General features: G+C 48.6%; 62 protein-coding genes and 1 tRNA gene (2 of these 63 only partly in view). 20 read left to right on the top strand and 43 right to left on the bottom strand.

Features of this window, described 5'->3' with window-relative positions; all coding sequences use genetic code 11:
- From recJ to HH301_RS09750, 5 genes are all read right to left on the bottom strand, one after another.
- Nucleotides 1-1,453 carry the 5' portion of a single-stranded-DNA-specific exonuclease RecJ gene (gene recJ / locus HH301_RS09770; protein WP_169568719.1) on the bottom strand. 332 nt of this gene lie to the left of the window's left edge, so only the first 1,453 of its 1,785 coding nucleotides appear in the window; its start codon is at nt 1,451-1,453; the stop codon falls past the left edge of the window.
- Nucleotides 1,454-1,465: 12 nt separating this feature from the next.
- Nucleotides 1,466-2,425 (bottom strand): class II fructose-bisphosphatase, encoded by a 960-nt coding sequence (gene glpX, locus HH301_RS09765; RefSeq protein WP_169568718.1) that lies wholly within the window; start codon nt 2,423-2,425, stop codon nt 1,466-1,468.
- Between the two features lie 47 nt (nt 2,426-2,472).
- A complete protein-coding gene (locus tag HH301_RS09760; protein WP_169568717.1) occupies nt 2,473-3,777 on the bottom strand; it encodes a homoserine dehydrogenase in 1,305 nt (434 codons plus the stop codon).
- Complete coding sequence (locus HH301_RS09755) at nt 3,755-4,975, bottom strand: LL-diaminopimelate aminotransferase (protein WP_169568716.1); 1,221 nt, start codon at nt 4,973-4,975, stop codon at nt 3,755-3,757. The genes HH301_RS09760 and HH301_RS09755 overlap by 23 nt, the downstream gene beginning before the upstream one ends.
- Before the next feature lie 106 nt (nt 4,976-5,081).
- Nucleotides 5,082-6,329 (bottom strand): OmpA family protein, encoded by a 1,248-nt coding sequence (locus tag HH301_RS09750; protein WP_169568715.1) that lies wholly within the window; start codon nt 6,327-6,329, stop codon nt 5,082-5,084.
- Nucleotides 6,330-6,566: 237 nt separating this feature from the next.
- Here HH301_RS09750 and HH301_RS09745 point away from each other — a divergent pair, with 237 nt between their 5' ends.
- A complete protein-coding gene (locus HH301_RS09745; protein ID WP_206378253.1) occupies nt 6,567-8,393 on the top strand; it encodes a PHA/PHB synthase family protein in 1,827 nt (608 codons plus the stop codon).
- Nucleotides 8,394-8,396: 3 nt separating this feature from the next.
- Here HH301_RS09745 and HH301_RS09740 read toward each other — a convergent pair whose 3' ends face one another.
- From HH301_RS09740 to HH301_RS09725, 4 genes are read right to left on the bottom strand one after another with little or no spacing between them, the layout of a single operon-like run.
- Entirely contained in the window at nt 8,397-8,921 is a 525-nt protein-coding gene (locus HH301_RS09740) for a gamma carbonic anhydrase family protein (protein ID WP_169568714.1), read from the bottom strand.
- 33 nt (nt 8,922-8,954) lie between these two features.
- Nucleotides 8,955-10,016, bottom strand: a complete 1,062-nt coding sequence (argC, locus tag HH301_RS09735) for an N-acetyl-gamma-glutamyl-phosphate reductase (protein WP_169568713.1) — start codon at nt 10,014-10,016, stop codon at nt 8,955-8,957.
- A 34-nt stretch (nt 10,017-10,050) separates the two neighbouring features.
- The gene (locus tag HH301_RS09730; RefSeq protein ID WP_169568712.1) at nt 10,051-10,383 is read right to left on the bottom strand and encodes a hypothetical protein; all 333 of its coding nucleotides are present in this window, start codon (nt 10,381-10,383) and stop codon (nt 10,051-10,053) included.
- A gap of 52 nt (nt 10,384-10,435) precedes the next feature.
- A complete protein-coding gene (locus HH301_RS09725; protein WP_240969571.1) occupies nt 10,436-10,945 on the bottom strand; it encodes a GNAT family N-acetyltransferase in 510 nt (169 codons plus the stop codon).
- A 116-nt stretch (nt 10,946-11,061) separates the two neighbouring features.
- On the opposite strand from HH301_RS09725, the gene HH301_RS09720 reads away from it, so the two are divergent.
- Nucleotides 11,062-11,709 (top strand): LysE family translocator, encoded by a 648-nt coding sequence (locus tag HH301_RS09720; protein ID WP_169568710.1) that lies wholly within the window; start codon nt 11,062-11,064, stop codon nt 11,707-11,709.
- 23 nt (nt 11,710-11,732) lie between these two features.
- On the top strand, nt 11,733-12,362 hold the full coding sequence (locus HH301_RS09715) for a CatA-like O-acetyltransferase (protein ID WP_169568709.1): 630 nt from the start codon (nt 11,733-11,735) through the stop codon (nt 12,360-12,362).
- A gap of 18 nt (nt 12,363-12,380) precedes the next feature.
- Here HH301_RS09715 and HH301_RS09710 read toward each other — a convergent pair whose 3' ends face one another.
- A complete protein-coding gene (locus tag HH301_RS09710; RefSeq protein ID WP_169568708.1) occupies nt 12,381-12,908 on the bottom strand; it encodes a PAS domain-containing protein in 528 nt (175 codons plus the stop codon).
- 734 nt (nt 12,909-13,642) lie between these two features.
- Here HH301_RS09710 and HH301_RS09705 point away from each other — a divergent pair.
- From HH301_RS09705 to HH301_RS09680, 6 genes are all read left to right on the top strand, one after another.
- A complete protein-coding gene (locus tag HH301_RS09705) occupies nt 13,643-14,803 on the top strand; it encodes an extracellular solute-binding protein (RefSeq protein WP_169568707.1) in 1,161 nt (386 codons plus the stop codon).
- 124 nt (nt 14,804-14,927) lie between these two features.
- The gene (locus tag HH301_RS09700; RefSeq protein WP_169568706.1) at nt 14,928-16,040 is read left to right on the top strand and encodes an ABC transporter ATP-binding protein; all 1,113 of its coding nucleotides are present in this window, start codon (nt 14,928-14,930) and stop codon (nt 16,038-16,040) included.
- 15 nt (nt 16,041-16,055) lie between these two features.
- A complete protein-coding gene (locus HH301_RS09695) occupies nt 16,056-16,979 on the top strand; it encodes an ABC transporter permease (protein ID WP_420821184.1) in 924 nt (307 codons plus the stop codon).
- On the top strand, nt 16,976-18,253 hold the full coding sequence (locus HH301_RS09690) for an ABC transporter permease (protein WP_169568704.1): 1,278 nt from the start codon (nt 16,976-16,978) through the stop codon (nt 18,251-18,253). The genes HH301_RS09695 and HH301_RS09690 overlap by 4 nt, the downstream gene beginning before the upstream one ends.
- A gap of 132 nt (nt 18,254-18,385) precedes the next feature.
- Nucleotides 18,386-18,832, top strand: a complete 447-nt coding sequence (locus HH301_RS09685) for a hypothetical protein (RefSeq protein ID WP_169568703.1) — start codon at nt 18,386-18,388, stop codon at nt 18,830-18,832.
- Between the two features lie 218 nt (nt 18,833-19,050).
- Complete coding sequence (locus HH301_RS09680; protein WP_206378252.1) at nt 19,051-19,704, top strand: substrate-binding periplasmic protein; 654 nt, start codon at nt 19,051-19,053, stop codon at nt 19,702-19,704.
- A 105-nt stretch (nt 19,705-19,809) separates the two neighbouring features.
- Here the strand turns inward: HH301_RS09680 and HH301_RS09675 are convergent, their stop codons facing one another.
- The 4 genes from HH301_RS09675 to HH301_RS09660 all read right to left on the bottom strand — a co-directional run bounded on the left by HH301_RS09675 (nt 19,810) and on the right by HH301_RS09660 (nt 21,958).
- Nucleotides 19,810-20,100 carry a DUF1330 domain-containing protein gene (locus tag HH301_RS09675; protein WP_169568701.1) on the bottom strand — a complete coding sequence of 97 codons (291 nt, stop codon included), beginning with the start codon at nt 20,098-20,100 and terminating at the stop codon, nt 19,810-19,812.
- A gap of 272 nt (nt 20,101-20,372) precedes the next feature.
- Nucleotides 20,373-20,879: a 30S ribosomal protein S9 gene (gene rpsI, locus HH301_RS09670; protein WP_169568700.1), complete on the bottom strand. Its 507-nt coding sequence runs from the start codon at nt 20,877-20,879 to the stop codon at nt 20,373-20,375.
- Nucleotides 20,880-20,881: 2 nt separating this feature from the next.
- Nucleotides 20,882-21,346, bottom strand: a complete 465-nt coding sequence (gene rplM, locus HH301_RS09665; protein ID WP_169568699.1) for a 50S ribosomal protein L13 — start codon at nt 21,344-21,346, stop codon at nt 20,882-20,884.
- Nucleotides 21,347-21,535: 189 nt separating this feature from the next.
- Nucleotides 21,536-21,958 (bottom strand): PaaI family thioesterase, encoded by a 423-nt coding sequence (locus HH301_RS09660; protein ID WP_169568698.1) that lies wholly within the window; start codon nt 21,956-21,958, stop codon nt 21,536-21,538.
- A 145-nt stretch (nt 21,959-22,103) separates the two neighbouring features.
- Here HH301_RS09660 and HH301_RS09655 point away from each other — a divergent pair, with 145 nt between their 5' ends.
- The 3 genes from HH301_RS09655 to HH301_RS09645 are packed head-to-tail and all read left to right on the top strand — an operon-like array spanning nt 22,104 to nt 24,675.
- Nucleotides 22,104-22,904 (top strand): enoyl-CoA hydratase, encoded by an 801-nt coding sequence (locus tag HH301_RS09655; protein ID WP_420821170.1) that lies wholly within the window; start codon nt 22,104-22,106, stop codon nt 22,902-22,904.
- Nucleotides 22,904-23,398, top strand: a complete 495-nt coding sequence (locus tag HH301_RS09650) for a CoA-binding protein (RefSeq protein WP_169568696.1) — start codon at nt 22,904-22,906, stop codon at nt 23,396-23,398. The genes HH301_RS09655 and HH301_RS09650 overlap by 1 nt, the downstream gene beginning before the upstream one ends.
- Nucleotides 23,395-24,675, top strand: coding sequence for an O-acetylhomoserine aminocarboxypropyltransferase (locus HH301_RS09645; RefSeq protein ID WP_169568695.1), 1,281 nt, complete (start codon nt 23,395-23,397; stop codon nt 24,673-24,675). The genes HH301_RS09650 and HH301_RS09645 overlap by 4 nt, the downstream gene beginning before the upstream one ends.
- Here HH301_RS09645 and HH301_RS09640 read toward each other — a convergent pair whose 3' ends face one another.
- Nucleotides 24,676-25,068 (bottom strand): VOC family protein, encoded by a 393-nt coding sequence (locus HH301_RS09640; RefSeq protein ID WP_169568694.1) that lies wholly within the window; start codon nt 25,066-25,068, stop codon nt 24,676-24,678.
- 8 nt (nt 25,069-25,076) lie between these two features.
- Complete coding sequence (locus HH301_RS09635; RefSeq protein WP_169568693.1) at nt 25,077-26,144, bottom strand: COX15/CtaA family protein; 1,068 nt, start codon at nt 26,142-26,144, stop codon at nt 25,077-25,079.
- Nucleotides 26,145-26,270: 126 nt separating this feature from the next.
- On the opposite strand from HH301_RS09635, the gene HH301_RS09630 reads away from it, so the two are divergent.
- Nucleotides 26,271-27,086: a substrate-binding periplasmic protein gene (locus HH301_RS09630; RefSeq protein ID WP_169568692.1), complete on the top strand. Its 816-nt coding sequence runs from the start codon at nt 26,271-26,273 to the stop codon at nt 27,084-27,086.
- A gap of 57 nt (nt 27,087-27,143) precedes the next feature.
- Here the strand turns inward: HH301_RS09630 and HH301_RS09625 are convergent.
- The 8 genes from HH301_RS09625 to HH301_RS09590 form a co-directional block, all read right to left on the bottom strand.
- A tRNA-Pro gene (locus HH301_RS09625) sits at nt 27,144-27,220 on the bottom strand.
- 90 nt (nt 27,221-27,310) lie between these two features.
- Nucleotides 27,311-27,775 carry a MerR family transcriptional regulator gene (locus HH301_RS09620; RefSeq protein ID WP_169568691.1) on the bottom strand — a complete coding sequence of 155 codons (465 nt, stop codon included), beginning with the start codon at nt 27,773-27,775 and terminating at the stop codon, nt 27,311-27,313.
- 17 nt (nt 27,776-27,792) lie between these two features.
- Complete coding sequence (locus HH301_RS09615; protein ID WP_169568690.1) at nt 27,793-28,095, bottom strand: integration host factor subunit alpha; 303 nt, start codon at nt 28,093-28,095, stop codon at nt 27,793-27,795.
- Nucleotides 28,096-28,291: 196 nt separating this feature from the next.
- Nucleotides 28,292-29,266, bottom strand: a complete 975-nt coding sequence (locus HH301_RS09610; protein ID WP_169569551.1) for a beta-ketoacyl-ACP synthase III — start codon at nt 29,264-29,266, stop codon at nt 28,292-28,294.
- A gap of 48 nt (nt 29,267-29,314) precedes the next feature.
- Nucleotides 29,315-30,412, bottom strand: a complete 1,098-nt coding sequence (gene plsX, locus HH301_RS09605) for a phosphate acyltransferase PlsX (protein WP_169568689.1) — start codon at nt 30,410-30,412, stop codon at nt 29,315-29,317.
- Between the two features lie 46 nt (nt 30,413-30,458).
- Nucleotides 30,459-30,644, bottom strand: coding sequence for a 50S ribosomal protein L32 (gene rpmF / locus HH301_RS09600; RefSeq protein ID WP_169568688.1), 186 nt, complete (start codon nt 30,642-30,644; stop codon nt 30,459-30,461).
- Between the two features lie 66 nt (nt 30,645-30,710).
- Complete coding sequence (locus HH301_RS09595) at nt 30,711-31,283, bottom strand: YceD family protein (RefSeq protein ID WP_169568687.1); 573 nt, start codon at nt 31,281-31,283, stop codon at nt 30,711-30,713.
- Nucleotides 31,284-31,472: 189 nt separating this feature from the next.
- Entirely contained in the window at nt 31,473-32,051 is a 579-nt protein-coding gene (locus HH301_RS09590; RefSeq protein WP_169568686.1) for a ubiquinol-cytochrome C chaperone family protein, read from the bottom strand.
- A gap of 159 nt (nt 32,052-32,210) precedes the next feature.
- Here HH301_RS09590 and HH301_RS09585 point away from each other — a divergent pair, with 159 nt between their 5' ends.
- Nucleotides 32,211-32,618, top strand: coding sequence for an outer membrane protein assembly factor BamE domain-containing protein (locus tag HH301_RS09585; protein WP_169568685.1), 408 nt, complete (start codon nt 32,211-32,213; stop codon nt 32,616-32,618).
- A gap of 65 nt (nt 32,619-32,683) precedes the next feature.
- Here HH301_RS09585 and HH301_RS09580 read toward each other — a convergent pair whose 3' ends face one another.
- Nucleotides 32,684-34,789 (bottom strand): sodium-translocating pyrophosphatase, encoded by a 2,106-nt coding sequence (locus tag HH301_RS09580; RefSeq protein WP_169568684.1) that lies wholly within the window; start codon nt 34,787-34,789, stop codon nt 32,684-32,686.
- Between the two features lie 518 nt (nt 34,790-35,307).
- On the opposite strand from HH301_RS09580, the gene ppa reads away from it, so the two are divergent.
- Nucleotides 35,308-35,841 (top strand): inorganic diphosphatase, encoded by a 534-nt coding sequence (gene ppa / locus HH301_RS09575; protein WP_169568683.1) that lies wholly within the window; start codon nt 35,308-35,310, stop codon nt 35,839-35,841.
- 66 nt (nt 35,842-35,907) lie between these two features.
- On the opposite strand, the gene HH301_RS09570 is transcribed toward ppa, so the two are convergent.
- The 11 genes from HH301_RS09570 to glyA all read right to left on the bottom strand — a co-directional run bounded on the left by HH301_RS09570 (nt 35,908) and on the right by glyA (nt 44,922).
- The gene (locus tag HH301_RS09570) at nt 35,908-37,095 is read right to left on the bottom strand and encodes an MFS transporter (RefSeq protein ID WP_206378250.1); all 1,188 of its coding nucleotides are present in this window, start codon (nt 37,093-37,095) and stop codon (nt 35,908-35,910) included.
- Nucleotides 37,096-37,138: 43 nt separating this feature from the next.
- Complete coding sequence (locus HH301_RS09565) at nt 37,139-37,582, bottom strand: flagellar basal body-associated FliL family protein (RefSeq protein WP_169568682.1); 444 nt, start codon at nt 37,580-37,582, stop codon at nt 37,139-37,141.
- Nucleotides 37,583-37,669: 87 nt separating this feature from the next.
- Complete coding sequence (locus tag HH301_RS09560) at nt 37,670-38,230, bottom strand: DUF4865 family protein (protein WP_169568681.1); 561 nt, start codon at nt 38,228-38,230, stop codon at nt 37,670-37,672.
- Nucleotides 38,231-38,347: 117 nt separating this feature from the next.
- On the bottom strand, nt 38,348-39,337 hold the full coding sequence (thiL, locus tag HH301_RS09555; RefSeq protein WP_169568680.1) for a thiamine-phosphate kinase: 990 nt from the start codon (nt 39,335-39,337) through the stop codon (nt 38,348-38,350).
- Between the two features lie 2 nt (nt 39,338-39,339).
- Nucleotides 39,340-39,822 carry a transcription antitermination factor NusB gene (gene nusB, locus HH301_RS09550; protein WP_169568679.1) on the bottom strand — a complete coding sequence of 161 codons (483 nt, stop codon included), beginning with the start codon at nt 39,820-39,822 and terminating at the stop codon, nt 39,340-39,342.
- Nucleotides 39,819-40,289, bottom strand: coding sequence for a 6,7-dimethyl-8-ribityllumazine synthase (locus tag HH301_RS09545; protein WP_169568678.1), 471 nt, complete (start codon nt 40,287-40,289; stop codon nt 39,819-39,821). Before HH301_RS09545 ends, nusB begins: the two co-directional genes overlap by 4 nt.
- Nucleotides 40,286-41,398 (bottom strand): 3,4-dihydroxy-2-butanone-4-phosphate synthase, encoded by a 1,113-nt coding sequence (ribB, locus tag HH301_RS09540; RefSeq protein WP_169568677.1) that lies wholly within the window; start codon nt 41,396-41,398, stop codon nt 40,286-40,288. The genes HH301_RS09545 and ribB overlap by 4 nt, the downstream gene beginning before the upstream one ends.
- Before the next feature lies 1 nt (nt 41,399).
- A complete protein-coding gene (locus HH301_RS09535) occupies nt 41,400-41,990 on the bottom strand; it encodes a riboflavin synthase (protein ID WP_169568676.1) in 591 nt (196 codons plus the stop codon).
- A gap of 3 nt (nt 41,991-41,993) precedes the next feature.
- The gene (gene ribD / locus HH301_RS09530; protein WP_206378248.1) at nt 41,994-43,118 is read right to left on the bottom strand and encodes a bifunctional diaminohydroxyphosphoribosylaminopyrimidine deaminase/5-amino-6-(5-phosphoribosylamino)uracil reductase RibD; all 1,125 of its coding nucleotides are present in this window, start codon (nt 43,116-43,118) and stop codon (nt 41,994-41,996) included.
- Nucleotides 43,102-43,563, bottom strand: a complete 462-nt coding sequence (nrdR, locus tag HH301_RS09525; RefSeq protein WP_169568674.1) for a transcriptional regulator NrdR — start codon at nt 43,561-43,563, stop codon at nt 43,102-43,104. The genes ribD and nrdR overlap by 17 nt, the downstream gene beginning before the upstream one ends.
- Before the next feature lie 63 nt (nt 43,564-43,626).
- Nucleotides 43,627-44,922 carry a serine hydroxymethyltransferase gene (gene glyA / locus HH301_RS09520; RefSeq protein WP_169568673.1) on the bottom strand — a complete coding sequence of 432 codons (1,296 nt, stop codon included), beginning with the start codon at nt 44,920-44,922 and terminating at the stop codon, nt 43,627-43,629.
- A gap of 379 nt (nt 44,923-45,301) precedes the next feature.
- Here glyA and HH301_RS09515 point away from each other — a divergent pair, with 379 nt between their 5' ends.
- Entirely contained in the window at nt 45,302-45,763 is a 462-nt protein-coding gene (locus HH301_RS09515; protein ID WP_169568672.1) for an aminoacyl-tRNA deacylase, read from the top strand.
- A gap of 77 nt (nt 45,764-45,840) precedes the next feature.
- Here HH301_RS09515 and HH301_RS09510 read toward each other — a convergent pair whose 3' ends face one another.
- Together HH301_RS09510 and HH301_RS09505 are read right to left on the bottom strand one after the other, a co-directional pair.
- The gene (locus HH301_RS09510) at nt 45,841-46,077 is read right to left on the bottom strand and encodes a DUF6898 family protein (RefSeq protein ID WP_169568671.1); all 237 of its coding nucleotides are present in this window, start codon (nt 46,075-46,077) and stop codon (nt 45,841-45,843) included.
- A 205-nt stretch (nt 46,078-46,282) separates the two neighbouring features.
- On the bottom strand, nt 46,283-47,932 hold the full coding sequence (locus HH301_RS09505; RefSeq protein ID WP_169568670.1) for a hypothetical protein: 1,650 nt from the start codon (nt 47,930-47,932) through the stop codon (nt 46,283-46,285).
- Between the two features lie 354 nt (nt 47,933-48,286).
- Here HH301_RS09505 and HH301_RS09500 point away from each other — a divergent pair, with 354 nt between their 5' ends.
- Nucleotides 48,287-49,483, top strand: coding sequence for an acyl-CoA dehydrogenase (locus HH301_RS09500; RefSeq protein WP_169568669.1), 1,197 nt, complete (start codon nt 48,287-48,289; stop codon nt 49,481-49,483).
- 114 nt (nt 49,484-49,597) lie between these two features.
- Nucleotides 49,598-50,368, top strand: a complete 771-nt coding sequence (locus HH301_RS09495; RefSeq protein WP_169568668.1) for an SDR family oxidoreductase — start codon at nt 49,598-49,600, stop codon at nt 50,366-50,368.
- 23 nt (nt 50,369-50,391) lie between these two features.
- Here HH301_RS09495 and HH301_RS09490 read toward each other — a convergent pair whose 3' ends face one another.
- Nucleotides 50,392-51,192, bottom strand: a complete 801-nt coding sequence (locus HH301_RS09490; RefSeq protein ID WP_169569549.1) for an enoyl-CoA hydratase/isomerase family protein — start codon at nt 51,190-51,192, stop codon at nt 50,392-50,394.
- A 76-nt stretch (nt 51,193-51,268) separates the two neighbouring features.
- Between HH301_RS09490 and HH301_RS09485 the strand changes: the two genes are divergently transcribed.
- On the top strand, nt 51,269-51,568 hold the full coding sequence (locus HH301_RS09485) for a DUF1330 domain-containing protein (protein WP_169568667.1): 300 nt from the start codon (nt 51,269-51,271) through the stop codon (nt 51,566-51,568).
- Here HH301_RS09485 and HH301_RS09480 read toward each other — a convergent pair whose 3' ends face one another.
- Together HH301_RS09480 and HH301_RS09475 are read right to left on the bottom strand one after the other, a co-directional pair.
- Nucleotides 51,569-52,627: an enoyl-CoA hydratase/isomerase family protein gene (locus HH301_RS09480; RefSeq protein ID WP_169568666.1), complete on the bottom strand. Its 1,059-nt coding sequence runs from the start codon at nt 52,625-52,627 to the stop codon at nt 51,569-51,571.
- Between the two features lie 10 nt (nt 52,628-52,637).
- Entirely contained in the window at nt 52,638-53,777 is a 1,140-nt protein-coding gene (locus HH301_RS09475; RefSeq protein WP_169568665.1) for an acyl-CoA dehydrogenase family protein, read from the bottom strand.
- A 187-nt stretch (nt 53,778-53,964) separates the two neighbouring features.
- Here HH301_RS09475 and hemB point away from each other — a divergent pair, with 187 nt between their 5' ends.
- Nucleotides 53,965-54,966 carry a porphobilinogen synthase gene (gene hemB, locus HH301_RS09470; RefSeq protein WP_169568664.1) on the top strand — a complete coding sequence of 334 codons (1,002 nt, stop codon included), beginning with the start codon at nt 53,965-53,967 and terminating at the stop codon, nt 54,964-54,966.
- On the opposite strand, the gene HH301_RS09465 is transcribed toward hemB, so the two are convergent.
- Entirely contained in the window at nt 54,967-55,713 is a 747-nt protein-coding gene (locus HH301_RS09465) for an SDR family oxidoreductase (RefSeq protein ID WP_169568663.1), read from the bottom strand.
- On the bottom strand, nt 55,710-55,829 hold the 3' end of the coding sequence (locus HH301_RS09460) for an aminotransferase class V-fold PLP-dependent enzyme (RefSeq protein WP_169568662.1). It continues 1,026 nt past the right edge of the window; only the last 120 of its 1,146 coding nucleotides appear in the window; its start codon lies off the right edge, out of view; it ends in the stop codon at nt 55,710-55,712. The genes HH301_RS09465 and HH301_RS09460 overlap by 4 nt, the downstream gene beginning before the upstream one ends.

Below are 55,829 nucleotides of genomic sequence, written 5' to 3'. Positions count from 1 at the left end.
CTCCAAGCGCCCCATCCAACCCAAGACTAGCATTCTGGATCACCTCATGGACATCGCTGCCAAGTCGATGGTTCAGGAACTCTATAAAGTCAGTTATCTGTGGCCGGTCAATTGTTAAACCTGCCGCCATGGCATGACCACCGCCGCCAACGATCAACCCCTTCTGGCGGGCCACCCCGATTGCGGCTCCGAGATCTACGCCAGGCATGGACCTTCCGGATCCCTTTCCGGTGTCTCCATCCATACCGATTACAATGGCAGGCCGCTGATAAGCGTCCTTAACGCGGCTTGCAACAATTCCGATCACACCTGGATGCCAATCCTCACCATGAAGAACAAGTACAGCCGATTGCGATGCCTGCTGGCGCTCAGCCTGCTCCAGCGCTTCCTCAGTTACCCGCTGCTCTATTTCCTTGCGTTCCCGGTTATTTTCATCCAAAAACCGCGCAAGTTCTATACATTCTGAGGGATCATTGCTGTATAATAACCTCGGCCCCACATCAGGTTTTCCAACCCGGCCGCCTGCATTTACCCGTGGTCCCAGAATATAGCCAAGATGATAGGTCCCGGGCTTTTCATCTAGTCCAGAAACATCAGAGAGCGCAACCAGTCCCGGATTTCGCCGCTGTGACATAACCTTTAACCCTTGCGACACAAACGCCCGGTTAAGCCCTTTCAGTGGTACGACATCACAAACAGTCCCGAGTGCTACCAGATCCAGAAACTGCATCAGGTTCGGAGGCTGCCGGTCTCCGTACCAGCCGCTCTCTCTCAGTTCTCTGTTAAGCGCAACAAGCAGAATAAACGTAACCCCAACTGCTGCCAGATAATCATACTCCTGATTTTCATCGTGCCGCTTGGGGTTAATCACGGCTGTAGCAACAGGTAACCGCGTCTCTGCCTGATGATGATCAACGACAATCGCATCGAGCCCGATTTTCTTGGCATGCTCAAATTGGTCAAAGGACACAATGCCGCAATCGACCGTAATGACCAGATCAGCACCCGATGATTTGATAAAATCGAAGGCCTCTATATTGGGGCCGTAGCCTTCCTTGATCCTGTCTGGGATATAAACGCCAAGCGGAACTCCAATGGCGTCAAAAAACCGCTTCAGCAAACTGGAGGACGTCGCACCGTCCACATCATAATCACCAAAGACATAGATATTTTCGCCCGCACGAATAGCTTCGGCCAGGCGCTTTGCCCCTTTGTCCATATCCTGAAAATGACTGGGATCTGGCAATAGTTCGCGAAGTTTCGGATCCAGATAATGATCCGCATCCTCAATTCCAACGCCGCGTCCTGTCAGGACACGCCCTACAATTTCGGGTAATCCCAGTTTTTGGGAGAGAGCGAGGCTGCTGCGATCATCATCTGACCGCAACCGCCATCTTTTTCCCATGAGTGATTTTTCAACGTCAAGAAAAGCCGGACTTATCCTGTCACTCATGCAATTCCGCCTTTATTTTACGCGGTGGCTGCCACGGATGTAGCGAACTGTTCCAGTCTGGGAGCGCATGACAATCGTTTCAGTCTGAACGCGATCGCCAACCTGACGCACACCTTTGAGCATGGACCCATCCGTTACGCCACTTGCCGCAAAGATCACGTTGCCAGCAGCCAACTCTTCCAGGTTATAGATCCGGCCAAAATCACTGATGCCCCATTTTACAGCGCGGGCTTTTTCGTCGTCGTTCCGGAAAACAAGACGACCCTGCATCTGTCCACCAATGCAGCGAAGAGCAGCAGCAGCCAGAACACCCTCTGGAGCACCACCTGTACCCACATACATATCAACGCCAGTTTCAGGGTTTGCTGTTGCCATCACACCGGCAACATCACCATCGGAGATCAGTTTGATCCGCGCCCCTGTTTCGCGAATAGAGGCAATGATGTCAGCATGACGTGGACGATCAAGCACACAAGCCATCATCTGGTTCACAGGAACACCCTTGGCTTCAGCCAGCGCCTTAATGTTATCGCCAGCTGATTTGTCGATATCAATTATCCCTTCAGGATAGCCACCGCCAACAGCGATTTTTTCCATGTAGGTATCAGGTGCATTCAGGAAGTTACCGGACTCTGCAAATGCAATAACGGCCAGTGCGTTTGGACCACCCTTGGCTGTCAGGGTTGTTCCTTCCAGTGGATCCAATGCGATATCAATTTTGGGGCCTTTACCAGTTCCCACTTTTTCGCCGATATAAAGCATAGGAGCTTCATCACGCTCCCCTTCCCCGATCACGATTGTGCCATCAATATCCAGCTTATTCAGGGCTGTTCTCATGGCATCCACAGCAGCCTGATCAGCGGCTTTCTCGTCACCGAGACCGACAAGGTTGCAGGCAGCTCTTGCTGCGGCTTCTGTGACCCGCACGATTTCCAGGGTCAGTTTACGATCTAGTGGGGAAGTTTCAGACATTATCTCTCATCCAAGTTTAAGCCGCGCCTAGCGGCATTCATCAGTCCTTAAAGTGTCGCTATTCGAATCATTTGTGGTTTTGCCACATTATGCTCGAATTGTTCAATAACAGATAGCGCACGAAGCAGGGCAGCTTCTTTAACCTCATGTGTTGTCAACACAACAGAAACCGCAGCTTCTGGCGCCCGCCCCCGTTGCAGCAGGCTCTCGATCGAGATCTCTTCATCTCGGAAAGCCGCTGAAACATCAGCAATCACACCCGGCAGGTCCCGCACTGTCAAACGAACATAATAGCAACCAATATGCTCCTCTACCGGAACTTTAGGCGATTCCTGCATTTTTGCGACAGGAATACCAAAAGTCGGCGTTGTCCGCCCGGCAACAATGTCAACAACATCCGCCATCACGGCAGAAGCTGTCGGACCTTCACCAGCACCGCGCCCTTCATACACGGTGCTGTCCACAAAGTCACCCTCTGCAACGACCGCATTAAATACACCAGACACGTTGGCAATCGGGGTTTCCTTGCGCACCATGCAAGGATGAACCCGTTGCTCTATTCCTTTGTCCGTTTTCCGTGCAACGCCTAAGAGACGAATTTTATAGCCGAACTCTTTGGCGAACTCGATATCAAGCGCACTTACCTCGCGAATTCCTTCTATATAAACGCTGCCGAAATCAACAGGAGTACCGAATGCAAGGCTGGTCAGGATCGCCAGTTTATGGGCCGCATCAATTCCATCCACATCAAAGCTTGGATCCGCTTCTGCATAGCCGAGAGCCTGAGCATCTGTCAGGATCGGATCGAAATCCCGGCCGGTTTCTTCCATCTCGGTCAGTATGTAATTGCAAGTGCCATTGAGAATTCCGTAGACGCGGGAAATGGCGTTTCCGGTTAATCCCTCGCGCATGGCTTTAACAATGGGAATACCGCCCGCAACTGCAGCTTCATACGCAAGAAACGTGTTATTTTCCTCTGCAAGCCGGGCAAGATCGGTCCCGTGGATCGCCAGAAGAGCCTTGTTGGCTGTAACGACAGGCTTGCCCGCTTTCAGGGCTGCCTCGCAAAGATCGCGGGCTGTGCCTTCACTTCCGCCAATCAGCTCCAGAACCATGTCCACATTCGGGTCCGAAACCATATCCACTGCATTATCATACCAGGTCAGCCCATCCAGAGAGACGCCCCGATCCTTACTCCGGTCCCGTCCAGATATAGCGCTCACTTCCAGGGACTCCCCTGAGCGAGCCGTCAGAAGGTCGGCATGTTTATTGAGGATCTTAATGACCCCTGCTCCGACAGTTCCTAGTCCCGCTATTCCAACCTTCATTTTAACTACCGCTTTTCTGGTCATGATAGGCTGCCAGATGGCGATCCGCCTCTGACAGAAATTTCTTTACATTACGCGCTGCCTGACGGATCCGCTGCTCGTTTTCCACCATGGCAATTCGAACAAACTTATCACCATGCTCGCCAAAGCCAAGGCCAGGTGCAACCGCCACTTTTGCCTCTTTCAACAGAAGCTTTGAAAACTCAAGGCTACCTAGTTCCGTAAATGGCTCCGGGATCGGGGCCCAGGCAAACATGGTGGCTTCAGGGGATGGAATATTCCACCCAGCCGCTGCCATCCCTGAAATCATTACGTCCCGACGAGATTGATAAAGTGCCCGTGCCTCTTCCACACAATCCTGTGGGCCATTCAAGGCTGCGGTGGCCGCCACCTGAATTGGCGTAAACGCCCCATAATCCAGATAGGACTTTATCCGGGTCAGCGCGCCGATCAACTGCTTGTTGCCCGTAGCAAATCCCATCCGCCAGCCCGGCATGGAGTAGGTTTTGGAAAGCGACGTAAACTCAACCGCAATATCTTTCGCCCCTTCGACCTGCAGGATCGAGGGTGGTGGGTTTCCGTCAAAGTAAATTTCCGCATAGGCCAAGTCGGACAAAATATACATTTCGTGCTGCTTGGCGAAATCCACAACTCGGCGGTAAAAATCCAGATCAACCGTCATGGCAGTCGGATTGGAGGGGAAATTCAGGATCAGGCAGGTCGGCGTTGGATAGCAATGGGCCATCCCGCGCTCCAGCGCCTCAAAAAAATCAATATGCGGTCCGACCTCAAAATGCCGGACAACCGCGCCCGCAATAATGAAACCGTAAGGATGAATTGGATAGCTTGGATTTGGTGACAGGATCACGTCACCTGGCGTGGTAATTGCCATCGCCAAGTTCGCAAGCCCTTCTTTCGAGCCGAGGGTTGCAATGGTTTCTGTCTCCGGATCAATATCAACCCCGAAGCGCCGCTTGTAATAAGCAGCGTTTGCCCGGCGCAACCCCGGGATCCCGCGGCTAGTGGAATATCGATGGGTCCGACCATCCTGTACCGTGTCGACCAGTTTATCAACAATATGCTTTGGGGTCGGTGTATCCGGGTTACCCATTCCCAGATCAATGATATCTTCCCCCGCCGCTCGCGCCGCCGCTTTCATACGATTAACTTCTTCAAATACGTATGGGGGCAACCTTTTAATGCGGTGAAAATCGGAATTCATCGGTCTGTTCTCGGTAATTGTCTCATTTGGTTGAGCTTATCCACTCCAAAGGAAGCTTTTCTTCCTTTGGCTCATTTTGGTCAACCGTTATTTAAACGATGTTTCTCTAATTGACGAGGAAGATTTCCGTTCTGCGGTTTTTTGCCTCATCGCTAGGCATGGCTTCGCGGGTCAAAGGCATCAAATCACTCTTGGATTCAACGGCAATACTCTCGGACGGAACACCCAGATTAATCAGCGCTTTGACCACGCTGGTCGCTCGCTCTTGAGACATCCGCAGATTAACAAGCTTATGCCGATCGAGAGGTAGTTCGCGTGTCCGGCTGGATGCATGTCCGACCACTTTCACGATACCGCCCTGTTGACCATATTGCTTAGCAATGGACCGCAGTTTACTCATGTCGCCAGATCCAACCCGTGAGGATCCAACTTCAAAATGAATAATGGCTGCTGGCTCACCATAAGAGGAATAGCCGACGTTTTGGGCAGCACCCCCAACACCTGTCGCATTTCCATATCCAAGGGCAACAGGTTGGTTATAGGTATCCTGAACGATCGGTGAGACAGCGACCGCTGAGTTATTCAGAGGCTGAACAGGATAGGACTGGAACTGCGTGCTTGCAGGCAAAGTCGTCGTCGTTGCTGCAGAAGCTGCCAGCTGACGCTGATAAACATCATTTACACCACTGCCACTAATCACAACTGTATTCCCGCCTGGAACACGCTGTGCATAAGCATCTTCCGGGGTTGTTACTGGCGCTGCATTTGGCATCAGCTTAACGCCGCCCTGAGTAGCCTGAGATGGCGCGGCCAACGTAGGAGCAGTCCCAGCTGAAACAGGTTTAGGCGCAGTCAAGGGCGCTGAAGTCACCGGCGCAACAGTTGCCGGAGCTGTAAGTGGCCCGGAAGAGGCAACCGATGCTGAAGGTGCAGCTGCTGCCGGGGCTGGCGCTTCGACCGGCTTGGGCGTAGGTAGTGGTTGGATCGCTGTATCTGCGCGTAGCTTCTGATCTGTATACTGAGCTTTTTCTTTGTCGGCCTTCAGACCTTGCTCAATTGTTTCAGCGTCCTTGATGGAAATTGTTTTCCCAGGCACCGGAGGTGTATCCCCCAATTTTGGAAATTCACCATCCTCATCCGAAGACGTAGCTGGCGCTTTTGCAACCTCTTCTTCGGGCTGCTCTATCTGTTGGGGTGCGTCCGCGGTGTCTTCAAACCAATTAACTGGATTAACCCAGTCTGGTGTTGAACAACCTGCGAGTGCCAGAAAGCTGGCTGCGATCGCCATTCGGGACGCGCCACGCTTCAAACTCTCCACCTCAAGTTCAAACGGAATAATCTTTGTTACAACCATAACTGCCTGCACCTGCTTTGGTCTGTGGTTTTAATTCTAACGACGGCAAATGACGTACTGCTAAAACCCGCCCACGAAAATAATAATCAATAACTTAAAGCACATGGGGGCCAATTCCGCAATATATTCAGAGCAATCTCATTAAAATGCCATATTTTTTCGATTTTTTGATGCCAAGAGATTTGAGTCTGCTAAAGTAGAAGACAAGCAAGATCATAACGTCGGGAGAGGGACAAAATGACCAAGACTACAGAGGACTTTCAACTCCCAACATTTCCTGAAAACAGTCAGGAATTCACTGATAATATGGCCAAGCTCTCGGAAAAGAGTATGGAGCTGGTAAACGAGTTTTACGAGCAACAGAAATCCATGGGCAAGCCTGACCTGGATCCGTTGAATATCGGAAATGCATTTCTGGAACTTACTCAGAAACTACTAACAGAGCCGGATAAACTCGTCCAGGCTCAGACCGAACTATGGCAGGGCTACATGAACCTTTGGCAAAACGCTGCCATGGCGGCAACTGGTCAGAAGGCTGATCCGGTCATTGAACCGGACAAAGGCGACAAGCGGTTCAAATCTGAGGAGTGGCGGAAAAACCAGATCTTTGACTACATCAAGCAGTCCTATTTGCTGACAGCGAAATCCATTAATGACATGGTCGCGGATGTAGAAGGTATGGATGAATTTACTCACAAGAAAGTAGATTTTTATACCAAACAATTTACCGACGCCCTGTCGCCGAGCAATTTCTTCTGGTCCAATCCTGAAGTCTTGAAACGGACCTATGAAACAAAGGGCGAAAACCTGATCGCAGGTATGGAAAACCTGTTGGAGGACATGCGCAATGGTCGCGGGCAATTTAATCCACGCATGGTGCCCGAAGGCGTTTTCAAGGTTGGTGAAAATGTTGCAGTTACTGATGGCAAAGTTGTCTTTCAAAATGATCTGATGCAGCTCATTCAGTACACTCCCACCACCAAGGAAGTGTATAAGCGCCCACTTCTGATTACACCGCCATGGATCAACAAATTTTATATTCTTGATCTCAAGCAGGAAAATTCCTTCATTAAATGGTGCGTTGATCAGGGTTACACCGTCTTCGTGATTTCCTGGGTTAATCCGGATGAGCGGCACATCCACAAAACGTTCGAAAGCTATATGTCGGAAGGCATTCTGGCTGCTCTTGATGCGATCGAAACAACATTGGGTGAAAAAGAGGTTACCGCCATTGGCTATTGCATCGGCGGAACGCTGATGTCAGCTACCCTTGCTTATCTCGCAGCGATTGATGAAGACCGGATCAAGGCCTGCACCTTCTTTGCGACCCAAACCGATTTTGAAGACGCAGGTGATCTGTTGCTCTTTACTGATGAAGAGCAAGTCCAGATGATTGAACGGAAAATGAAGGAAGCTGGATATCTTGAAGGCAAGAATATGGCGACCACCTTCAACATGCTTCGCTCTAACGATCTAATCTGGTCTTTTGTTGTGAATAATTATCTGATGGGTAAGGATCCCTTCCCGTTTGATTTGCTGTTCTGGAACTGCGACACGACCAACATGCCCCCGCAAATGCACAGCTTCTATTTGCGCAACATGTACCAGAAGAACCTGCTTAGCAAACCGGGCGGTCTAACCCTTGGCGGACAGTCCATTGACCTTTCCAAGGTCAAGACACCCATCTTTGTTCAAGCCAGCAAAGAAGATCATATCGCGCCTTATACATCTGTATATAAAGCCACTCAGTTGATGAGCGGTCCCGCCGAATTCTGTCTGGCGGGCTCTGGTCATATCGCGGGCGTGATTAACCATCCAGATGCCAAGAAGTATCAATACTGGACGAACAGTTCTCGCAAGAAATATGAAACGGCTGAAGATTGGTTTGCTGATGCGACGGAACACCCTGGTTCCTGGTGGCCACATTGGGATAAGTGGTTATCCAAGAAATCCGGCAAAAAAGTCCCTGCTCGCGATCCTTCAAAAGGGAAACTAAAACCTTTAGAGGACGCACCTGGGTCTTATGTCAAAGTTAAAGCAAAGCCTGGAAAAGCAGCGGGTTAGGCCCTACTGCTCATCTAATTTATAAATCTGAGCGAGCTCCGCATAATGCTTTGCGCCGCTCGTCAGGTTGGAGATTTCCTCGTCACTGAGCTTACGCAGGCATTTGGCTGGGGATCCACCCCACAGCTCACCGCGAGGAACCCGCTTGTTGGGGGTGACCAGTGCGCCTGCCGCGACCATGGCCCCGCCCTCAACGACCGCACCGTCCAGGATAGTTGCCCCCATACCGACAAAGCTTCCATCTTCCAATGTGCAGCCATGGACCAGGCAGTTATGTCCAACAAGAACATCATCCCCAACAACAGTTGGATGCGTGCCGTTGGACACATGAATAACAGTCCCGTCCTGAATATTGCTGCGCTTGCCGATCCGTATGTAATTCACATCACCGCGCACAACACAGTTAAACCAGATGCTGGATTTCTCGCCGATGACAACATCGCCAATCACCTCAGCAGACGGAGCGATGAACGCGCTTTCATCAATCTCTGGGGTTGTCCCCTTGAAGGTTCTGATATTGCTGCTCATCGTTAAGCTCCGTCTTTAATCTGTTTTTTTTTGTTATGGGAACAGGGCAACCTGTTCAAGTCCCAGGGTTTCAGGAAGTCCAAACATCAGGTTCATATTTTGAACAGCCTGTCCGCTAGACCCTTTGACCAGGTTATCGATTGTCGCAATTACGGTTGCCCGGCCCGGGATCCGATCCTCAAACACATTGAGGACGCAATGGTTTGATCCCCGAACCATCTGGGTCTGCGGGACATTACCTTCATCCAGCAAGCGGACAAATGGCTCATCCTTGAACCGGTTTGCAAATTCGGTGCGGATATCCTGAACACTGACGCCATCTGCCAGCCGAACATGACAGGTCACCAATTCACCCCTGCTCATCGGAATAAGATGTGGAATAAAATTGACCCGCATTTCAGCGGCGTCCAGTCCTGCTGCCCTGGCAACCTCCTGCTCAATTTCAGGTGCATGCCGATGCTTGGCAACGCTGTAAGGGCTAAGCCCTTCGCCAGCCTCACTGAAAAGTGTGTTTTGCTTCAGGCCACGGCCCGCGCCTGTCACACCGGATTTTGCATCGATGATCAGGTCCTTGGCATCAATTAACCCGGCAGATACCAACGGCAGAAGCGCAATCAGGGTTGCTGTCGGATAGCAACCGGGGCAAGCCACGAGCCGCGCGGCTTTCACATCATCCCGGTAAAATTCGGTTAGGCCATATACCGCATCCTTTTGCAGATCCATCGCCATATGGGGGTGACCGTACCATTCTGCGTAAGTTTCCGCATTCCTGATCCGGAAATCCGCGCTCAGGTCAACGACCTTCACATTGGCTGGCAGGGTTGCGATAATTTCCTGTGTCGTACCGTGAGGCAATCCGCAGAAAACAACGTCGACAGATGACCAGTCGGCCTCATCCACGGAAATCATATCCGGCAGGCCATAGCCACCCAAATGGGGATAAACTTCCTCGACGGATTGACCAGCTTTGCGGTCTGCTGTCAGCAGGGTCAGGTCTACCGATGGATGCCGGAGCAAAAGCCGCATCGCTTCCGCACCCGTATAGCCACTGGCACCCAGGATACCAGCTTTGATTTTTGTATCTGTCTCACTCATTTTAGTTGCCTGCCAGAGTTGGCAGTTCCCTATTCTATTTTGTCAGGTAAGATTTGTGCTCGCCTTTTAACGCTTTGTCGGCGAACCAAATCAACATATTCAGGTCGAAATCTTCAAGTTCCTCCTCGCTTAATCGGAGGCGTCCTTTTTTCAATCCTGACAAAATGACTTTTTGTGCTTTTCTGAGCAGTGCATTTTTTATGGAATTGCGCACTTCCAGCTGGTCAGACATTTCAGCGACAACTTCCTCAGCCGTGAAGCGGTGCTCATACCCTTTGATCTGAACGGCAAATGACCCCTCGCCATCTACCTCGATGCCAAGATCCTCAATACCAATGTCTTTCATATCCTTGATGGGATATTCCATGAGCCGAATTCCATAAACGTGCTTGTTTTCCGGGAGAGTGTCTTACACCAATTTATGCGCTGCGCAAAGACTTCTCATAATAGTATTCTGTGGTTTGACTGAGATCCTGTAGCTCTCGTGTCTCAGTCTTGCCTTTAAACCCCCGCCGCTCATAGAGTTGATGAGCAGTTTCAAAACGCGTATCCGTCCAGAGAATTAACTTTTCAGCCTCTCTTTGATGAGCGGCATTTTCGACCAAATCACACAGCCTGGTGGCGATACCCTGGCGGCGGATGCGATTGTCCACATATAGATGTTTTATTTCACAGACCCTTTTATCATAGGTATAGCCTATGGATCCGACAATTTGCGCATCCCGCGTCGCAACCCAGAACTCACCGTCTTTTTCTGCAAAATAAGTGGCGATATATCGAAGCTGTGGCTCCTCTGCATCCACATCCAGAATGCAGCCTTCATAATCCGCATAACAACGGTCAACCAGCTCGATCAACCCATCCGCATCCTCATCCACGGCTGCCCGGTATTTAATCTCCACGAAATCCAACTCCCTACTCAAAACCATCACCAGATAGCCCCTTCACGCATCTGACAACGCTCCTCTTACACGATCCATTTTGATCTTGTCGATAGAAGATAAAGCCGATAGCGTTGGGCAACTTCAATCCAAGGGTCATTTTGATGCTTCCAGATCTGGCAACAATTCTACTGTTTATCTCATCCGCCTTCATGCTGACAATCGCGCCGGGGCCAGACATTATCTATGTGGCTATGCGCGGATTGGCACAGGGCTGGAAAGCGGGCCTTGTTGCAGCACTGGGGCTGATTACCGGGATTTTTGTCCATATTACTTTGGCGGCAGTTGGATTATCTGCCGTGCTGGCAAGCTCCCCCCTTCTTTTTGCGCTCGTGAAATATGCAGGGGCTGCTTACCTCATTTACATCGGCTGGAAGATTTTCCATGCTCCGGCCGTTACAGTCCACAAGGATGGAATTGCTCCTCCTCTTGGCCAGATTTATCGCCAGACCATTTTGATGAATATCCTTAATCCAAAAGTCGCGCTGTTCTTCCTGGCCTTCCTGCCGCAGTTCGTCAGTGCGGACAGCCAGAATGTGACGTTCGAGCTGGTTTTCTTTGGGGTCCTTTTCCAGCTGACAGCCCTTGTCATCATGGGGTCTGTCGGCCTATTCGCTGGCGCCATCACAGCCCGCCTAAATCAAGGCGCATCCAACAGCACCCGCCTGACAAAAGTTGCAGGAAGCGCAGTTATGGCCCTTGGCGCCTATATTCCAGCACAGGATTTATGGGCGTTCTGGGAACAGGCTTAACTTAAAGAAAAGCGGGTAAGTCCATGAATATAAAGCGGGTTGATCTGGATCGCTGGAGCCGAAAAGAAGCCTACCATCTTTTTCGCAAAGCTGATTTTCCATTCCTGTCGCTAACGACAGATATTAATGTAACACCGCTGATGACAACGTCGCGAGACATGAGGCCACCACTTTTTAACTTCACACTTTTTTCGGTGATGCGGGCTATCAATGACATTCCGGAACTGCGCATGCGTTTTGATGAGGACGGGGTATTTGAAGTCGACCGGACCGATCCCTCATTTACGGTCCCGATCAACGAAAATGATTTTGCCTTTTGTGAAGTCCCCTTTGCGGAGAACTGGCATGAGTTCAACAAAATTGCCTCAGAGAGAATTGAAGCTGCGAAAACCCAAACCAAGCTGGAAGACAACGCAGATGCGCTGAACTGGACCTATCTTTCCTGCATGCCGTGGATACACCTTACAGGTGCCATGCACCCGATGATGCATAAAGATGACTGTATTCCGCGGATTGTCTGGGGCAAATATATCCAACGCGGCGAGGATTGGATTCTGTCTTTAAACTTGCAGGCCCATCATGCGCTGGTGGATGGCAAACATGTGGCTGATTTCTTCTCCAAGACTGAGGATTTCCTTGCTCAAGTCCCTTAAAAGACAGCCATACTCACACTAAAAAGTAATATGGCATGCCCGCGTTGCGTGGATGGTTACAACTTTATCTTCACGGGTTCCAAATTGCCCCATACGCTCCGGCGCCACCGTCATCCCGATGATCCGGTTTGCCTGCCCTTCATTATCCAAAGCAGGAAGGCAGATAGAACTTCCAGTGACCTTAACCCCGCTTTCCGTATAGCCAATGAGATCGGTGTAAAGCCCCATGCCATTTTTAAGCATCTGTATAAAGTGCTGGCGAACCTGCTCCCGTTCCACATCGGTCCAAAGGCTCAGGAAATCCAAATTGGTGTAGTCCCATCCAAATGCATCAGCCAAGCCAGTCCCCATCAGGCGACAATGTAATTGGCCGTCTGGCTGAAGTTCATAAATCGCCATACCTGGCAATAAATGAGTTACATCTGCTGGATTAAAGTCTGACTGCCGGGGAAGTTCATCGGAAGTTCTGAGGCTATCCCAATAAGCCGCAAACTCGCGTAACCGGTCATCACTCCAGTCAACATCCCCAAACTGCTTTATGGACATCCGTCGGCCCCCACCGTCGTCACAAAACCCTCTTCTCATTGTTTAATTTCTGAAGGTTTTTACGTTACATAACTAATTGCTTATTCGCTTGTCTGCGCCCTAGATACCTATTCCAATTCTCTAAAACAAGTAAAATTCGTGGCTAAATGAGGCTTGATGAAAGAAACCCATAAAATAAACGTGAACTGTGAATCATATTCATATTTGAGAGCCAATTTTATCGACTCTCCTATGCCAAAAGTTACATTTTTTGATTTTATTCAAATGACTGCCAAAGGTTGATCGAAACAAGCCATGCTGAATTAACGACGGATAGTTTCGATGATATTTTGAGCAAATAATTTGCGTTTTAGTTTCGATTGCATTGATTCGAAATTTTAAGAAAGTTCATCCTGTTTCAGAACGCTTTATTTCCAAGTAACTTCAAGCATGTGTAAAAACCTGTGTTTGAATCCAATCGATGATTGAAAAATATGCACCCCTGCCTGACTTTTAATCAGGCCCAAATTTTAGCCATTTCTAACAAAAAATGTTTGGCTTTCAAACGTTTGAAAGCATTCTCTGAAATAAAATTAAATGTTTTCACACGAACAATCTTGGTGTTATCGTTTTTTCATTCGTATCGTTTTTGGCACGGTTTTGAGAGACTGCAGGGAGACTGTCATACCAATTTCGCAAATTCGTGCTGAGGTCATTCGTGACCTAAATTTCTACTCAACAACTGGGAGTCGTTAATGACAAAACATATTGATAAAACAGAAGCGCCATCCGCTGGTGGTGTTAGCCGCCGGAGTGTCGTGAAAGGTGCCGCTGCGGTTGGTGCTTTTACAGTTGCTGGTCCTGCATACATTAAAAATGCCCTTTCCTCTTCAGGAGAGATCAACATTCTGATGTGGTCAGACTATCTGCCACCCAAGTTCATTGCAGACTTCGAAAAAGAAACCGGTATCAAGATCAATTACACTGGTATCGGATCAAACGAAGAAATCATCAACAAAATGAAAGCCAACAAGGGGCAAGGCTTCGACATTGTTTCCCCAACTAACAACCAGGGTCTGGAATGGGGACCGCTCGAGCTGCTTCAACCATTTGATCTCAGCAAGGTTCCACTGGACAAAGTTAATCCAGCCATGTCTGCCATTGGTGAGAAAGACTGGAACTTTGACAGCAAAGGTTCGCATTGGCTGCCACATATCTGGGGTACCGAAGGAATTGCCTGGCGGACTGACAAATGGGCTCCTGCTGGCGCAGCACCAAGCTATGGTGATGTCTGGGACGAAGCGAACGCAGGTAAAACCATGGGTCGCCCACATTCAATGATGCTGGGTGCTGGCCTTTACATGGAAACAATCGGTGAACTTGAGCCAGGTGACATGTGGAAAGCTTATGAAAGCGAAGCTACAATGCGTCCAATCTGGGAAAAAGTCACAGCCTGGTGTATCGCCCGTAAGAAAAACCTCAAGCTTCTGTGGAACGATGCAGATACACAGAAAAATGGTCTGCTGAACGAAGGTGTGATTGTTGGCCAGACTTGGGATGGTCCTCCACTCGCCCTGAAAACTGCTGGCGACCCAATCATGTACCAGGCACCAAAAGAAGGTTCCATGGCATGGGTTGACGGTATGGCAATGCCAATCGGCGCCAAGAATGTTGACCAGATTTATGAGTTCATCAAATTCTCATACATGGCTCAGCACGCTGGTAAAGCAATTGATGATCACGGCTATAACTCACCAGTTCTGGGTGCTGACAAATTTGCTGGCGATGCCTACAAGAAGAACTTCGCGGATGCGTATCCTGGGGATTCCCTCAGCAACTTGAACCCATGGCCACCACAGGCACCATGGTATGCTGAAATCCGGACAGAATATGTCAACAAGTTCAAGAGCGCTTAACCGCTAATCCAAATATTGAACCCGGGCTTATTTGACTAAGTCCGGGTTTGATTTTTTATGTCCCCAAGAGGGCTAAAAACAAACAATTGAAGTAATACGTCGACAGAAGGTTTTGGAGAACAGGATGACGAAGGGTGTTGGAGTATCCCTCGAGGATGTTTGGATCCGGTTTGGCGATTTTGTCGCCGTCCGTCAGGCCAACGTAAATATTAATGGCGGTGAATTCTTTTCGTTTCTCGGACCATCTGGTTGCGGCAAGACAACAATCCTCAGATCCGTTTCCGGCTTTTTGGAGCCCAGCCAGGGACGCGTCCTGATCGGCGGCAAAGATATGGCTGGCTTTGGACCAAACAAACGCCCCACTGCCCTTATCTTTCAAAACCTGGCCCTTTTCCCGCTGATGAAAGTTTGGGAAAATATTACTTTCTCTTTGGAGGTTCAGGGAGTTGGCAAAGCTGAGCGGCGCAAGCGCGCTGATGAACTCCTTGATATGATTGCCCTTCCCGGCCAAGGTGACAAACTTCCCTCAGAGCTTTCGGGTGGACAGAAACAGCGTGTCGCGATTGCGCGGGCTTTATGCGCGGAACCAGATGTTCTGCTGCTTGATGAACCCTTGTCAGCCTTGGATCTGAAACTGCGTCAGCATATGCGGACAGAGCTTCGTGAAATTCAGCAACGGGTCGGCATTACCTTTATTTACATTACCCATGACCAGGGCGAGGCCCTGACCATGTCAGACAATGTGGCCGTTATGCGGGCCGGTATTATTGATCAGATTGCGGATGGACATACCATCTATAACGACCCGGCAACGCCTTTTGTCGCCTCTTTCGTTGGGGAAAACAATGTGTTCAGGGGCACCATCAAATCCATTGAAGGATCTCATGCCATCGTGTCGACAAACCGGACAGGTGATCTGGTTGGCCGCATCGCTCCAGCCGCCGCTGGGAAACTCTCGGTCGGGGACCAAGCCATGATGTTCCTGCGGCCAGAAGCCTGCAGCCTTGCGGGTGACGACAACCCAGCGCAAAACAGATTTAAGGCTGTTGTGCAGCACGAAGAATTTGAAGGTCAGACCTACAATGTCTTCATGGAAGGCGATCAGGGCAAAGAAATTAAAATGTCACTGGTCAATGTGGGACAGGATCGCAAATCAGCCGCCGGACAGGAATTGACTTTGGAATATAATCCAGAGCTCGCCGTTATCCTTCCCTTCGGTGAACTGGCCAGCGAGTAAGAGGGTGTCATGAATATTGCGCATGCCTTCCGAAATTTTTATTTGAAGAACGGTGTCGGACTTGGCACCTTCCTTCTGCTGGCGGTTGCCTTCTGGGTAATTGTCCTCATTATCCTGCCGCAGCTTTCCATGCTGGATTTCTCCTTCCGGCACCATCTGCCACCGCCGGAAATGGGTGGCCCGAAAGATACCTACACAATTGAGCATTACAAATACCTGCTGCTGGGTGCGCCGGGTGCTGACAGTTCATACAATGTTGTGGATCTTAGTGTCTTTGGGCGGACAATCCTGGCTGCGGTTTTCGTAACCCTGATGAACCTGGTGATCTGTTATCCCATCGCCTATTATTTGGCGCAATCCAACAAGGGGGGTTTTACGCGGGCCTTGGTCCTGCTGTTGATCATTCCTTACTGGATCAATGAAATCCTTCGGGCTTTCGCTTTTCGGATCATCTTCGGCGAAACCGGTCTGATTAACGAGACCCTCTTGGCTATTGGGCTGATCGGAGACCCTATCGACTTTATACGCGCCAATGTGGCGCTCTATGCCGGGCTTGGATATGCTTATATCCTGCTGATGATCTTCCCAATCTATAACGTGATTGAGAGCTTGGACCGAAACCAGATTGAGGCGGCGCGGGATATGGGAGCTTCCTGGATACGGATCCATTGGCGGGTTGTGATCCCATTTGCAAAACCCGGGATCTCATCGGGTTGCACGATGGTCTTCATGCTCACCGCTGGTGCTCTTGCGGCCCCGCAAATTCTGGGCGGCCCGTCCAGTCTTTGGTTCACGCAGATTATTTATCAATGGTTCAACCAAGGCGGAAACTGGCCAAGAGGTGCAGCCTTTGCCATCGTTCTGCTGGTTGCCTGTATCATTATCGTCCTCACAATGATGCGTATCTTTAAAGTCAGAATGGGGGATATCGGCAAATGAAGACCGACAATCTCCTCCTCAAATTTTTCCTGTTCGCTTATCTGATTGTCTTTTTCGGATACCTGCTGGGGCCGCTTTTGGTGATGAGCGTAACGGCGTTTAACTCACCCGAATTTCCAAGGATGACCCCGTGGGAGTGCCTGACCTTTGAATGGTTCGATGTCCTCGCCAATGATGACAGGATCCTGAATGGCTTGAAAAACAGCCTCATCGTTGGTTTCGGCACGGTGATCCTGTCAGTGACGATGGGACTTGCGGGCGCGCTTCTGCTAACCCAGATCTGGCCGCGCATGCGGGCGACCTACTACACGATTGTGATCGCGCCAATCCTGATCCCGGGTGTTGTGCTTGGTATTTCAACGCTGGTTTTTTGGGACCGGGTCAACATTATGCTCGGCCTTAGCAATGAAAGCTTCCTGCATAACGGAATTTTCCTGACCATCCTCGGTCAATCCACCTTTATCGCCTCCTATTGCATGCTGGTCTTCGTTGCCCGGCTGCAACGGTTCGACGAAGGCCTGACCGAGGCAGCCCTTGATCTTGGGGCGACCAATGTGCAGGCGTTTCGGAAAATCCTGCTACCCTTTATGAAGCCGGCAATTGGATCTGCTGCGGTGCTCGCGTTCCTTGCCTCGTTTGAGAACTACAATACGACGACTTTTACCTTTGGGAAGTTTCCGACACTGACGATCGAACTGGCTCAGAAGGTTCGCTACGGAATCAATCCATCCATATCCTCCCTCGCCTTCATCATCATCGCATTAACGGTTCTTGGGGCCCTTATTCACGAAGCCTATAAACGTAAGCAGCAACTGGCTGTTGCAAACGGGGCTCCGGTCTCAGAAGTCATGGGCGGTGTTAAGTTGCCCAAGATCTTTCGGGGCAACCCAGCAGCGATTGTTCTGGTTCTTCTGGCTCTTGGCGGTGCCTCCACGATCTGGTTTGCACAAGTCTACAGCCCTGATCAATGTATCGAACAAGTTCGGGAACAGAAGCAAATTGAGATCCAGAAGAAGATTGACGCCATCAAAGAAAAACGGCGTCAGGAAATGCTGAAACGTCAGCAGGAGCAAAGCTCCAGCGGAACGACCAACACAGCACCTAAAGCCACTAATCCGGGTGCAGGTGCCTTCGGCGGTGTGTTCGCCCCTAAGAATCTGGACACAGAAACACCTGATAAAGGATCTGAGAAAAAATCCACCAATCCTGGTGCAGGTGCATTTGGTGGCGTTTTCGCTCCGCAGAACCTGAATAAAGAAAAAACCGAAGACTAAGGTTTTTCTGCTAGACTAAAAAGGGGCGCGTGAAAGCACGCCCCTTTTTTAAGTAGACTTACAGGTTATTGCACAGAGCGAATAAACACGGTACTTTCTTAGGCGATACGGCTTGAACCAATAGATCAAAAAATGAAAAACAAACTGGTTCCTCTCGAGAATGCACCAAAACTGCTCCAAAAAATTGTTAAGGCGTGGGAGAAAGCCGCACTGAACACGGGTCAACCACAACTTAAACAACTTGGGCAAGCTCTGCCCAAAAACTGGCTTGAATATGTGGATATTTATGAGGTTGAATCAGGAGGCAGGAGCTTCAGACTGCAAAAGCCTGGCAACAAGGTAATCGATATCACGAAGCAAGACCTTTGGGGCCGAACAGCAAAAGACATTGATCTCGTGTATGGTCTTCATCTGCATGAAGATATGCTAGCCGTTTACAGCAATCAGAAACCTGTTATTCACTACATTCATGTTTTTCAAGACCATAACAGAACGTCTTACAGAGCGCTAATCCCCGTGTTTACAACAAAAGACGCCGAAGACCCTTCGCAAATTTTGCTCTGCTTGGTTGAAAAATAACAGGCTTCAGAGCTGGGGTAGCGCCTCTACGTGAATTCACGGGTTAATTCAAACTTCATACTTATCCTTCATCCTGCTTATTGAATATTTCTAATGGAACATATTTGGGTGATTTAAGAGAAAGTATCAGTACAGTGTGGTTATCCTTAAGGTTCAGGGTGCTCGTTGCGTTCATCGGTATATGCACTCTGCAATCTGTAATTACGAGCCCCCCCGCCATGTCCGCGGAGCAACCTTGCTTGAAAATTGCCTATTGGGAATTGGATACACCTGAATTTGCGACCGGACTTGAGATTGTTCAAGAGGCTTATGAAGAAGCGGGAATATGTCATAAATTTTTGCAAATTCCCTATAAGCGCTCGGAACAATTACTAAAAGACGGAACGATTGACGCCGACATGTGGCGCCTCAAGGAATATACAGATACCCGCCTAGACTGGTTAGTTCCAATACCTGAAGCGCTCCTTGAAACTGAGGTCGGCATTGTCTTTAACACGGGAAGTGTTGATCCCAACAATCTTCAAAAATCACTTGAAGGCCAATCTATCGGAACCATTCTCGGGACGGTCCAAGGTGATCAATTTATCCAATCGATGGGAGCCCGACGGGTGATCGTCGACGATCACAAATCATTGTTCTTTCTGCTCAAAAACAACCGATTGAAAGCAGCTATCCTCTCCTTGCCTATTTTTGAAAGCCTGAGAGCAATTCATAACATCGGCCCTGAGGTCACGAGCCTGGTTATTCAAAAATCTAAGGTTGTTCATGTGCTTGCTAAAAAACATGAGCATCTTGTCCCACGCCTGAATACGGCCTTTCAGAAAGTCCTCAAAAAACGTAGTTTCTTTGACCGTACCAGTCCTACCAACTGACACCCGTCCCACTTTTTCCTATTAACAGATATTCGAAGCTGAATGTTGCAGGCGGTAGATTTTAAACTCGAACAGCATGCCTGCCAAAAATGCCAGTAGATGAGTTTACAACTTATCTACAAGCATCGCATTTAATGTCGAACCTGTTTGCCTAAGTGCTACAAGTGGTTGAAATTCGTCACAGGACCAAAATTTCTCTGCCTGCTCTCGCGAAGGAAACTCAATTACAAAAACCGCATCAGGCAGCCCTTCTTCACCTTCTAGCAACTTTGGGCCTCCTCCTCGCACAACAAACTTTCCTTCGTGCTGCTCAATCAATTCTGGAACCTTTGAGAAGTACTCATCCATCCAATCTTTTTTATGGATTTGCATCCTCCCAATAATAAAAGCACTCATGACCACTCCCATCAGAAAAAAACAGAACATTCAGTTTCTCTTGAAAGAGCATACTGTATCTCCAAACTCCAACAAATAGATCTGTTTCGTATAATGACAAAAGAAGACCGAGCTGAATAAGCAGGATCATACCCTTGAGCTCAACTCATGCTTTGGACAGTTTTTAAGGCAGCAGATTTGTGCGTTTTATATTGCTGCAAATTTTCGGAAGCCATCACGAAAAAAGGGCCCGCAACTGCGAGCCCTTTCCCATTTCCAAAACTGGAAACTGATTAACGTTTGGAGAACTGGAAGCTCCGACGAGCTTTCCGACGACCAAACTTTTTACGTTCAACAACACGGCTATCGCGTGTCAGGAAGCCTGCGGCTTTCAGTGGACGACGCAGAGCTGGTTCATACAGTGTCAAAGCTTTTGAGATACCGTGACGAACAGCACCGGCCTGACCGGAAAGACCACCACCTTTAACTGTACAAACAACGTCGAACTGCTCAACGCGGTCAGCAACTTCAAAGGCCTGAGCCAGGATCATGCGCAGAACCGGACGTGCAAAATACTGTTCTTGGTCACGACCATTAACAGTGATTTTACCGGAGCCTGGTTTTACCCATACACGGGCAATCGCGTCTTTACGCTTACCTGTTGCGTATGAGCGACCATGCTCGTCAATTTTTGGTTCAGGCAGTGGAGCTTCGATAACTTCAGCTGCATCAACAACTTCAACAGCGTCGTCGCTGCCGAGGTTTTTCAAATCCTCAAGAGAGTTCACTTCATCAGCCATTCTTAAGCTCTCCGTGTATTTTTAGCGTTCATTGCAGCTACATCCAGAACTTCTGGCTTCTGAGCTTCATGTGGGTGCTCGGAACCACCATAAACATGAAGTTTTTTCAGCTGTGCGCGGCCCAGTGGACCTTTTGGAACCATCCGCTGAACGGCTTTTTCAAGAACACGTTCAGGATGGGCGCCCCCAAGCAGCTTTTCCATTGTCCGTTCTTTAATGCCACCAGGGTAACCTGTATGCCAATAGAACTTCTTGTCAGTCAGTTTACGACCAGTGAAAACAACCTTTTCGGCGTTGATGACCACGATATGGTCACCACAATCGATATTTGGTGTATACATTGGTTTATGCTTACCGCGCAGGCGGTTTGCAATGATTGCAGCAAGACGACCTACGACCAACCCTTCAGCGTCGATAATCGTCCATTTGCTTTCAACCTCGGAAGGTTTTGCAGAATAGGTGCTCATAAAATTCAGCCTTCGCTCATGCGTGCCAAAACAAAAGAAAGGGAGACAAACGCTCCCCAAAACTTGAGGTGGGTTATAATTTTACTTTAGATCATTGTCAATCGGAAAAAACGCAATAAAAACACACCTTTATTTATGTGGTATTATATTACCGCATTATTTTAGGTGATTGATAACCCCTTATTTTGTTTAGGATTTTGACGGCGGAATTGCGTAGGTTACCGTTGCATGGGCAACCGGATCCTCTACCCCTTCGGAATAAATCGCGACATCCCCAATTGCCAAAAGCTTACCCAGCTTTAAAAGGCGTCCTTCACCACGAAGGATTCCCGGCTGTGGTTTGCGAAGGAAATTAATATTCAGGTTTGTGGTGACCGCCAACGCGACAGGACCGATTTGTGCCAGCAGAAGGAGATACATGGTCACATCGACAAGGGACATCATGGTAGGTCCGGATACGGTTCCCCCTGGGCGGAGATGCTGATCGGATGTTTTCATGCCAATCGTGATTTCAGTATCACTGACAGATTCAACCTGATAACCATAGTGGGACACCTCCGGAAATTCTGTCTTGAGAAATTCCATCAGCATTTCATCAGTCATTACTGGCATCCACCACTCCCCTTTTCTTCTTGTTGTCACCGGTTTTATACAAGCTATCAACTGAAGTGAACAGTTGTCATTGCACTCCCGGCATTTTCCAGTAATCTAGCTCAAAGCCCGGTAGACTATAAAAACAGGGCCAAACGGGAGATTTATGATGAGTGAAGTTGCAGCAAAATCCGCCTCACTACTGTCCTTGGAAATAGAAGGACGTGTCGCACGGCTGACCTTAACGGACCCTGCGAGCCGAAATTCCCTCTCTAGTCAGATGATGCAAACTATCAGCGATACCTTCGATGAGATTGCAGGGAATGCTGATATTGCTGTTGTTATTCTGGGAGCTGAAGGGCCGGTCTTTTCCTCAGGCCATAATCTGAAGGAAGTTATGAGCGACAACCGTCAGGAAGTGATGCTGGCCCTGTTCAACCAATGCAGTGCGATGATGCAGAAAATTGTCAACCTGCCGCAGCCGGTCATTGCCAAAGTAGATGGTATTGCGACAGCGGCCGGTTGCCAGCTCGTTGCCAGCTGTGATCTGGCTTTCGCCACCAAATCCTCCCGCTTTGCGACACCTGGCGTCAATCTTGGCCTTTTCTGCTCCACTCCTATGGTCGCCCTAAGTCGGAATGTCGCACCAAAGCATGCCATGGAAATGCTGTTGAGCGGTGAATTCATCGATGGTGAAAACGCAATGCGCTTTGGCTTGATCAATAAAGCAGTCGAGCCGAATGAACTTGAGGATATTGTCCAAAAATTCGCCAAGAATATTGCAAGCAAATCCACCCACACGGTGAAAACTGGCAAGGCTGCTTTCTATAAGCAGGTGAATATGCCACTGGATCAAGCCTATGATTTTGCCTCGGAGGTGATGGCGAATAACATGCAGTCCCATGACGCCCAAGAAGGAATTGATGCCTTCCTGAATAAACGCGAGCCCGATTGGCAGGACAAGTAATGGATCATTCAAGTTATTCAGACGAGTATATTGGCGAGATCCTGGAGACTGTAAAGAACATTGCGCTTGTTGGCGCCAGTGATAACCCGGTTCGCCCCTCCTATATGGTGATGCGCTATCTGCAGCGTAAAGGCTACAGAGTATTTCCGGTAAATCCTGGGAAAGCAGGTCAGGAACTGCTTGGTGAAAAGGTATATGGGTCTCTTCAGGAAATTGAAGAGCCAATTCATATGGTGGACTGTTTCCGAAACAGCGAAGCCATCCCGGCTATTGTCGAAGAGGCAAAGGCCATCAAGGCACCCGTCCTCTGGTTGCAGCTTGGGGTTATTAATGAAGAGGCTGCAAAAACGGCGGAGGCTGCGGGCATGAAGGTTGTCATGAACCGATGCCCAAAAATTGAGTTTGGCCGATTATCTGGGGAGATTGCCTATATGGGCGGTCGGTCAGGCATCATTTCATCGAAACGAAATAAGCTACTAGGGAAAAAGAGATGACAAACCCGAAATTTGAAACCTTGGCTGTCCATGCCGGCGCGGCCCCAGACCCAACGACCGGCGCGAGGATCACTCCAATCTACCAGACAGCTTCCTATGTGTTTGATGATGCAGATCATGCTGCTGAGCTTTTTAACCTGCAAGCCTTTGGCAACATCTATTCGCGCCTGACCAACCCGACCAATGCGGTTCTTGAAGAACGGGTTGCCTCCCTTGAAGGCGGAGCAACAGCTTTAGCCGTCGCCTCTGGCCATGCAGCGCAGATGATTGCCTTTCACACGCTAATGGAGCCAGGAGATGAATTCCTGGCCTCCACCCGGCTCTATGGTGGCTCGATCACTCAGTTCAGTCAGTCTTTCAAGAAGTTTGACTGGCACGCGATCTTTGTTGATCCGGATAATCCTGAAAACTTCAAAGCGGCCCTTACCCCAAAATGTAAGGCGATTTTTATTGAAAGCCTGGCCAATCCGGGCGGTGTCGTAACGGATATCGAAGCCATCGCAAAAATTGCCCATGAAGCCGGCATTCCATTGATTGTCGATAATACACTGGCAACACCCTATCTTTGCCGTCCAATTGAATGGGGCGCGGATATCGTTGTCCATTCTGTGACCAAATTCTTGGGCGGTCATGGAAACTCAGTTGGCGGTGTGATTGTGGACTCAGGTAAGTTTAACTGGAGCGCCAGCGATAAGTTCGCAACGTTAAGCGCACCGAACCCGTCCTATCACGGCCTCAAATTCCATGAGACTTTTGGGGAGCTTGCTTTTGGCATCGCCTGCCGGGCACTTGGTCTTCGGGACCTGGGCCCTGCCCTTTCGCCGTTCAATGCCTTCCAACTGGTGACCGGCATCGAAACCCTTGCCCTAAGAATGCGTGAGCATGGCAAAAACGCTTTGAAAGTTGCTGAGTTCCTGAAAGGTCATGACAAGGTTGCTTGGGTGTCCTATGCAGGACTAGAGAGCGATCCTTATTACGGCCTTGCAAAGAAATATATGCGAGATGCATCAGGCGGCGCTGTGATGACATTTGGTATCAAGGGTGGATATGAAGCTGGCATCAGGATGGTTGAGAATGTGGATCTGTTCTCTCATCTTGCTAATATCGGCGACACCCGAAGCCTGATTATTCATCCGGCATCGACAACGCACCGACAACTGGAAGAACCCCAGCAGGTTGCGGCAGGCGCAGGTCCAGATGTGATCCGACTATCAATCGGCATCGAAAATGTAAACGATATTATTGCTGACCTAGATCAGGCACTCCAAAAAGCCTGATCAGGCAGGCTTTTCGTCATCATAAACGGAGAGCTCTATCAAATTCAGATCGGGGTCACGCACATAAAGGGATGTGATTGACCCCGTCGCCCCTGACCTGGCAACTGGCCCTTGCAGAATTTCGATGCCAGCCGATTTAAGCCGAGCTTCAACTTTCTCGAGCGGGACATAGCAAATGAAGCAAAGATCGGCTGTTCCAGGCTTCGCAAGCTCTGCCCGAGGGCTCAGCTCCTTACCCACGACGTGGACATTCAGTTTTTGAGAGCCGAAATGTAGCGCATAGCGCGCGTCACCAAACTCCTCAAAGCGCATATCCAGCACATCACAATAAAATGCCTTTGTTTTTTCAAGGTCGGCTACTGTAATAACCAGGTGATCGAGACGTCCAATCATGGCAAGGCTCACTTTGTCATTAATCGCTGTTGGTGAAGACTATGAACAGTCGCAATGGCAAATCCCAAAACCACCATTCCGCCTGCCTGATGCAAAGCGCCCAGCGACACGGGAACCACCATAACCAGCGTCCAGATCCCAATTATGACCTGCAGAAAGACGCTCGCAACCAGAAAATGGGCAAAGCGCCGAACGGTGGGATCTGTCGTCTCCTTCCGGCATTTTAAAAAGAGGACGATAATTACCGCAAAGACGACATAAGCACCAATCCGATGGGTAAACTGAATAGTCGCCACATTTTCCAGAAAATTCAGATACAAGGGGCTCATGTGAAAAATATCATCCGGCATAAAGCCTCCACCCATCGTCGGCCAATCATTGTAGATAAAGCCCGCGTTAAGACCGGCGACGAAACCGCCGATAAGGATCTGAAGAAATACCAACGCCAAGGAAATAACGGCAAATCGCAACAATGCGCTCGAGTTTTTGACCCCTTCTTTCGGATAGAGAAGCTCAAATGCAGTCCACAAAAGGGCTGCGAAGATAATCCCCGCCAATCCCAAATGCGCTGTGAGGCGATAATGGCTGACGTCAGGGTGGTCAACTAGGCCACTTTTCACCATGACCCAGCCCATGACACCCTGACTACCCCCCAATATGAGAAGGCCAACCAGCCTAGGAACCATGTTCATCGGGATTTTTCGAAGGATCAGAAACAGGAAAAACGGGACAGCAAAAGCAAGCCCGATCAAACGACCCAAAACCCGGTGGGAATATTCAAAGGCAAAGATTTCCTTGAATTCGTCCAGGCTCATTCCTTTGTTGATTTTCTGATACTCTGGAAAGGCTTTGTATTTATCAAACTCAGCGTGCCAGGCTTCCTCGCTCAAAGGGGGAAGCCAACCTGTAACCGGCTTCCACTCCACCATGGAAAGACCGGAGTTCGTAAGCCTTGTCACCCCACCCAGAACGACCATGCAAAAAACAAGAAACGCAACCAGCAAGAGCCAGTTTGCGAGCAACTTGCGGTTCTTCGCCTCAAGGGAGAACCCATAACTTTGAGAAATATCCATCATGTGCCGCAAGATACTCTGGAACTGTTTTAAAGCGCAATTGGAATTAAAGCGGCAATTTGCCACGGACCCAGTCGTCTCGCCTCACACTTAAACTCAACTTAAGAATTACCTGTTATTTATAAGCCCATGATTAAACTCTTACCGCACAATGCAATCTCTATCGCTCAAGTCGCTTCAATGATATTGGTCATGATGTTTATGATGCCATTGGATGCTCAAGCTAAGAGTTTAAAGGTGTGTTCAGTGGAAATTCCCGGCGGATTAATGACCACGGGAAATGACGGGACAATTGATAAAAACCAACCTTATGTCACGCTATTTAATGAGATCACCACAAAGGTATCAGCCAAAACAGGTTATGAATTTTCACTCATTATTCGCCCTGCCGCGCGTTGCGCACATATGTTTGCAAAACGTGAGGTAGACATTGTCTGGCCCTTTATTATTAGTGAAGATCCTGTCAGGGTAAAAGAATGGGGCTATCCAGAACTTCCTGTATATTCAATGCCGATCATCATGGGGGGATACTATATATTTACCCGCAAAGATGAGCCCGTTATCAATGACATAGTAAGCCTCGAAGGAAAAACGGTCGTTCACGCTTTAGGCTATGGAATTCCTGTCTCATATGAAAAAAACGATCGTATATCCAAACAAGCTGTCGCCAATAACGAACAAATCCCAAAAATGCTCACCGCTGGCAGAATTGATGCTGGCATTCTGCAAACGGGTTGGGTTCCAGGGCTGAAAAGAGAGGGTTTACTTGATGACCTTCACCATGGAACTGTGATCGATTTCTGGGGTGGTGGCTTTTGTTTCCATCCTGATGAAGAGGGCATCTCTCTTGCCAATACGTTCACCAATGTGATCCTCAAAATGATCGTAAGCGGTCGGTACAAAGAAATCATGACCGACGCACCCTATTTTATCCCTGAATACTAAATAGAATTCCCCATAAAAAAAGCCCTCGAAAACGAGAGTTTTCAAGGGCTTTTCGATTGGTCGGGCAGGCCGGATTTGAACCGACGACCCCTTCACCCCCAGTGAAGTGCGCTACCAGGCTGCGCTACTGCCCGTCTGTCTAACCGGCGCGCACTATAGCCTCGTTATTTTGCCAATGCAACGCAATCACGCGCGCCGATTTAAAAAAGTTCTGACTGGATTTTTTAGCGAGGGAGTAGTCGGCGAATTGCCTGAAGTTCCTGCAAAAGCCCTTCCAGTTTCTCTCTGGAACCAGCGTTCAACCCTGCATCATCGGGAGTAGTCTGGGCAGGAGCATCTGAAACTGGTGTAGATGTAGTAACAGGTTGAGTTTTCTGAAATTCCCCGGAAAGAACATCAATATTCTCGATCTTGCCACCCTGCTCCTTCAAGAGCTTCTGGGCACCCTTGATCGTAAACCCATGGGTGTAGAGAAGATCGCGAATGCCGCGAATAATTTCGATATCAGAGGGACGATAATATCTGCGTCCACCACCTCTTTTCAGAGGTTTCACGATTGTAAATTTGGTTTCCCAGAACCGCAGGACGTGCTGGGGGACATCCAGCTCCTCAGATACTTCGCTTATCGTTCGAAAAGCGTCAGGATCCTTTTCTGATTTACCCCCATTAGTGCTATTAGAATCTGCCATACCCAACCATTAAATTCTTAGCTGGACTGGCTGTTGATCTTGTCTTTCAAAACACTTGAGGCCTTGAATACAAGAACCCGGCGTGGCTCGATCGGGACTTCTTCACCCGTTTTAGGGTTCCGTCCAACGCGTCCATTTTTCTGACGAACCTCAAAATTGCCAAAAGAAGAAATTTTGACATTTTCGCCGTCGATCAAACATCTGGAAATTTCGTCCAATACAGCTTCCACATGCATCGCAGACTCTTTGCGAGAAAGCCCTACCTTCTGATAAAGTGCTTTAGCCAGATCAGACCTGGTAACTGCCTTTTTTTTGCTCATGTCTCCCACCTCATACACTGTATTAAAGGATTAGCACAGGAGATGTGACCGTCAACTCCAAACAGAGAAAAAGACATAAGAAAATGGCCTAAAACGGTGATTTTATAGAAAAACCGCCTTTTAGTATGTCGAATTAGCCAATAGTCGAAGGAAAAAGTCTGTAAAAACGAATCTTAATTTACAGAATCACCAATAACTAGAATCGCACTAGTGCGGAACCCCACGTAAAACCGCCACCCATTGCTTCAAGCAGTAATAAATCACCTTTTTTGATACGGCCATCTCGAACAGCTTCGTCTAGAGCAAGCGGAACAGATGCTGCTGACGTATTGCCATGCCGATCAACAGTGACTACGACTTTTGTCGGATCCATTTTAAGTTTCCGGCCTGTACCATCGATGATCCGCTTATTGGCCTGATGCGGGATCAGCCAATCGATATCGTCAGCTGAGAGACCCGTTGCCTCCAAAGCTTCGCCAACCACATTGGCCAGATTAGTAACCGCATGCTTAAAGACTTCACGGCCTTCCATCTTCAAAAAACCTGTTGTCTGGGTCGAGGAAGGTCCCCCATCCACATAGAGAAGATCACGGTGGCGTCCATCGGCATGCAGGTGGCTTGTCAGCATTCCCCGATCTTGATTTGTGCCCGGTTGCTCATCAGCCTCCAGCACAATTGCACCAGCTCCATCCCCGAAAAGAACACATGTGGTTCGATCCTTCCAATCCAGAATACGGGAGAATGTCTCAGCGCCGATGACCAATACCCGATCGGCCTGTCCTGCTTTGATAAAATTATCCGCGGTTGCAAGCGCATAGATAAACCCGGTGCAAACAGCCTGGATATCAAATGCATACCCATGGGTCATCCCAAGGTTCTTCTGGATAGTCGTTGCTGATGCTGGGAACGTCAGATCAGGTGTGGCTGTTGCCAGTATAATCATGTCGATGTCATCGGCCGTTACGCCAGCGGCCTCCATCGCTTTTAAGGCAGCCTTAGTTCCAAGATCAGAAGTGACTTCACCTTCTGCAGCAACATGCCGTTGACGAATACCAGAGCGGGAGACAATCCATTCATCAGAAGTGTCTACTCTCTCCGCCAGCTCATCATTGGTGACGACACGTTCTGGCAGATAAGATCCTGTTCCGGTAATAATCGAACGACGCATAATTCCCTATTCTCTGAAGACAGACTTCAGCACTTATTTTTCTTCACACAATCAGGTGTCCGTAGCGACCTCGGATGGGTTTTCACTCGACTTCTCCGCCGCGGGAGTAGTTGTACCACTGTTACTCATTCGAACCGCAAACTCTTTGAAATGATCAATCATTTTATCGATCATGCCATCAGTGATCATTTCAATTGTAACCGCAATCGCATTCGCATAGCCGTGCTCGTCGGTCCCGCCATGGCTCTTCACACAAATGCCGTTTAGACCAAGGAAAACGCCGCCATTATATCCGCGGGGATCCAGTCGATCTTTCAACATTTTCAAGCCACTACGAGCCAAAAGATACCCGATCATGGTCAGAATCGAACTCCGAAACCCCTGACGCAGGAAGTCTGCATACAAGGTGGCGACCCCTTCCGCAGTTTTCAAGGCAACATTACCGGTAAAACCGTCTGTGACCACCACATCTACAACACCGCGGGTAATATCATCGCCTTCAATAAAGCCATAATATTCAAAGGGAGCGTTTTCCATATCCCTAAGGCGCTCACCCGCTTCCTTGATAGTGTCGCTGCCTTTGAGCTCCTCACTTCCAACATTGAGAAGGCCAACGCGCGGCGGAACCCGCCCCAGAACAGCGCGGGAAAAATCTGCACCCATCACTGCGAACTGCACCAGGTTATCAGCATCACATTCGATATTAGCGCCCAAATCGAGCATCACCGTTTCCCCTTTTGGAGAGGGAAGAACGGAAGCGATTGCCGGACGATCAATACCTGGAAGGGTTTTTAGAGAGAATTTGGCCATCGCCATCAAGGCGCCGGTATTACCCGCAGACACCACGCCTCTTGCCTCGCCATCCCGAACAGAATCGATGGCAAGCCGCATGCTGCTTTTGCGTCCTTTACGGAGGGCATGGCTTGGTTTGTCTTCGCCCTTGATCGCCTGATCCGTATGACGGATCTCACTAACTGCGGCAACACCTGGATATTTGTCCAGGAGAGGCTTCAGGCGGGCTTCATCACCAAACAGCAAAAACCGGGCGTCAGGGAACTGAACGCGGACAATGTCTACGCCTTTGATAACAATGTCCGGGGCATTATCTCCCCCCATTGCATCAAGGGCAATAACAACAGTCGCGCTCATCCTAAAGTCCGGTTTTTTATAATTGGTTTAACAGGGATAAGGAAGTTTAGAGGACTTCTGCTGTGTCCACAACTTCGCGATCACCATAAAAACCACAAGAATCACAAACGTGGTGAGGGCGTTTCAATTCGCCGCAGTTTGTGCATTCCTGAACCTGAGTTCCGCCAAGAGCGTCGTGGGCCCGGCGCATATTCCGTTTTGACTTGGTCGTCTTTCTTTTAGGTACTGCCATTTCTCTATCTCTCACTCATGCACCCTTACGGGTGACTAACAAACTCCACCAGTGCTTTCACCGGTCTCATTTCTTATTCATCAAGTCCTTCAGGTTGGCAAAGGGCTTATAGAATTCCTGCTCTGGTTCACCCTCTTGCTCATCCTCTTCCGACTGCTGCAGATACTTTGCGCTGTCAGAATTTGACGCCCCTTCTGCACGAGGATAGGGGTCCAATGCAAGTGCAATCTGCTCGCTCGCGGCCTGCACTACATCAATCTGACCCCCTTCCACTAGCTCGGGAAGGTCTACTTCGTCTTTGCTGAACACATATTCGACTTCGGTAGGAACCGTGTCCTCTTTGTCGAACGTGTAGCACAAGGCGAATTCAACATCAATTTTCTGCGGTACTGGCTCAAGACTAACCACGCATTCCTGCACCGCTTCGGCTTTCATGTTCGCTGACAACTCAAGGAATTTGCTGCCATCTTTTCTCTTGATGACACCTTTGACATCCAGAGAATTCAGTCCAAGAATTCCGAGCCGTTTCGCCAAATCCGCCCGTTCGTTTTCATCTGCTGTAAATTGGAATTCAATGGGATCGCGCTTCAGGCGATCGACCTTGATCCATTTTACAAATTCTGCTCCGGCATTCTGCATGGAGCGTCCTTTCCAACTCTTCTTGATCCAATATGACCGAGTGTTGCTGAAAATCGTCCGGTCTTCGATTCGAAGGCGCGAAAATAGGCGTTTCCGGCCTCCGGGTCAATTGATTTTACAGCCTTCTGCAAACTTATTGAATAAACGAATAAAAACAAAAACTTAACCCACTACTCCCGAAGGAGAGTTTTAAGTCAGCTTATAAGGAACAAAAGAGACCTGCCCTTTTTTCAATCCTTCATAGGACAAACCTGTTAGATGCGCGTCCGCACGGCGGATATAATCCGCCAACTCCTTCAAGACCGACTCACTGGGTGATGTTTCCAGAGTGCCATAGTGATTCCGGGCCAATGCCTGTTCCAGGGTTTCTTCACCACTTCCCTCTAAAGCTGTTTCATAGGCGACGATACGGCCGTAAAAAACCTGCGCCATCGCCTTGATCCGCTTCCCGACGCTCAAATCACCTACACCGATTTCACGAAGACAATGATCCATGTCGACAAACATACGATCAAAAACCGCCTGTGACAGCTCCTGCCCCTCTTCACCTTCTTTCTTCAACCGCCGCATAACCAGAAACGCATGCAGGGACACCATCTCATAGCGTCCGTCTACAGTATCGGGAACGTCTGCTTTCAAATAAAAAACCGGTTGCCTCGCCTGTGCAACAATCCCGTCATAAAGATCAGCAGCGGCTTGTTTCAGCGCTTTGTCACCGAAAAGTTTCTTGAAAATCATACACCAGCCTACTCTGGAAAGAATTGACATTTCCCCATCGAAAATGCCATTTATACTCCTTGAGTTAAGGGGTTGTGATATCAAAGTCAACATTGAGATCTAGCGGCCTCTGCTTTGCAGAATGAAGTCTTTCACAGGCAGTACGCATTTATGAAAAAATTCCTTTCACTTACACTGGGAGTTAGTTTGGTGGCCCTTACCCTTGCGGCCTGCGAACCGGTGCGTGAAGAAAAAGGCTATCGCCTGGACCAAGAACAGGTCGCCCAGCTCGAAGTCGGGTCGACCAATAAAGACAGAGTACTGGAGTTGATGGGCTCTCCCTCTTCCATTTCCACTTTCCCACAGGCCGGAGAAGCTTGGTATTATATCGGAAAGAAAACGGCCCATTTTGCCTTTTTTGAGAAGAAGGTGCTGGAGCAGAATGTCATCGTGATCGAATTTGATCAGAATGAAGTGGTCAAGAGTATCAAGAATTATGACAAGGATGATGCCCGCGAAGTTGATCTGGTCGAACGCACGACACCAACAGGCGGGAATGAGCTCGGCTTCTTCGAACAGATGTTTGGAAACTTTGGCCGCTTTAACCCAGGCCAGTAACCCCCCAAAAAAAATCACAAAAAAAGCCCCCGGAAAACCGGGGGCTTTTCTGTTAGAGCTTTTGATTAGTGAGCGAGAACCGCCAGCATCAAAAGAGCTATAATATTGGTGATCTTAATCATTGGGTTCACGGCTGGCCCCGCAGTATCCTTATAGGGATCACCAACCGTATCACCGGTTACCGCAGCGGCATGGGCATCTGTACCCTTACCCCCGTGATTACCATCCTCAATATACTTCTTGGCATTATCCCAGGCACCGCCACCAGCAGTCATCGAGATAGCCACGAAAAGCCCCGTGATGATAACACCCAGCAGCATGGCACCAACTGTCGCAAAAGCGGCTGACTTATCAGCAACCAGCAAAACAACCACAAACACCAGAATAGGCGCAAGCAATGGCAGCAAGGAGGGAATAATCATTTCCCGGATTGCAGCTCTCGTCAGCATGTCAACGGCACGCCCATAGTCAGGTTTACCGGTTCCTTCCATGATACCCGGTATTTCCTTGAACTGGCGACGCACTTCACGAACAACGGAACCGGCTGCCCGTCCGACTGCCATCATGCCCATGGCCCCAAAGAGGTATGGCTGCAATCCACCAAGGATCAACCCAACAACAATGAAGGGATTTTGCAGACTGAAATTCAGGGTTACGCCCTGGAAGTAGCTATACTGATCTGGCGATGCATTACTAATGAAGAAGGCAAGATCCTCAGTATATGCAGCGAACAGAACCAACGCACCCAAGCCTGCGGAACCAATCGCATAACCTTTGGTCACGGCTTTCGTTGTATTGCCAACCGCATCTAGCGCATCCGTGGTTTTACGGACTTCCTCGTCCATTTCTGCCATTTCAGCAATACCGCCCGCATTGTCCGTCACCGGCCCATAGGCGTCCAACGCAACGACCATGCCTGCCAAGGCCAGCATAGTGGTCACTGCGATTGCAATCCCGAAGAGCGCCGCCATGTTGTAAGCGACAACAATACCTGCACAAATGATCAATGCGGGAATGGCTGTTGCCTCCATGGATACAGCGAGACCTTGAATCACGTTGGTTCCATGCCCTGTTTCGGACGATCTTGCGATGGAACGAACCGGACGATACTCGGTGGATGTGTAATACTCAGTCACCCAGATAATCAGTCCTGTAACCACTAGCCCGATCAGTCCACAGAAAAAGAGGCTGGTTCCAGTGAAAGTCGTTCCACCAATGCTATATTCTGTATCCATCCCAATTGTGTAGGAGGTAATCGGCCAGAGAAGAATGGCAGAAAGAATTGTCGTTGCTGCGAACCCCTTATAAAGAGCCCCCATAATGCTTTCACTACTACCCAGACGGACAAAGAAAGTTCCGATAACAGAAGTAATGATACAAACCCCACCAATCATGAGGGGATAGGCCATCATCCGCATATCGTCGACAAAATAGATAGACGCCAGAACCATGGTCGCAACAACTGTAACCGCATATGTTTCAAAGAGGTCAGCCGCCATCCCAGCGCAGTCGCCCACATTGTCACCGACGTTGTCAGCAATCACAGCAGGATTCCGTGGATCATCTTCGGGAATACCGGCTTCGACCTTGCCGACCAGATCAGCTCCCACGTCAGCACCCTTAGTAAAGATACCGCCGCCTAGCCGCGCAAATATGGAAATAAGGGAGGCCCCAAACCCAAGGGCGACAAGGGCATCTATCAATTCGCGCCCTTCTGCCCCCATGAACTGCAGGGCAACAAAGTAACCCGCAACAGCCAACAATGCGAGCCCGACGACCAGCATCCCGGTAATCGCACCTGCCTTGAAGGAGACTTCCAAACCATCTTTCAGACTTTTGGCTGCGCCAGCAGCGGTTCGAACATTTGCCCGCACCGAAACATTCATACCAATGAAACCGGCCGCACCAGAAAGGACGGCACCGATAAAGAACCCAATCCCGACCTTAATTCCCAACAACAGCCATAATATTACGAAAATAACGACGCCAACGATACCGATCGTCAAATACTGCCTGTTCAAATATGCCGTTGCGCCTTCCTGCACCGCCGCAGATATTTCCTGCATTCGGGCTGTTCCAGCATCCGCCGATAAAACAGAACGACCAGCATACACACCGTAAACTAACGCGATCACCCCACAGATGATCGGAATCCACAAAAGTTCTGACATATGACCCCACCCTATTCACAAACGGGCAATCTGCCCGACAAAGAAATTATTCAGGAACTTAATGTTCCTATTTTAGCTATTAAGCACTTCACAGGGTAAACGACTGCAGTTGAAAGAATGACAGATTAGTATTTGTTCTGCAATACTGTGTTTTTTTATATATTTTTATCAGTTTTTAATTTAAAAAATTCATGTATATTTCAAACAAACTCCAAGTAAATATAATTTTATTATAGTATAATAATTGATTATTTGTTTTTACTTTTTGATAATTAGCAAGTCTTAGTCTGAAAACTACCCCCTCTACAATTCCATTGCTGCACTGCCACAATTATATTTTTATTTTATTATTTAGGTTTTACTATATTTTGATTTTCTTATTTTAAATTCTATTGGTCGTTTTGACAGGTAATTTCAAAAAAATCTCTGTTTTATGAAGAGTTCTGTGGCATCTGCGAGCCGAACGTGCTAAGCGAACGCCAGCTAATTTAGGAAGCTTATAAGGAGCTTATTTCGAAATGGATATTTCCAAGATTTCGGCGGGCAAGGATGTCCCATGGGATGTAAACGTAGTGATCGAAATTCCGATCGGCGGTGTTCCGGTTAAATATGAGGTTGAAAAGGACTCTGGAGCCATTTTTGTGGACCGTTTCCTGCACACCGCAATGTACTACCCTTGTAACTACGGCTTCATCCCACATACACTGGCTGATGATGGTGATCCAACCGATATGCTGGTTGCTGGCCCAATTCCGGTAATCCCAGGCGCTGTTCTACGGTCTCGCCCTGTTGGGGTCTTGATCATGGAAGATGAAGCTGGGCAGGATGAAAAAATCATTGGTGTTCCGGTTGATAGCCTGCACCCTTATTATTCCAACATCGAGAACTACACTGATTTACGCGGCGTACTGCTGGATCAGATTTCCCACTTCTTTGAGCATTACAAAGACCTGGAAGAGGGTAAATGGGTGAAAATCGTTCGCTGGGGCGATGCTGATGAAGCCGCTGAGATGATCAAAAAGTCTCTCGTTACAGACGCTCTGCTTGGATAACCAAATCCTGATTCAGAATTAAAAAAAGCCGCTTTTTCAAGCGGCTTTTTTTAATGCCTCTAGCAATTATGCCGCCAAGGCAGACCGTTGCCGGCTCTTATAAAAAGCTAGAAGCGCAATTGCTATGAAGAATGGTAGAACCGTGTAATTGACCGTTTCCCAACCAAATTTCTGCTGCAAGATACCAGCGGACAGCGAAGCAGTCGCGACAGAACCAAAGACGAGGAAATCATTCAGCCCCTGAACTTTTGACGCTTCAGATGGGCGATAAGTTGTCGTCAACAGCGTTGTCCCACCGATAAACATGAAGTTCCAGGAAATGCCGAGCATAACCAACGCCAGCCAGAAATTGGCGATGTCCACGCCCATCAACGCGATAATCACACAGAGAACTCCCAGCAGCGATCCCATTCCAATCATCCGGAATTCACCAAACCGGGCGATAAGAGAACCTGTAAAGAAACTCGGCCCAAACATGGCCACCACATGCCAACTAATCACATTAAAGCTATCATCGGCTGTCAAACCGCAACCAACAATGGCAAGCGGTGTTGCGGTCATGACAAAGCTCATCCCGGCATACCCGACCATTGCACTAATAATCGCGATAGCCGCCGTTGGCTGAGTAATAATTTCCCAAAGAGGCCGTGCCGGCTCGTCATGAGCCTCAGACTTCATTTTGGGAATCTGAACGAATACAAGAAATAGCATGGCCAATAAGCCAAGCCCGATAATTGCAAGATAGGGACCCAGATAAGTATATGGCAGGAATATTTCCTTAGTGCCTTTAGCAATCTGCGGTCCGATAAACCCGGCGATCAAGCCACCTGCCATCACAAAGGAAACTGCCTTACTGCGATTTTCCGGACCAGCCACATCGACAGCGGCGAAACGATAGTAGTTACCAAAGGCCGTACTCATCCCAATCAGCATTGCCCCGATCGAAAAGCCGATAAAGTTAGAAATATATATGGAGTAAGCGGCAAGACTGGCACCAAGGATACCTAACGATATCCCCATATAAAAGCCGGGCTTGCGCCCTGCGCGCTTCATAATCATGGAAGCGGGAATAGTCGCAAGTGCTGTCCCAGTCACCACAGCAGTTACAGGCAGAGTTGCCAATGACTTATCCTCTCCTAACAGGAGAAGAGCCACCAAAGATGCTGAGCTAATTAGAATTGAGGTGGTGCTGTTTAGCATTGCCTGAGCACCTGCCATCAGCAGGATGCTCAGTTTTACTCGACTTCCAGACAAAGTAGTCACTCCCTTTACTGAAGGGGTGACGATGGATCAGCCCCTAATTACCTTTGAAGACTTTGACCACATGCATGCCCATAGGCGCTTTATCGCCAAGAACCTTGGATGCCTGTTTAATGAGCCTGCGCTTCACAAGTTCAAAATCTACACCCCGTGCTTTATCCTTATGTAGAACAGATTGTCCACTTAAATCTTGTAAAAAAGCATCCCTAAGTCGCGGGATCATCTTTCGGGAGTATTTCTTCTTGTCCTGATCATCAAACTCCAGGCTCATGCTGATAAACATGTAATATTTAATGGCACCGCTTTTTCTTCGGATTGGAACACTCAGCGGCTTCATCTCTAAATAAAATGGCCCCTCTTCTATAACTTCCTCTCCCTCTTCAGAAGAAGACGCTGCTGCAGTTGCCGAATTTATCCCTGTTACTGGTGCCAGAACAGTCAGCAGTCCAACTAACCCGAAGAGCCCTAATAGTCTTAGCATGTCTTACTCATTCACAGATGTCTCAAAAAAACCTGATGACATACTGCCAAGGAAGACTTACGGAAAAGTTACGCTGAGAAACTTTTTTTAAGCTGCGCCTGAAAGAGGAAACTTGTCACTCAACACTTTATATCTGGAAACACAGTCCATTTCAGGTCCATATGATGGCTCCAAAGAGGACCATAGGCTGCATCTGGAAATTTCCCAGCGATCTGGATCCAGCAATACCATATGGGCAGTCAAATCATTCCTTTTGACCATTTGTTGATGGTTTTCCATCTCCGCATTCATGACGTTTTGAAGAGATTTGGAAGAGGAGACTTTGTCGACCTCTGTAATCATTGAAACTGGAGCCGTTTTAGAAACCCCATAGTCAAAGTTAAGGATTTGCCAAGTCCGTACCCTTGGGCGACCGAAATCCTGGACAACATCCCCAAAAAGGCTATCCATCAGGAAATCCTGTGCAGCCTGGGTGTTTTCCCACACATACATTGGCGCATAGATATTTTCATCTGGCTCATAGAGGTAAAATTTATGGGTCAAGCCAGGACGCCCTTCAAATTTAGGCATTCTTTGAGCTACACGCTCACCGACTTTGTTGAGGTCATATTCTGTCGGCAATTTGACGGAATACTGCATTGCAAGCATCAACATCTCCAAATTCACTTCAAAATGGGGTCAGAGTGTTCCAAAATGATAAAAAAATAACAACATGCATATCTGCATAGCACTCATGCAGGATTGTAGTAGGTCACCCGACTAACTTTATCTGTGCGTCCAGCCTTTTGTCGCAACAGGTATCTTCGAGCCATCTTCATCAATCAGATGAACGCCCTCTTCTTCAGTCATTTTCCCAACAACCGTAATCATGACCCCTGTTTTTTCTTCTATTTCAATAAGTTGACTTCTCTGGGTGTCTGGAATTGTGAAAACGAGCTCGTAGTCATCGCCCCCACTAACAATGTTTTGCCAGAAAGACGAATTGGATTGGATCACCCTTCTCGCCGCATCGGATAAAGGAATTTTCGCCCGTTCAATAAGTGCACCTGTATTGGATTGCACACATAGATGCCCAATGTCAGCTAAAAGACCATCAGAAACATCCAAACAGGAATTCGCAACCCCTTTCAAGGCTGGTCCTAAAAGGTTTCTGGGCTGCGGCAACACATAACGCCCTTCTAAAAATTCTTTATCAGAGTCAAAAACCTCTAGCCGCCCCAAACTTGAAAGAAGCCCTAGGGCCGCATCACCCAGCGTTCCACTCACACATATTAGATCGCCGGGATGCGCTCCATTCCGCCTGAGCACAGATCCCTTTGGCGCTTCCCCGAGCATCGTCAAACTCAACACCATGGGACCCGGCGATGAAACGGTATCTCCTCCCAATAGCGTAATTCCATACTTCAACTGATCACTCTTCAGCCCATCAGCAAACCGCCTGAGCCAGCTTTCTGTCGCAGCTTCCGTTAATGTAATAGCCAGCAAGTAACCTTTGGGAATTGCGCACATTGCGGCAATGTCGGAAATGTTCACGCGCAGCAATTTTCTAGCTATGTCGAAAGGATCATTTCCCCCCAGATAGTGAACCCCCTCGACCATCGCATCTTTTGTTAGCACAACGTCCATTCCCGGAGCAGGGCTGAAAACAGCAGCATCATCTGTCAAGGAAAACGCCCCCTCCGCTTCAGCGGAAAGGGGCGCAAATAGGGTTTTGATCAGATCAAATTCACCGAAAGTGTTAGATCCGGAAACCATGACTAATTTTCAAACTCTCCTGGACGAAGCTTGCGGGCAACTTTATCGAGAACACCATTTACAAATAGAGGTTCTTTGCTGCTGAAGAAGATGCGCGCTAACCCGACATATTCAGTAATGAGCACAATCGCCTTCGTATCAATTCGGGCAATCAACTCATAGACTGCAACCCGAAGGCATGCCTTCATCACATGATCGAGTTTTTCAAATTTGCGATCCTTATCGAGAGTCGCCTGGATTTCTTCATCTATCTGTGCCAGCCGCTCGTCCGTTCCAATGACCAGATCCTTAAACAAAGGCTTATCACTGTCTTTAAATTGATAACCATCAATTTCGGCCCCTAACCGATAGGACATGAATTCTTCCACGATTTCCTCAGCGGAAACCTGTTCCATGCTCATCTGGTAGAGTGCCTGAATAGCACTGAAGCGGGCCAGTGTCCGGCGACTATGTTTATCGCCCCGTTTTTCAGATTTGTTGCTCATCGTGGGAACAATCCAAATTTCTGTTTCAAGGCCAGCATGGCAAGTGCTGCTTTTGCAGCTCCGCCACCTTTATCTTTTTCCGTATGGCGAGCGCGGGCCCAAGCCTGATCTTCATTTTCGCAGGTGATGATTCCATTCCCTACGGCCAGACAATAATCTTTGCTTAAGTCCAGAAGACCGCGTGCGCTTTCTTCTGATACCGTGTCATAGTGACTGGTTTCGCCCCGAATAACGCAGCCAAGCGCAACATAGGCATCATAACGCCGGCGGCCACCCGTATACTCCATGGCTTTCATTGCAATACTGACAGCTGCTGGAATTTCCAGACATCCTGGGACTTGTACGATATCGTAAGTCGCGCCAGCCTTATCCAACTCTTTTTTAGCACCTTCCAAAAGCGCATCCGATATATCGCGGTAAAAGTCGGCTTCGACAATCAGGACATGAATGTCTTCCATACTCATCAATTCTTCACCTTTATTGGCCGTGTCTCAGAAACGGAAAGACCATATCCATCCAGCCCGACAATATTTCTTTCAGTATTGGAGAGAAGGACCATATCTTTCACTCCAAGGTCAAGCAAGATTTGCGCACCAATCCCGTAATCCCGCAGATCATTCCGAGTTTTGGGCGGTTCTCCGACTTTCTTTCGGACTTTATCAGATAACGCCATAGGACGTGGTTCGCGAATGAGAACGACAACACCCCGTCCTTCCTCATCAATCTGAGCCATGGCATCCTGGAGCAGAGTTGGATTTTCGTCTGTCTCACCCAAAACGTCACCTAGCGGGTTCATGGCATGCATTCGAACCATAATCGGCTCATCCGTGCTGATATCACCTTTGATCAACGCCACATGCTCCGCATATTCCGGTTTGTTGGAATAAACAATCATATTCCAATCTCCACCGTAAATACTGCTAATATCAGCTTCGACTTCCCGACTAATAAGGCTGTCATTAATCCGCCGATACGCAATCAAGTCAGCAATCGTCCCGACTTTCAGGTCATGCGTTTTTGCAAACTCAATCAAATCTGGAAGACGGGCCATCGTCCCATCATCATTCATGATCTCGCAAATAACACCCGCAGGCATCAAACCGGCAAGGCGCGAAATATCAACAGCGGCTTCTGTATGCCCTGTCCGCCTCAATACCCCGCCTTCACGAGCGACTAGCGGAAAGACGTGACCAGGACTGACGATATCCTGCGGCCCTTTCGTTGGATCAATCGCAACCGAAATCGTATGTGAGCGATCTGCTGCTGAAATACCAGTTGTCACACCTTCCCTCGCCTCAATAGAGACGGTGAAATTAGTGTGTAGACGAGACGCATTAGATTGCGCCATCAGAGGCAAGTCCAGTTCCCGGATCCGCTCCTCCGTCATGGAAAGGCAGATCAACCCGCGGCCGTATTTTGCCATGAAATTAATGGCATCTGGTGTCGCCATTTGTGCAGGGATGACAAGATCGCCTTCATTTTCCCGATCCTCGGCATCAACAAGAATGAACATCTTGCCGTTGCGAGCATCTTCGATAATCTCTTCAATATTGGAGAGGCCTTCCATTTTTGACATTTTAGTTTTTAACCTCATTCATACGAGCGACATAGCGCGCCAGAACATCAATTTCCATATTGATTTGCTGCCCGACTTCCAAAGTAGCAAAAGACGTATGGGCTTTAGTGTGTGAGATAATGTTCACAGAGAAGAAATCATCCCCAACCTCATTTACAGTCAGAGAAATCCCGTCCAGAGTCACAGATCCCTTTGCGGCGACAAAGGCGGCATAAGAAGCTGGCAACGTGAAGGTCACTTTTGTGGAGTCCTTGATTGTCTCCAGCGCCTTGACCTCGATCACAGCATCCACATGCCCTGTCACGATATGACCACCGAGTTCATCGCCAATTTTCAGAGCTCGCTCCAGATTAACCAGGGAACCGACTTTCCAGTTTCCAAGATTGGTACAGGACAACGTTTCGTCAGAGGCTTCGGCTGCGAACCAGTCCTCACCTTTATCGGTAACGGTCAAGCAAACACCGGAACAGGCAATGGAAGCCCCGATATCGATATCATCCGTATCAAAAGCGGTTGTGATTTTTATCTTTGTATCGCCACTTTTTTCCAGGGAGGCAATTTTCCCTACATCGGTAATAATTCCGGTAAACATGCTCTATTCGTTCCGAAGAATATAGGTTTCGACTTGATCTTCTCCAACCTGACGGCTGTCGATTTGATCCAGTAACGGTGCCTCCGCAATTTCAGTCAATCCAATTGACTGCATTGCCGGGATACCATCCCCTCCAATTAATTTGGAGGCTCTGAACCAGTATATTTGATCAACAAGCCCCTCTTTTACCAATGATGCCTGCAGATGGGAACCACCTTCGACAAGTAATCTGGTAATTCCGAGCTCAGCAATCTGCTCCAGGGCCAATTTCATGTCAGGATAACCACTATCACCGGGATCTGTTTCGATAATCCGAACACCAAGATCTTCGAAGGCTTCAACACGATCCTGATCATTTTCAGCTGCCGTAATAATCCATAGCGGAATTGTTTTGGCAGTTTTCACCAACTCGCTTGTCAAAGGGAGCCGCAAGTGACTATCAGCAACTATTCGAACAGGCGAATGACTGTTGAGCCCAGCTAACCGGCAATCCAGTCGTGGATTATCGGCTAGCGCCGTTCCAATTCCAACCAAAACAGCATCATACTTCAACCGTAGAAGATGTGCATACCTCCGGGCTTCTCCACCAGTGATCCATTGGCTACTCCCTGTTTTTGTTGCAATTTTCCCATCCAGGCTTGTTGCAAATTTGAGGGAGACTTTGGGGCGACTAATGGTTTTATTGAGTATGAAACCTAAATTAGTATCCAACGCTTCAGGCTCAAGCACATCTTCAAGCACCTCAATGCCAGCGTCCTGCAAGAGAGAAAAACCTTCGCCATCCACCCGATCATCTGGATCTCGAAGCGCAGCAACAACTCTTTTCACACCAGCTTTGATAAGCGCCTCAGCACAGGGGGGTGATTTACCGTGATGAGAACAAGGTTCAAGTGTGACGTAGGCCGTTGCTCCTTTTGCATTATTTCCAGCTTGTTTAAGGGCAACAACTTCCGCATGAGGCCTGCCGCCATCCTGGGTCCAGCCTCGCCCAACAATCAGACCGTCTTTCACAAGAACACAGCCTACCGCGGGATTTGGGGCCACACGCCCTAAGCCTCGCGCCGCCAGACGCAGGGCCAGTTTCATATAATCTTGATCGCTTTTTTTCTGATCAGTTTGTGACTTCACTGTGCAGATCGCCAATAAATTCTTCGAAATCCTTTGCTTCCCTGAATTCCTTATACACGGATGCAAAGCGAACATAAGCGACGCTGTCAATATGGGAAAGCCCTTCCATCACAAGCTCTCCAATTTTTTCAGAGGATACTTCCTGATCCCCACTGCTTTCCAACTGGCGAACGATCCCGTTGATCATCCGGTCGATCTTTTCTGGGTCCACTTGACGTTTGCGTGTTGCAATCATCACTGACCGCTCCAGCTTTTCTCTTTCGAAAGGGCTTCGCTGTCCATTTTTCTTTACGACGGTGAGTTCACGGATCTGTACGCGCTCAAATGTGGTGAAACGCGCTCCGCAATCTGTGCAGGCCCGGCGACGCCGAATAGCCGTATTGTCTCCAGTTGGACGACTATCCTTAACCTGCGTTTCTTCACTGTTACAAAATGGACAACGCATTTACTTGCTCCCCTAAATCTAAATGCACCCGCTCCAAACGGGTGCACTGATTATACCCGCTGATCAGAGAGACGCATAAATTGGGAAGGCGTCACACAATTCTTTGACGTCTGCCCGCACCTTTGCCTCAACTGCGCTATTATCCTCCGGATTTGCAACCAATCCGTCAAGAACTTCGGCAATCAAGTCACCAACTTTTGCAAATTCCTCAACGCCAAAGCCACGAGTTGTTGCCGCTGGAGATCCAAGACGAACGCCTGAGGTAATCATTGGTTTTTCAGGGTCGAACGGAATACCGTTTTTGTTACAGGTAATATTTGCATTTTCCAAGGAATGCTCAGCTGCCTTACCGGTCAGCTTTTTCGGGCGCAGATCGACCAGCAACAAATGTGTATCTGTTCCGCCAGAGACAATATCCAGCCCATGCTTAACGAGAGTTTCAGCCAATATATTGGCGTTATCTTTGACCCGTTTTGCATAGCCCTTAAATTCTGGTGTCAAAGCCTCTCCAAAAGCTACTGCCTTGCCAGCAATTACATGCATCAGGGGGCCGCCCTGGATACCTGGGAAAATAGCTGAGTTCACTTTCTTGGCTATCGCCTCATCATTTGTGAGGATCATACCGCCCCGAGGTCCGCGCAAGGTTTTGTGAGTTGTTGTTGTCGCGATGTGCGCATGCGGAAATGGGTTTGGATGTAGGCCTGCAGCCACAAGACCTGCAAAATGCGCCATATCAACCATCAGATAGGCACCTACCTCGTCCGCGATTTCTCTGAACTTGGCAAAATCAAAAATACGTGGGTAGGCAGAACCACCCGCTACGATCAAAGCAGGTTTGTGTTCGTGAGCGAGTGCGCGAACTTCGTCAAAGTCAACCAAATGATCATCTTTGCGAACACCATATTGAACGGCGTTAAACCATTTTCCGGATTGGTTTGGTGCTGCCCCATGCGTCAAATGACCACCCGCAGCCAGTGACATCCCCAAAATGGTGTCGCCAGGCTTGATCAATGACATGAACGCGCCTTGGTTTGCTTGCGAGCCAGAGTTTGGCTGGACATTAGCAAATTCACACCCAAAGAGCTTTTTAGCTCTCTCAATTGCAAGATTTTCAACAATATCTACATATTCGCAGCCACCATAATAGCGACGCCCTGGGTAGCCTTCCGCATACTTGTTTGTCAGAACAGAGCCTTGCGCCGCCATGACAGCAGGGCTGACAATATTTTCAGAAGCGATCAGTTCAATCTGGTCGCGTTGACGCCCCAGCTCTTGCTCAATCGCAGCAAAAACTTCAACATCTGTTTTGCTAAGATCTGCGTTAAAGAAATCAATTTGTTCCGGGCTCTGCTTGCTCATGCGGGTCACTCCAAGTTCGACTACTCGCCAATCGAAAGGCAGGTTATTTTCTTCCTGCTCATTACACTGGCCTCCATCCGACTAAAACCTGTCTAATAAGACAGCTTATTGGCCTGATTCCGCCAGTAACGCCGGTTGGATAGCACATCATTTCCTGAGTTCCTAGCTCTATCTCCCCCTTCTTTTGAAACTCTCCGCAAAGCAGACCGGTTGGGTTTCGATTACAAGGCACCCGATGGTTTTATCCTTGCGGATTACGCGCATGTTACTGTATATTATGGAAAGTTAATAAACCGGCCTGTTGACAGCGTATGCCCTCCCTCACCTGATTACTGTCATCGCCTCCAATATTTCCGCAAACCAAACACAGGAGAAGCCCATGGGAATGGCAACTTCACTTGAAAGTTATATGCTCCACGCTGGAGTGGATTACGACATGGTTCAGCATGAGCCTTCTGCAACAATTGTTGAAGCAGCCCAAAAAGCACATATCCGTAAAAACTGTGTAGCTAAAGCCGTTGTCTTAAAAGATGACAAAGGCTTCCTGCTCGCCGTTGTGCCCAGTGAAAAAAAGATATCGCTCAAGAAAATTGAGAAAGTCACGAACCGGAAAATGGAGCTTTCATCCGAAACAGAGTTTTCCCCCTTCTTTGCCGATTGCGAATTAGGCGCCGTCCCGCCCATTGGCAACGCCTATGGCTTAAACGTTCTAATGGACGAATCTCTAGAAAATAATTCAGATGTCTATTTCGAGGCAGGAGATCACGAAAACCTTGTCCATGTTACCGACTGGGATTTTGAAATCCTGATGAAAGGCGCCCGGATGGGGCCTATTTGCTAACACAAAAAACCAGAGTGTATCGGTATCTCGTTGACTAACCCGGATCATGTTAATGGTTCGGGTTTTTTCTGGCACCTTTAGACAATAATTCCGCGTCCTGGCTTATCGTTGTTTTCTTCTGCTTTATCTTTAGCCGATTGTTTCTGCGACAAGACATAATGCAGCTTTTGAACCGCTGTCCGCTGCAACTCCTGCTGACTCGCGGTTCTAGGACCGACAATGGAAACTTCTGTCAAGGAAACGGGATCCATCACAGAAACCTTCACTGAATTCCCTATTGGAACAAATTCTATAATGAGTTCTTGTTCATTCATGTAAAATCAAACGATTGGTTTAAGCGAACTGCATTGTCATTCAGGAGCATAATATAATTCTTCAGATTGAACACAAAGGCCAATCTCACACTTTTGCTTTAAGTTCACTAATGCATGACTGCAGATGCAAAGCTGTCAAAATGGAACAGGCCGCAAAAATGATTTAGCGGCCTGTCACATAACTTTTCAAAATCAGTGAATTCTATTAATTCCCAGATCGGTAGTCCCGGTATACCTGTTTCCGCGTAGCCATATACGCTTTGAAGTAATGCTCGTAATCACTTTGCAGCTCCAAGTAATTCTTGTTTCGCACAGGATCAAAAGGAGGAGGATTTTTCTTAGTCTTCATAATCCCAGCAATCCCTTCATACAAATGCGGTCCGGCTTGCCTAGTCTGCTCGATGCAGTTTTTGACCTTGTTAAGATAGGCCTCGAAATGAGTATTGCTAATTTGCTTGGATCTATCAGGATGATTGCCCGGAAAAGTTGGATGACTGGTTACCCGGAAATAATCTTTAGTGAGCATTTCAGTGGTCGGACGATGCAAATGTCTCCCATTGCACCTTTTGTACGCAATCTCATTGATCCTGGGCTCCAGCTCAAACAACCTCTTACGGTAAACCTCAACCTCCTCACGCGTAAATTTAAACTCTGAGTTTTGGGGCTGTTGTTTCGGCTTCATGGCCGCTTGTTGCTGTTGAGTATGTGTCGTCAAATAAGCTTGTGCAGTCTGCCTCAACTCTGCTGTTCGAGAGAAAGACGCACAGTTATTTATAAGTTGGATAGCTTGTCCTCTGTTAAACAACAAAGCATCTGCGAACCGCCTGTCCATCTGCGCACAAAAGGAAAGACCCATCTGCCGCTCTTCGGTCATTGTTTTCTTGGTCACGTTATAGAGAGTCGTAACCTCAGCATTCGAATAGCCATACGGCTGGACCGGAAGACCAGCGAGACTGCTTGAAGGCTGTGCCGAGGGTGCTGCTTTAGTGGTTGCTTGAGGCGCCGCTTTCGGGGCTGACTGTGCCGTTGATTTGGGTGCTGCCGTCTTTGAGGCATAGGACACGAGGATATCTTCACGCCCCCAAATGGCGATTGCCAACTGCTCAAGAGGCTTCAATTCTTCCGGTTGCAAGCCGTTAGTTAAGACAATTTGCCGGCATCTATTCAGGCTACCAATCCATGTTTTTCCCTCGTTGGTTTGAGATACTTTTTCATCATCATAGCCCGGCGCACCAAAAACACCGCTCACCTTACCATAAAGTGATGCAGCGAAAGAGCCACAGGCTGCGCAATTCCGATCACCAGTCGTCTTACATTGATTTTCAACCTGTTTATAGAGGTCCCTGCCTTTTTGGACGTCTAGTTTCCCATCAGCAGTAACCAGAGGGCCGTAATCTTTACCCGATGTTGCACCCTCAGCAGGTGCAGTCGGCGTTGCCGCAACCTCTGTGTTTTTTGCAGGCCAGGTAAAAGGTTCTTTCTTTATTTCTGCAAAAAACTGGTTCAATGCATAGTACGCATCTGGTTTATCATCAGATAAATTGAACAATAACATACAGCTTCCAACGCTAAACTCAATTTGCTGCCGTATCCTTAGCGTGCTGCCGTTCATTGGATCTGGATGGGAGAGGAGTTTATCAACCGCGGTTTTGAGATTGCCCGACGCTGCTGGACAGCGATTGATGCAATCTTGCTTAATAACCGACCTTGAACACTGGTTTTGCAAGTCATCAGCTTGCTGGAAAATCTTTTCAAGATCAATTGCATTATTAGTCTTGTATAAAGAAGAATAATCTCCAGCCTGAACTGAAGTTGAGATCAAAAACGCACATAATATTAAAACATACCGCTTCATCGGCTAACCCCACCATTGTCATAATTCTTTCATCGCCCCAAAAATACCTAGTACTTATTTAGTATGTAATAATAGATAAAATATAAAATCAACACTCTTGAAAGTTTTATTACATTTTTCTTCAAACCTTGATTTTTTTATTTGGAAGCAAAGGCCTTTGTCCGATCCCGGAAAACTTGACTGCTATCGATATCAGAACAAATTCAGGAATAAGGATGATTTCATTCATTTGAAGTCAAACGAAACTCTGCAGCGAAATGTTGAGTTTTTTGCAAAAGTTGGATAGATACGTTTCCTCAGACTCAAAATCATAAGTAACAAATAAAACTTAGATCAGTACACGGAGCCCCACCAATGAGCAGTACGCCTCCAAATCACCGCCCGACGTTTGACCCGGTTGATCCTTTTCTTTTGGATGATCAACTGACAGAAGAGGAACGTCTGGTTAAACAGACTGCCCACGATTATTGCCAAGAAAAACTAATGCCGCGGGTCCTTGAGGCCAACCGTCATGAAAAAATGGACACGAGCATATTCCGCGAAATGGGTGAACTCGGCCTGCTCGGTGCAACAATCGACGGCTATGGTTGCGCAGGAATGTCCTATGTATCCTATGGCCTGATCGCCCGGGAAGTTGAACGAGTTGACAGTGGCTACCGCTCCATGATGAGTGTGCAGTCCAGTCTGGTCATGCATCCCATCTACACATATGGCACCGAAGAGCAGCGGGAAAAATATCTTCCGAAGCTGGCAACCGGTGAATGGATCGGCTGCTTCGGTCTGACAGAGCCCGATCACGGGTCTGATCCTGGCAGCATGGTCACTCGCGCTAAATCTGTTGATGGTGGCTACCGCCTGACAGGTGCAAAAATGTGGATCACAAACGCTCCAGTAGCAGACGTCTTTGTTGTTTGGGCCAAGACTGATGACGGCATCATCCGTGGTTTTATCCTGGAAAAAGGCATGGAAGGCCTGAGCGCTCCAAAAATTGAAGGAAAATTCTCGCTTCGCGCCTCCATTACGGGTGAAATTGTAATGGACAACGTCTTCGTTCCAGAAGAAAACCTGATGCCAAATATTCAGGGACTTGGAGGTCCGTTTGGCTGCCTGAACAGCGCCCGCTTCGGTATTGCCTGGGGTGCACTTGGTGCCGCTGAATTCTGCTGGCAGGCTGCATTGAACTACACACTGGATCGGAAACAGTTTGGCCGTCCACTTGCTGCCAACCAGCTGATCCAGAAAAAGCTCGCCGATATGCAAACAGAAATCTCAATTGGTCTGCAGTCTTGCCTGCGCGTTGGTCGCCTTCGGGATGAAAACCGCGCAGCACCGGAAATGATCTCCCTGATCAAACGTAATTCCTGCGGTAAGGCACTGGATATTGCGCGGACAGCACGTGACATGCACGGCGGTAACGGGATTAGTGATGAGTACCATGTGATCCGTCATGTGATGAACCTAGAAGCAGTCAACACCTACGAAGGCACTCATGATGTGCATGCCTTGATCCTTGGCCGTGCACAGACAGGTATCCAATCCTTTACTGCCTAAAAGATCAGTTTCACCTTCAAAAAAGGCGCCTTCATTGGCGCCTTTTTTATTGCCTGATCTTCTGAAGCCTCTAACATGCTCCTATAGAACAATAAAAAAACAAGGGGAGACTTCATGAAAATTTCCGGAAAAAATGTAGTGATCACGGGCGGCGCCAGCGGGATTGGCAAAGCATTAGCTGAGCGCTTTCATAAAGAGGGCGCCAAGTCTATTACAGTCGCGGACCTTCAGGAAGGTCCGTTGCAAGAAGTTGCTAATTCTGTGGGTGGATTAGCTGTCGTCTGCGATGTGGCTAAAGAAGCAGACATTCTCAACCTCATTGAAAAAGCGGAAACCGCACATGGGGACGTTGACATTTTTGTCTCAAACGCCGGCCTTGCTAGATATGGATGGGAGGAAACCCCTAATGATATCTGGCAGTTGAACTGGGATGTTCATGTGATGGCTCATGTCTATGCCGCCCGTGCCCTTGCCGGAAAGATGGCAGCCAGAGGTGAAGGTTATCTGGTCAACACAGCCTCCGCTGCCGGGCTACTCAGCCAGATCGACTCTGCCACTTATGCAACCACAAAACATGCGGCTATTGCCTTTGCCGAAAGCATGTCCATCCGCTATGGCGACAAAGGGGTTCGGGTTTCCGTTCTTTGCCCTCAACAGGTGCGAACAGCCATGACTGAAGGCCGTTTGGATCAGGTCGCCTCAGTCGATGGGACTTTAGAGCCAGAGGAGCTCGCTGACTGCGTCGTGGAGACGATGGACAAGGAAGAATTCCTGATCCTTCCCCATCCACAGGTACTGGAATATATGCGAAATAAAACCGCCAATTACGACCGTTGGCTCGGCGGTATGCGAAAGCTCCGTGATCGCTTCTTAGGAGTAAACTGACTTATTCCCTCTTCAAAGGGCGATTATCGCCCTTTGAATTCTGGGTCGCGCTTTTCAAGAAACGCTTTAACCCCCTCAGCATAGTCTTCCGTCAAAGTGGTTAACGTAAACTGATCTATGTCCATATAGCTGGTTGCTTGGTTCAAGGCGTTGGCAGCGGCACTTGCCCCCTTCTTGATCATTCGAACTGGAATTGGTGGGCGGGCTGCAATTTTCTGGGCAAATTCAACGGCCAGATCGTAAGCAGATCCCTCTTCCGTTATTTCTTCGATCAGGCCCCAGCTTTTTGCTTCTTCAGCTGAAATGATATCCGCAACAATACAAAGCTGCTTGGTACGGGCGGGTCCCATCAGGTTGACCATACGGGGAATTGAATTCCAGCTCATGTTCATTCCGTTACGGATCTCTGGCACATAAAAATTAGCACCCTTGGAGGCAACGCGCATATCCAGCGCCACGGAAAGAGCCACCCCACCGCCAATACAATATCCATCAATTGCAGCAATGGTCATCGGCTCAATTGCTTCCCAGGCCTGACACATCCGGGGTCCTACTGCCTGCATCACGCGTCGCTCCAATATACTGGCTTGCATGCGGGCTTTGGCTGCCGGACTTTTCAAATCAAAACCCGCTGAAAAGTTCTCGCCATTTCCTGTGAGGATTACAGAATTTGTCTCTGTATCCTGCTCAAAAGACCTGGCGACATCAGTCAATTCCTCCATCGCCTCGACCGATAAGGGATTCATAGGATGCCCCCGGTCAAAACGTACTGTTGCAATCCGGTCCTTTTTTTCCACGGTTACATACTTGTAGGTCACACTCATCCCCTTTATTGTTCTTTTTTTCATCACGATATCAGTCCGGGTCATAGAAAAAAAGACCCAACGGAAGGAAACGCTTATGCCCGCCTATATGGTTGCCACCATCACAGTAACAGATCCCGAACAGTATGAGCAGTACAAAGCCCTCGCCCCTATCGCGATTAACAAATATGGAGGTGAATATCTAACCCGAGGTGGTGAAATGGAGACCCTTGAAGGACCCGAGCAAACACAACGGGTTGTATTAGTCAAATTCAACGATATGGATACAGCCAGAGCCTTTTATAACAGCCCAGAATATCAAAGGGCTAAAGCCGCCCGAGAAGGAGCTGCAACAGGCCAATTCGTTATTCTGGACGGCTATAATCCTGAAAGCTGATCAGATATCCAGATCGCCTGCGGCCAATGGGTCAAAATAGACATTGATGTCTTCATCGGTGACTTTATCCAGCTCCGCAGGTGACCATTTCGGTTTCTGGTCCTTATCAACGAGAAGAGCACGAACACCTTCGTAAAAATCAACGCCCTTGATCACGCGATTAACCATGCGCCATTCAAGCTTCATGCACTCATCAAAGCTTTTGGTTGCACCTTCCCGAATTTGACGAAAAGTCAGCTGCAGACTTGTTGGGGATTTGACTTTCAAATCCTTAACAGTCCGAACGGCCCACTCGTCATCTTCCTGATCAAGTCCGGAAATGATTTCCTTGACTGAAGACGCACAGAAATGCCGATCAATCATCAGCTTCATGGTCTCCAGACCTGCTGGGCCAGGATCACTTTCAAACTGAGCAATGATTGCGCTCACGTCTTCATGAGCATTATCGGAATAGGCTTTCGCAGATAGTTCCGCCTCTAAGGCGTCTAGTTTAGCGCTTTCTACATACGCATTTGCAACGCCAGCATAAATGGTGTCAGCAGCTTTCAAACGCTGCCCCGTCAGCCCCAGATACATACCCACTTCACCTGGACAACGAGGCAGAAAATAGGTTCCCCCTACATCTGGGAACAATCCAATACCTGTTTCCGGCATGGCAAACAGGGTTTTTTCCGTTGCGATCCGGTGGCTTCCATGAACGGACACGCCGACGCCTCCGCCCATCACAATCCCGTCAATAAACGCTATGTATGGTTTAGGGAAATGTTTTACCCGTGCGTTACAAACATATTCATCATGATAGAAGCGGTAAGGGTAATCACCACCAGCTTTTCCTTCCTGATAGAGCTTTACCACGTCACCGCCAGCACAGAAGGCTTTTTCCCCTGCTCCCTTGATCAGTACAGCCGAAATGGACGGATCTGTTGCCCAGTCCTGTAGCTTCTGATCCAAAGCAATCGCCATTTCATGTGTCAATGCATTCAAAGCCTTCGGGCGGTTTAACAGGATAATCCCCAACTCACCTTTCTGCTCAAATCCAATTTCTGGCATTTCTGACATGACTTACTTTCTACCCATCCTGTAACTTGCGGGAGATTACCACCCGCATGATTTCGTTTGTTCCTTCAAGTATCTGGTGGACCCGCGTATCGCGTACAAAACGCTCAATCGGGAAGTCTCGTAGATAACCGTATCCACCATGCAGTTGTAGCGCCTGATTGCAAACATTAAATCCCACATCTGTGGCAAATCTTTTTGCCATCGCACAGAATAGGGTTGCATCAGGTGTCTTGGCATCCAATTTCGCGGCGGCCTGCCGGATCATCAAACGGGCAGCCTCAAGCTCAGTTGCCATATCAGCGAGTGAAAACTGCACCCCCTGAAAGCTGCCAACGGGCTTACCAAACTGTTTACGGTCAGACGTATACTCCAACGCCGCTTCAAGACAGGCTTTTGCCGCCCCGATAGAACAGGCACCGATATTCAAACGTCCGCCGTCCAATCCCATCATCGCGATCTTGAAGCCTTGCCCTTCCTCGCCGATCAGGTTTTCAACAGGCACCCGGCAATCATCGAAAAGAACTTGCGCTGTTGGCTGGGAGTTCCAGCCCATTTTCCGCTCCTGTGCCCCGAAGCTCAGACCTTCGGCTTCTTTTGGAATGGCGATACAACTTACCCCACCTGCGCCGTCATCGCCTGTTCGCACCATCGTCACATACACATCGGCTTTGCCACCGCCGGAAATAAATGCCTTTCCACCATTAATGACGTAATGATCGCCATCCCGGACCGCGCGGGTTTTAAGAGACGCGGCATCAGATCCAGCACCCGGTTCTGTCAGGCAATAGCTGGCGAAATGCTCCATGGTTGTAAGTTTCGGGAGAAATTTTGCACGGACTGCATCGGATCCAAACCGATCAATCATCCAACTCGCCATGTTATGAATTGAAATATAGGCTGCTGTGGACGTACAGCCTGCTGCCAGTTCCTCAAAAATTATTGCGGCATCCAACCTCGAAAGGGCAGAACCACCATATGTCTCCCCTACATAGATGCCCGCAAATCCCAATTCAGCCGCTTTCTGCAGCTCTGAAACAGGAAATATTTTTTCCTCATCCCATTTTTCTGCATTTGGGGCAAATACGTCAGCAGCGAAAGACCGGGCCATTTCCTGAAAGGCCTGCTGATCTTCTGTCAAATTGAAATCCATGTTTTCGTTTCCTCTATTTCCCTGCCATAGAGATACGGTCTTGGACGTGCCCTGTCAACGCTTACCAAACGACTGTTAGGTAAACTCAGATATATTATCCAAGCGATCTCTTATCAGATTAGAATTTGCCCCTTAGTGCCAAGATAACTATTATCAGCCAAAATCAAGAATGAGCTGGAATTCCCTAATGAGTATACCAACAAGATCTTACCCTCATACACGCTTGCGCCGGAACAGGAAATTTGACTGGTCAAGACGACTGGTATCCGAAAACGCGGTCACGCCAAATGATCTGATCTGGCCGGTTTTTGTACATGAAGGAACTAACAAGCGGGAGCCCATCCCCTCCATGCCAGGTGTTGATCGTTTAAGTCCAGATCTGGCCGCTGCTGCGGCAAAAGAAGCTTACTCTCTCGGCATTCCGGTAATTGCCCTATTCCCTGCAGTGGAATTAAACAAAAAGACTGATGATGGCAGAGAAGCGTCCAATCCTGACAACATCATTTGTGAATCCATCAAGGCGATTAAAGATACAGTCCCAGAAATAGGGATCCTCTGCGATGTTGCACTAGACCCCTTTACCACACATGGCCAAGACGGATTGGTTGAAGATGGTTATGTGGTTAATGATCCAACCATTGAAGCGCTTATCGCTCAGACCCTTAATCAGGTTGAGGCAGGCTGCGATATTATCGCGCCGTCAGACATGATGGACGGACGCATCGGCGCGATCCGCAAAGCGCTAGAGAATGAAGGACATATCAACACAGCGATCATGGCCTATTCCGCGAAATACGCGTCCGGTTTTTATGGTCCATTCCGGGATGCCGTCGGATCAACCAGCAATCTTGGAACGGGTGACAAAAGAACCTATCAGATGAACCCAGCCAATACCGATGAAGCCATTCAAGAAGTTGCCCTCGATATTGCTGAAGGCGCCGACATGGTCATGGTTAAACCGGGCATGCCCTATTTGGATATTTGCCGCCGCGTTAAGGACGAATTCGGCATCCCAACCTTTGCCTATCAGGTATCCGGCGAATATGCCATGCTGATGGCTGCTGTTCAGAACGGCTGGCTGGATTATGAAAAAGTCATGTTGGAAGCCCTACTCTGCTTTAAACGGGCAGGTTGTGATGGCATCTTAAGCTACTTTTCTGTTGAGGCCGCTAAACGGCTAAACGGCTGATCAGCGCCCACCAGAAACATCCAACAAAGCGCCTGTAATATAACTGGCTTCTTCGGACAGGAGCCATAAGGCGGCATCAGCCACCTCCTCAGGTTGGCCGCCTCGCTTCATCGGCACATTCGCCTTCACCCTATCTACGCGATCAGGCTCCCCACCAAGGGCGTGAATTTCTGTGTATATCACTCCAGGGCGCACTGCGTTGACCCGAATTCCCTGATCCGCAACCTCCTTGGAAAGGCCAATCGTAAAGGTATCGATAGCCCCTTTTGAAGCTGCGTAGTCAACATATTCATGAGGTGATCCCAACCGTGCCGCTGCGGATGAAATATTGACTATCCCGCCGCCATTCCCGACATGCTTTTTGGAAAGTCGTTTAACGGCCTCCCGCGCACACAAAAAGCTGCCTGTGATATTGGTCGTAAAAACCCGCTGCAAACGATCGAAAGTCATATCTTCAATACTGCAGTGGGTCTCTAGAATACCTGCATTATTGACCAGCGCGGAAAGCGGCGGCAGGTTCTCATCAACATATTTGAAAAGAGCAAGAATATCTGCCTCAATCGCCACATCTGCCTTAAAAGCATGCGCATTACCGCCAAGCTTTTCGATTTCAGAAACCACTTTGTCAGCTGCGGCACGATTACTATGATATGTCAGACAAACCGTATAGCCAGCAGACCCAGCTTTTCTGGCGATCTCCGCACCGATACCTCGGCTTCCACCAGTAACAATTAAAGTTCCTGTCATGCTCCCTCCAACGCGTCCTTCAGGTCGTCGATCAAATCACTCGCGGTTTCAATACCAACCGACAGGCGAAGTAAGTCGACCGGACATGGGGTTCCTGCCCCTTCGATACTCGCCCG

Source organism: Sneathiella limimaris (genome assembly GCF_012932565.1).
In the GTDB taxonomy this organism is placed as follows: Bacteria; Pseudomonadota; Alphaproteobacteria; order Sneathiellales; family Sneathiellaceae; genus Sneathiella; species Sneathiella limimaris.
Note: the sequence above shows the minus strand (reverse complement) of the source record. Positions and strands in the feature narration are given on the sequence as shown.

Excerpts from the sequence above, each read along its gene's own strand:
- glpX (WP_169568718.1), bottom strand. The coding sequence starts at position 2,425 with ATGTCTGAAACTTCCCCACTAGATCGTAAACTGACCCTGGAAATCGTG.
- HH301_RS09760 (WP_169568717.1), bottom strand. The coding sequence starts at position 3,777 with ATGACCAGAAAAGCGGTAGTTAAAATGAAGGTTGGAATAGCGGGACTA.
- HH301_RS09755 (WP_169568716.1), bottom strand. The coding sequence starts at position 4,975 with ATGAATTCCGATTTTCACCGCATTAAAAGGTTGCCCCCATACGTATTT.
- HH301_RS09750 (WP_169568715.1), bottom strand. The coding sequence starts at position 6,329 with ATGGTTGTAACAAAGATTATTCCGTTTGAACTTGAGGTGGAGAGTTTG.
- HH301_RS09745 (WP_206378253.1), top strand. The coding sequence starts at position 6,567 with ATGACCAAGACTACAGAGGACTTTCAACTCCCAACATTTCCTGAAAAC.
- HH301_RS09740 (WP_169568714.1), bottom strand. The coding sequence starts at position 8,921 with ATGAGCAGCAATATCAGAACCTTCAAGGGGACAACCCCAGAGATTGAT.
- argC (WP_169568713.1), bottom strand. The coding sequence starts at position 10,016 with ATGAGTGAGACAGATACAAAAATCAAAGCTGGTATCCTGGGTGCCAGT.
- HH301_RS09730 (WP_169568712.1), bottom strand. The coding sequence starts at position 10,383 with ATGGAATATCCCATCAAGGATATGAAAGACATTGGTATTGAGGATCTT.
- HH301_RS09725 (WP_240969571.1), bottom strand. The coding sequence starts at position 10,945 with ATGGTTTTGAGTAGGGAGTTGGATTTCGTGGAGATTAAATACCGGGCA.
- HH301_RS09720 (WP_169568710.1), top strand. The coding sequence starts at position 11,062 with ATGCTTCCAGATCTGGCAACAATTCTACTGTTTATCTCATCCGCCTTC.
- HH301_RS09715 (WP_169568709.1), top strand. The coding sequence starts at position 11,733 with ATGAATATAAAGCGGGTTGATCTGGATCGCTGGAGCCGAAAAGAAGCC.
- HH301_RS09710 (WP_169568708.1), bottom strand. The coding sequence starts at position 12,908 with ATGTCCATAAAGCAGTTTGGGGATGTTGACTGGAGTGATGACCGGTTA.
- HH301_RS09705 (WP_169568707.1), top strand. The coding sequence starts at position 13,643 with ATGACAAAACATATTGATAAAACAGAAGCGCCATCCGCTGGTGGTGTT.
- HH301_RS09700 (WP_169568706.1), top strand. The coding sequence starts at position 14,928 with ATGACGAAGGGTGTTGGAGTATCCCTCGAGGATGTTTGGATCCGGTTT.
- HH301_RS09690 (WP_169568704.1), top strand. The coding sequence starts at position 16,976 with ATGAAGACCGACAATCTCCTCCTCAAATTTTTCCTGTTCGCTTATCTG.
- HH301_RS09685 (WP_169568703.1), top strand. The coding sequence starts at position 18,386 with ATGAAAAACAAACTGGTTCCTCTCGAGAATGCACCAAAACTGCTCCAA.
- HH301_RS09680 (WP_206378252.1), top strand. The coding sequence starts at position 19,051 with ATGTCCGCGGAGCAACCTTGCTTGAAAATTGCCTATTGGGAATTGGAT.
- HH301_RS09675 (WP_169568701.1), bottom strand. The coding sequence starts at position 20,100 with ATGAGTGCTTTTATTATTGGGAGGATGCAAATCCATAAAAAAGATTGG.
- rpsI (WP_169568700.1), bottom strand. The coding sequence starts at position 20,879 with ATGGCTGATGAAGTGAACTCTCTTGAGGATTTGAAAAACCTCGGCAGC.
- rplM (WP_169568699.1), bottom strand. The coding sequence starts at position 21,346 with ATGAGCACCTATTCTGCAAAACCTTCCGAGGTTGAAAGCAAATGGACG.
- HH301_RS09660 (WP_169568698.1), bottom strand. The coding sequence starts at position 21,958 with ATGCCAGTAATGACTGATGAAATGCTGATGGAATTTCTCAAGACAGAA.
- HH301_RS09655 (WP_420821170.1), top strand. The coding sequence starts at position 22,104 with ATGATGAGTGAAGTTGCAGCAAAATCCGCCTCACTACTGTCCTTGGAA.
- HH301_RS09650 (WP_169568696.1), top strand. The coding sequence starts at position 22,904 with ATGGATCATTCAAGTTATTCAGACGAGTATATTGGCGAGATCCTGGAG.
- HH301_RS09645 (WP_169568695.1), top strand. The coding sequence starts at position 23,395 with ATGACAAACCCGAAATTTGAAACCTTGGCTGTCCATGCCGGCGCGGCC.
- HH301_RS09640 (WP_169568694.1), bottom strand. The coding sequence starts at position 25,068 with ATGATTGGACGTCTCGATCACCTGGTTATTACAGTAGCCGACCTTGAA.
- HH301_RS09635 (WP_169568693.1), bottom strand. The coding sequence starts at position 26,144 with ATGATGGATATTTCTCAAAGTTATGGGTTCTCCCTTGAGGCGAAGAAC.
- HH301_RS09630 (WP_169568692.1), top strand. The coding sequence starts at position 26,271 with ATGATTAAACTCTTACCGCACAATGCAATCTCTATCGCTCAAGTCGCT.
- HH301_RS09620 (WP_169568691.1), bottom strand. The coding sequence starts at position 27,775 with ATGGCAGATTCTAATAGCACTAATGGGGGTAAATCAGAAAAGGATCCT.
- HH301_RS09615 (WP_169568690.1), bottom strand. The coding sequence starts at position 28,095 with ATGAGCAAAAAAAAGGCAGTTACCAGGTCTGATCTGGCTAAAGCACTT.
- plsX (WP_169568689.1), bottom strand. The coding sequence starts at position 30,412 with ATGAGCGCGACTGTTGTTATTGCCCTTGATGCAATGGGGGGAGATAAT.
- rpmF (WP_169568688.1), bottom strand. The coding sequence starts at position 30,644 with ATGGCAGTACCTAAAAGAAAGACGACCAAGTCAAAACGGAATATGCGC.
- HH301_RS09595 (WP_169568687.1), bottom strand. The coding sequence starts at position 31,283 with ATGCAGAATGCCGGAGCAGAATTTGTAAAATGGATCAAGGTCGATCGC.
- HH301_RS09590 (WP_169568686.1), bottom strand. The coding sequence starts at position 32,051 with ATGTCAATTCTTTCCAGAGTAGGCTGGTGTATGATTTTCAAGAAACTT.
- HH301_RS09580 (WP_169568684.1), bottom strand. The coding sequence starts at position 34,789 with ATGTCAGAACTTTTGTGGATTCCGATCATCTGTGGGGTGATCGCGTTA.
- ppa (WP_169568683.1), top strand. The coding sequence starts at position 35,308 with ATGGATATTTCCAAGATTTCGGCGGGCAAGGATGTCCCATGGGATGTA.
- HH301_RS09565 (WP_169568682.1), bottom strand. The coding sequence starts at position 37,582 with ATGCTAAGACTATTAGGGCTCTTCGGGTTAGTTGGACTGCTGACTGTT.
- HH301_RS09560 (WP_169568681.1), bottom strand. The coding sequence starts at position 38,230 with ATGCTTGCAATGCAGTATTCCGTCAAATTGCCGACAGAATATGACCTC.
- thiL (WP_169568680.1), bottom strand. The coding sequence starts at position 39,337 with ATGGTTTCCGGATCTAACACTTTCGGTGAATTTGATCTGATCAAAACC.
- nusB (WP_169568679.1), bottom strand. The coding sequence starts at position 39,822 with ATGAGCAACAAATCTGAAAAACGGGGCGATAAACATAGTCGCCGGACA.
- ribB (WP_169568677.1), bottom strand. The coding sequence starts at position 41,398 with ATGTCAAAAATGGAAGGCCTCTCCAATATTGAAGAGATTATCGAAGAT.
- HH301_RS09535 (WP_169568676.1), bottom strand. The coding sequence starts at position 41,990 with ATGTTTACCGGAATTATTACCGATGTAGGGAAAATTGCCTCCCTGGAA.
- nrdR (WP_169568674.1), bottom strand. The coding sequence starts at position 43,563 with ATGCGTTGTCCATTTTGTAACAGTGAAGAAACGCAGGTTAAGGATAGT.
- glyA (WP_169568673.1), bottom strand. The coding sequence starts at position 44,922 with ATGAGCAAGCAGAGCCCGGAACAAATTGATTTCTTTAACGCAGATCTT.
- HH301_RS09515 (WP_169568672.1), top strand. The coding sequence starts at position 45,302 with ATGGGAATGGCAACTTCACTTGAAAGTTATATGCTCCACGCTGGAGTG.
- HH301_RS09510 (WP_169568671.1), bottom strand. The coding sequence starts at position 46,077 with ATGAATGAACAAGAACTCATTATAGAATTTGTTCCAATAGGGAATTCA.
- HH301_RS09505 (WP_169568670.1), bottom strand. The coding sequence starts at position 47,932 with ATGAAGCGGTATGTTTTAATATTATGTGCGTTTTTGATCTCAACTTCA.
- HH301_RS09500 (WP_169568669.1), top strand. The coding sequence starts at position 48,287 with ATGAGCAGTACGCCTCCAAATCACCGCCCGACGTTTGACCCGGTTGAT.
- HH301_RS09495 (WP_169568668.1), top strand. The coding sequence starts at position 49,598 with ATGAAAATTTCCGGAAAAAATGTAGTGATCACGGGCGGCGCCAGCGGG.
- HH301_RS09490 (WP_169569549.1), bottom strand. The coding sequence starts at position 51,192 with ATGAGTGTGACCTACAAGTATGTAACCGTGGAAAAAAAGGACCGGATT.
- HH301_RS09485 (WP_169568667.1), top strand. The coding sequence starts at position 51,269 with ATGCCCGCCTATATGGTTGCCACCATCACAGTAACAGATCCCGAACAG.
- HH301_RS09480 (WP_169568666.1), bottom strand. The coding sequence starts at position 52,627 with ATGTCAGAAATGCCAGAAATTGGATTTGAGCAGAAAGGTGAGTTGGGG.
- HH301_RS09475 (WP_169568665.1), bottom strand. The coding sequence starts at position 53,777 with ATGGATTTCAATTTGACAGAAGATCAGCAGGCCTTTCAGGAAATGGCC.
- hemB (WP_169568664.1), top strand. The coding sequence starts at position 53,965 with ATGAGTATACCAACAAGATCTTACCCTCATACACGCTTGCGCCGGAAC.
- HH301_RS09465 (WP_169568663.1), bottom strand. The coding sequence starts at position 55,713 with ATGACAGGAACTTTAATTGTTACTGGTGGAAGCCGAGGTATCGGTGCG.